A 56,591-nucleotide genomic window follows, 5' to 3' on the forward strand; every position below is an offset into this window, starting at 1 on the left:
CTGGCGGGACTAGTCGCGAGCACGGGACCGGCCGAAAGCACAGTCCCCGAACAGGTGTGGCGCGACCATACCGGTCGCGCCACATAACCCGTGCGCGCTCAGCCGAGGCGCACCAGCATCTTGCCGGTGTTGGCGCCGGAGAGCACGCCGAGGAAGGCGGCCGGGGCCTGCTCGAGTCCCTCGTAGACGGTTTCGGTGGTGCGCAGGGTACCGTCGGCCAGCCAGCCCGCGGCCTTGCCGATGTACTCGCCGAAGATCGGGAAGTAGCTGTTGACCAGCATGCCGCGCAGCGAAACCTCCCGGGTCGCAGCCTTGTACAGGTCCGGACCCGGCGCGTCGGCGGCGCCGTTGTAGCCGCTGATCGCGCCGACCAGTGCGATCCGGCCCTTCGGCCGCATCGCCTCGACCGCGACGCGCAGGTGTTCGCCGCCCACGCTGTCGAGGTAGACGTCGATGCCCTCGGGCGCCGCCGCGGCCAGCTGCCCGGCCAGATCGCCGGCCCGGTAGTCGAGGGCGGCGTCGAAGCCGAATTCGTCGAGCAGCAGCCGGGTCTTGGCCGGGCCGCCCGCGGAGCCGATCACTTTCGCCGCGCCGAGTGCCCGGGCGATCTGGCCCGCGACGCTGCCGACCGCCCCCGCGGCGGCCGAGATGAACACGGTGTCACCGGGATTCACCTGCGCCACATCGGTGAGCGCGGCGTACGCGGTGAGACCCGTGGTGCCGAGCGCACCGAGGTAGTGGTGGTCGGCGGCGAGCGCGGGATCGATCGGGGTGGCCACGGCCGCGTCCAGCACCGCGTACTCCCGCCAGCCCGCGAAGTGGGACACGGTGCTGCCCACCGGAATTCCCGGCGCTGTGGAGGCGACGACCGCGCCGACCGCGGATCCCTCCAATGCCTCGCCCAGCTGGAACGGCGCGATGTAGGACGGCCGGTCGTCCATCCGGCCCCGCATGTACGGGTCCACGGACATCCAGGTGTTGCGCACCAGGATCTGCCCCGCGGCCAGCGCCGGAATCGGCTTGTCCACCAGCGCGAAATCCGCGGCGGTCGGCGCGCCGGTCGGCCGCGCCGCCAGCTGGATCTCGCGCGAGGTCCGCGGCAGGCCGGTCTGGGTGGTCTCGGTGTCGGTGGTCTGAACGCTCATTGCTCTGCCTCTGCTTCGGTGACTCTCGCGGACCCCGTCGATCCGGTACGGCCAACGCTATGAGCTGCGCGTCGTCGGCCCCAGGTCCGCGCACGCCACGCACCGGTCCAAATGCGACAGGTCTGGGGTCAGGAGAGTTTGAGGCGTGACGGGGACGTGCCGCTCCAGCGGTGCACTGCCTTGCGCAGCGCCCGATCGTCGGTGAAGCCGAGCCGGTCGGCGATCGCCGCGGTGCTCAGCTGCCCTTCGGCGAGTAGCGCTTTCGCCTGTTCGTAGCGGACCCGGTCGTATTCGGCTCGCCAACTGGTGCCGTGTTCGGCGAGCTGCCGCTGCAGGGTGCGCGGGCTGACCGCGAGGCGGCGGGCGACGGTCGTCAGCGCCGCGTCACCGGCGGCGAGGGCCGCGCCCAGCGCGACGCGGAACGCTTCCAGCGGACCGGGGATGGTGCGCGCGGAGGCCAGGACCAGGTCGGCGTGGCTGCGCAGCAACTCGGCCAGCATCGGGTCGGCGCGGGGCAGTGCGGCGGTGGCATCGGCGGCGGCGAAGGTGATGGTGTCGGCGGGTGCGTCGAACTCGATGCGGTCGGTGCCGAAGGCGTCCACCAGCACGGCGTGGTCGGCCGGCGCGGCGCGGCTGAAGGCGACCCGCTCGGGTACCACGGGCCTGCCGGTGGCTTCGCGAGCACGCCGCAGGTAGTAGGCGAGCACGTACTCGTTGACGGCCGCCACCACCGCCGGATCGCCCGCGGTGGTGCGGAAGCCGACGGTGAGCGCGCCGTCGTGGGTGAGGTCGAAGCCTTCGGCGGCCGCGGTCACCAACCGGTGATACGGCTGTGCGGCGAGCAGCGCGTCGGTCAGCGTCGGCCCGTTCGTGACGAGATAGTCCCAGGTGGTGAGCGTGCCGAGCGGCGCTGCCGCGACCACCGCGAGCCCGGCCCCTGGCTCCGGATGGGCCTGAGCGAGCAGCTCCCACAGCCGGATCAGCGAGTGCAGCGGAATGCGATCGAGCTCGCCCGCCAAAGCCGCGTCATCGACTCCGTGGATCGCCGCGAGCCGGTCCGCGCCGACGCCGAACCGCAGCGCGGTGTCGCGGACCAGCCGGATCAGCTGCGTCGAGGCCGTGCCGTCGATCGGCGAGGCCGGTGATGGAGGGCCGCCCGGTGCGGCCGTGTGGTCGGCGGCGATCGCACCCGCCGATCGACCCGCATCCACGGGTCAACAGTAGCGAGCCCGGACCGCTCGGTCTCGATCCGATCCGCTCCGCGACCGCCGGGGTGTGGCCCACGGCGCATTGTTGTGGGGGACCGGTGGGCCAACTCGCGGCGACAGAGTTAGGCTCGGTGGCGTGACTTCCCATTACGACGTTGTCGTTCTCGGTGCCGGTCCTGGCGGTTACGTCGCCGCCATCCGTGCGGCACAGTTAGGCCTCCGTACCGCGATCGTCGAGCAAAAGTACTGGGGCGGTGTGTGCCTGAACGTCGGCTGCATCCCTTCCAAGGCGCTGCTGCGTAACGCCGAACTCGCGCACATCTTCACCAAGGAAGCCAAGACCTTCGGGATCTCGGGCCAGGTGGACTTCGACTTCGGTGTGGCGTTCGATCGCAGCCGCAAGGTGGCGGACGGCCGGGTCAAGGGCGTCCACTTCCTGATGAAGAAGAACAAGATCGACGAGTTCGACGGCAAGGGCACCTTCACCGACGCGAACACCCTGTCGGTCGAGTTGTCGAAGGGCGGCACCGAGACCGTCACGTTCGACAACGTGATCATCGCGACCGGCACCGTCACCAAGCTGCTGCCCGGCACCCAGCTCAGCGCCAACGTGGTCACCTACGAGGAGCAGATCCTCACCCGCGACCTGCCCGGCTCGATCCTGATCGTCGGCGCGGGCGCCATCGGCATGGAGTTCGCCTACGTCCTCAAGAACTACGGCGTGGACGTGCGCATCGTCGAGTTCCTCGACCGAGCGCTGCCGAACGAGGACGTCGACGTCTCCAAGGAGATCACCAAGCAGTACAAGAAGCTCGGCATCACCATCACCACCGGTGCGGCCGTGCAGTCCATCGATGACGACGGCTCGAAGGTCACCGTCTCGATCAAGGACAACAAGTCCGGCAACGTGGAGACGGTCACCGTCGACAAGGTGCTGCAGGCCGTCGGCTTCGCGCCCCGGGTCGAGGGTTACGGCCTCGAGGCGGCGGGCGTGCAGCTCACCGACCGCGGCGCCATCGCGATCGACGACTACATGCGCACCAACGTGGATCACATCTACGCCATCGGCGATGTCACCGCCAAGCTGCAGCTGGCCCACGTCGCGGAGGCGCAGGGCGTGGTCGCGGCCGAGACCATCGCGGGTGCGGACACCGTCACCCTGGGCGATTACCGGATGATGCCGCGCGCCACCTTCTGTCAGCCGCAGGTCGCCAGCTTCGGCCTGACCGAACAGCAGGCCCGCGACGAGGGCTACGACGTGAAGGTCGCGACCTTCCCGTTCACCGCCAACGGCAAGGCGCACGGCCTCGCCGATCCGACCGGCTTCGTCAAGCTCGTCGCCGACAACAAGTACGGCGAACTGCTCGGCGGCCACCTGATCGGCCCGGACGTCTCGGAGCTGCTGCCCGAGCTGACCCTGGCGCAGAAGTGGGATCTCACGGTCAACGAGCTGACCCGCAACGTGCACACGCACCCGACGCTCAGCGAAGCCCTGCAGGAGGCTTTCCACGGCCTCGCCGGGCACATGATCAACTTCTGAGCCGAGCCCTGAAGCGGTGGCGTCCTGCGGGACGCCACCGCTTCTGCGTGCTGCGGCGGCGTGCGTGAAAGCGTCGGCAAGTCTGTGCGCGGCAAGGGAAATCGTGCGCCGCGCACTGGTGGACCCTGCGCCGGTTTGCTAGACAGCAATGATGCGGAAGTGGTTCATCGGTGCTGCGCTGGTTCTCGTCGTGCTGCTGGTGCTGGCGGTCGGCGGGTACTACCTGATGAACTCGCGCAGTTTCCAGTTGGCCGGGCGGTTGGTGAACCGGGTCGACACGGCCGACAAAGTAGTGGCGCTGACCCTGGACGACGGGCCGACCGATCGCACCCCCGAGGTGCTGAAAACCCTTGCGGACGCCCAGATTCCGGCCACCTTCTATCTGGTGGGCGGCGACCTCGAGGCCCGTCCCCACTACGGCAGGGCGATCGCCGCGGCCGGACACGAGATCGGCAACCACAGCTACCACCACCGCCGCATGGTCTTCACCTCCGCCGATACGGTCCGCGACGAGATCGAGCGCACCGACGCCGAGATCGCGAAAACCGGCTACCAGGGCGAGGTCACGTTCCGGCCGCCGTACGGCAAGAAGCTCTGGTCGCTGCCGAAATACCTGTCCGATCACGACCGCACCACGGTGACCTGGGACGTGGAACCGGCCACGGGAGCAGCCGACACCAGCGACGGGATCGCCGCGCAGACGGTGCGCGAGGTGCGTCCCGGCTCGATCATCATCCTGCACGTGATGCATCGGTGGGCGGGCCCGGCGCTGGCCGCCATACCGCGTATCGTCAGCGAACTCCGCGCCGCGGGTTATCGATTCGTCACGGTCGCGGAGCTGCTGCGGCACTGATCAGAGCATGCCGTACGCGTGCGTCGGGGTGAGCAGGGCGAGCGCGCGGCGATCCGCGACCATGGCCCGGCGATAGTCGTCCCAGTCGGGGTGTTCGCCGTTGGCGGCCCGGTAGTAGTCGACCAGCGCTTCCACCGTTTCGTCGTGCGGGTCGGCGGCCACGGGCGTCACCGAGGCGATGGCCTCGACGACGGCGTAGGCGAAGAAGTCCGCGCGGGTCACGTGAATGGCGGCCCACGGCTCGCGGACCAGGTTGTGGTACTTCGCGCGGTCGGCGGTGAGGGAGATCCGGATGCGGCCGTCCGCGCCGATCACGTGCAGCACGTTGGACAGCTGTGGCCGGCCGTTGCGGCGAATCGTGGTCAGCACCGACCTGGGGTGGCTGCGGGCGAAGTCGACTGCTTGGGCGAGTTCCATACCGGTAGCAACCGGTGGTGATCCAGGTCTCTTCCCCGGCTCACTGCCGGTGGTAGGCCGCCTGCGCCTCGTGCACCCGCGGCATGTTCTGCTCGACCACCAGGATCAGGGCCTCGAGCCGGTCCGCGACGTCGGCGCCGAGTTCGGTGAGCGTGTATTCCACCCGCGGCGGGATGGTTTCGTGCACCTCGCGATGCACCATGCCGTCGCGCTCGAGCGCCTGCAGGGTCTGCGACAGCATGCGCTCGCTGACGCCGTCGACGCGGCGGCGCAGCGCGCTGAACCGGTACGGCCCGTCGCGTAGCGCGACCAGCGCGAGGATGCCCCAGCGACTCGCCACATTCTGCAGAACCAGCCGTGACGTGCAGTTCTTCGCGAAAACGTCGGCTTCGAGGGTCGGATCATCCAGTTCTGGCGACGCGGTGCGCGCGGTGTCGCCGGAAAATCCTGTGCTCATGAACTCAATAGTACCCAACGTGCGGATAGTGGTGTATGAATGTGTAGTACTTACTATTAGTTAGCACTAACAATCCGTACAGACCTCTGGAGGTAAGTCATGACCGTTGCCGTCACCGGTGCCAGCGGGCAGCTGGGCCGTCTCGTCGTCGAGTCCCTGCTCCGCGCGGGCGTCGCGCCGATCGTCGCGATCGTGCGTGATCCGCAGCGGGTGGCCGATCTGGCCGAACAGGGCGTGCAGGTGCGCGCGGCGAGCTACGACGATGCCGAGGCGCTCGACCGCGCGCTGGCCGGTGTCGATCGGGTGCTGCTCGTCTCCGGAAACGAGTTCGGCGCCCGAGTCGCCCAGCACACCACTGTCATTCGCGCCGCGGAGCGGGCGGGTGTGCGACTGCTCGCCTACACCAGCATTCCGCTGGGCGCCGACAGTCCGCTCATCCTGGCGCAGGAGCATATCGGCACCGAGGCGGTGCTCGCCGAATCGACTGTCCCGCACGCGATTCTGCGCAACAGCTGGTACTGGGAGAACTACCTTGGCGGCCTCGCGCACACCGTCGAATCGGGCGTGCTGCACGGCGCGGCGGGCACGGGCCGGGTATCGGGTGCGGCCCGTGCCGACTATGCCGAGGCGGCCGCGAAGGTGCTCACCACCGAGGGGCACGAGGGGCAGGTCTACGAGCTCGGCGGCGACGAGCACCTCACCTATGCCGAACTGGCCCAGGTGATTTCGCAGGCGGCGGGCAAGCCGGTCCGCTACGAGAATCTCACCGAAGCGCAGTACCTCGCCACCCTGGTGCAGGCAGGCGTACCCGAGGAGCACGCGAAGGTGCTCGCCGACGCGGATTCCGGCCTCGCCGCGGGTGCGCTCGATGTCACCAGCGGTCATCTGCAGAAGTTGCTCGGGCGGTCCTCGACCCCCGCGCTCGAGGTCTTCCGCGCCGCGCTCGCTTGATCCGAGCGGCCGATTCGCTACTACCGCAGCGACATTCGGCCTTGAACGGTGAGCTCTCCCACTTAGAGAGCTCACCGTTCGCGCTAGGTGCTCACACCCACTGCACGAGTTGCAGGATGATGCCGTTCGGGTCGCGCATCTGGAAGTAGCGCTCGCCCCATTCCTCGGTCTCGATCGGCGTCGCGATCGGCACGCCCTCGCCCTGTAGCCGGGCGTACTCGGCGTCGATGTCATCCACCTCGAACACGACGAGCAGTCCCTCGCCCGCGCTGCCCGCGATGCTTGCCGGCTTGAACGATTTCAGGCCGGTGCGCAGGTAGATGACGTTCAGGCCGGCGTCGGGACGCTCGAGGGAGACGAAGCCGTCGGCGGACATCTTCTCGGTGAATCCGAGGTGCTCGATGAGGAATTCCGCCGAAGTACGCGGGTCGGCGACGTTGAGGGAGATGGCGGATGCGGTGATGTTCAAGGGGTCCTCCTCGGGCTCGCGATTAATTCTATACTAAGTACGTTGTACTTTGTAGAAGAATTCCCACCGGGTTGCACTATGACCCGCGTCACGCCGATACGATCGGACCGACCAGGGCGAGGAGGCAGGGTGGCAGACGGCGCGACGCGAGGCCGGGGCAAGCAGGACCGCAGCAGTGCGGGCGATCCCGTGCGCACGCTGGAATTGCTGTGGCGGGTGCCCGGGACTCCGGTGCGCGGTCCGAAGCAGCGCAGCAGCGTCGATGCCGTGGTCGACGCGGCCATCACGATCGCCGACACCGCGGGTATCGAGGCGCTCACCATGCGCGCGGTCGCGACCGAACTCGGCATGACGCCGATGGCGACCTACACCTACGTACCCGGCAAGGCCGAACTGCTCGATCTCATGGTCGACAAGGTCTATGGCGCGATGGCGCGGCCGGACCTGGACGAAATGCCTTGGCGCGCAAGGGTCACCGCGATCGCGGAGGAGAACCGCGCACTGCTCACCCGGCATCCGTGGCTGGCCTACCTGCCCACCACCCGGCCGCCGCTGGGCCCCGGCCAAGCCGCGAAATACGACCACGAACTGCGCGCCTTCGAGGGACTCGGCCTCGACGACGTCACGATGGACGCCTCGCTCACCTTCGTCCTCGGCTTCGTGAACTCCGTAGCGCGCATCGCGATCGACACCGCCCGCGCCGCCGCCGACAGCGCCCTGTCCGACCCGCAGTGGTGGGACCGCGTCGCCCCGGTCCTCGCGCAACTCGTCGACCCGGCCCGCTACCCGGTGGGTTCCCGCGTCGGCACCACCGCAGGCCAAACCCACAACTCCGCCTACAGCGCCGACCACGCCTACGATTTCGGCCTGGCCCGCATCCTCGACAGCCTCGCGGTCCTCATCGAAATCCACTGACGCCGAACACTTTTCTCGGCCACGTTCGGGTTTCGGCGGTGCTGAGCTATCGGGAATTGCCGCCGGTCTCGAGGATCCATCCGGCTGCTTTGTACTTCTCGATCGCCGCCGTCTCGGCACGGAGAATTTCGAGTCGAGCGGGTGCCGAGCGCGGACCACCGTTGTTCCGGTACAGCGGGTCATTGGTGTGCAGGCGAGCCGCGGACTCGACCGCCTGCGCCGCGGCATATGCCTCGCCGTGCGGTCCGAAGCTGAAATAGGTCGCCTCGTCGAAGCCGCCGAGTGCGATGGCGGTCTGCCGCGCGACCGCGGCCGATCCCCATTCCACGTCGGGCAGCAGATGCATGGTGCCTTCGGGGAGGGTCCGCTGCGCGAGTTCGTCGGCTCTGCTGCGTGTGCGCTCCACGAGGCTGTGCAGATTGTCTTCGCTGATCTGGTTGGCCCAGTTGTCTTTTTGGGCGATCGCGTACTCGGCTGCCTCGACCGCGCGATAGACCGCGCTCTCGGCACGTGCGATATCGCAGCGCACGCCGTTGGCGTCGACATCCTGTTCTTCCTCGGCCGTGCAGAGTTGCGGCGCTCCCGCCGGCGCATCGGGAGCCGCCACGGCCACGGGCGTGGCGACCGTAGCCGCGATCAGCGCGACGCCGAGGGCGAACGCCGGCCGTAGTCCGATCCCACCATGTCGCACAGCTGCTCCCCTCGTCGGTTCGGGCCGGGAATTCGGTTCAGCAGAGCCTTCGTCACCGGAGACGGTTCCGGATGGCACTGATTCTCCGGCGCGGATCCGAGTTCGGCGGTGCACCACAGGTCACCGAGGTGTGTCGAGCCGTGCTCGACTGTGCCGGTACGGGCGACAGCACCTGCTGCCGAAGGGCTCAGACTCCGTCGCGTTGGATGCGGAGGGCGGTGATGGTGGACGCGAGACCCTCGTATTGGTTTGCGAGGAGGACGATTTCGATGAGGCTGCGTTCGTCGTAGTGGGTGGCGAGGGCGGACCAGTGGGCGTCGTCGAGGTCGCGGGTCTGCACCAGTTGGTCGACGGCGGCGATCAGGGCGCGATGCTTGTCGGTCCAGCCGGGGGCCTCGGGGCCGGTGCGCAGCCGGTCCAGGATCTCCGGTGTCACGCCCGCTTTTCTGCCGAGGCGGATGTGGTGGTCCATCTCGTAGTCGCAGGCGCGCAGGTGTGCGACCCGGATGATCACCAGCTCCGATTCGTGCCGGGGCAGCCTGCCACCCGGCATGAGCTTGCCCGAATAGTGCAGCCAACCGCGGAACAACCCCTTGGTGCGGCCGAGTGTGCTGAACAGGTGCGCGTCTTCGGTGCCCGCGGCCCGGGACAGGGCCCGCCAGACCACCCAGTTGACCGGCCCGAGTTCCCGCAGCCGTCCGGGCGAAATACGTGGTCGCAGCGCTGAAACCATGGTCGGTCGGCACCTCCGCCAGATCGGTGAGCGGCCGCGCGGTGCCCGGCCGATTCGTCAGCCTACCGGCGAGTTCGCCGCGGATCGAGGGCTGCGCGCCCCGGGCGAGCAAGGTTCGGTGCCGAATTGCCTGCGCACCCTGGGGATTACCCGGTTACGATCGGATTCGTGGGCAGCTGGGCAGCGTGTGGGGGACAGCCGCAGCGCGCCGTGCCTTCGACCGCGGGCCGTCGGCGCAGCGTATGCGGTGGCGCGCGGCGGTAGCCCGGAAGACGTGGAGAGGCGGACGAGCTCGACATGCTGGTGAGGGTCAGGCCCGGGGCGCAGCTCTCCGGTGCCGAACAAGAGTTCGTCGAATGCCTGCGGTCCTATCCGTCGCCCGCCCTCGCGATGGTCGATCTACAGGTCGCCGAGCGGCAGATCGACGCGGTGGTCTGGACGCCCCGCGGGCTCACCGTGCTCGAGGTCAGAGGCTTCCAGCGCAGGCAGAGCGGCATTCTCAACATCTCCGCCGACGGGCCGTGGAAGATCAGCGACGCCGACGCCGACCTGGACGAACAGCCCGGCCGCCCGTCCGACCGGCTGGAGAACGGCATGGTCGCGGTGAAGCACACGCTGGAGCGGGCGCTGCTCGACGCGGGACACGTCTGCGGCGCCGTGGTTCTGGTGCCGTTCCGCGGGGCGGTGGTCCGGCCGTCGCGCACCAATCTGCGCCCCGGCCTCGACGTGGTGGTCGGCAATGTCTCCGATGCCACCGAACTGCGCATCTATCTCGAAGGTTTCTCCGCCGGGCCGCGGCGCTGGACCGCCGACCGGGTGATCGGCGACTGCACCGCGCTCGGCCTCGGCGAGCTCACCCCGTCGCGCGCGGAACTGGTCGACGCGGGCTTCGAACAGGTGGCCCAGGAATCGCCGAGCGTCATTCCGCGCCCGCCCAAGCCGCGGGTCGAGCCGACCCCGGGCGTCGCGACCAAGCGGCAGTCCTATGCGGGGTGGGGCGTCGTCGCGCTGGCGCTCGCCGGGATGGTCGTCGTGCTCGGGGTGATCGCGAACTCGCTGGTGCACGACTCGTCGCACCCGCAGACCGAGACCAGCACCACGAGCCCGACGCCCTCGCCCCCGCCGTATCACCCGACGTCGTGCTACCCGTTCCAGACGGACTGCTGACTCGGACAGCTTTGCGCGATCGCATCGGAAGCGGCTGGTGACCGCGGTGGTGGTTACCGTCTGGTGAACCCTTGGGCGGCGGCACCGTGCTTACGGTTGCGTAGCGTCGCCGCGGTACGGCACGCTGCGTTTGTACAACGTCAGAACGGCCGAACCGTGGGAGGACCGTCGTGGGTCACTACAAGGCGAACGTGCGAGACATCGAGTTCAACCTGTTCGAGGTGCTCGGGCTGGACAAACTCCTCGACACCGGTGCTTACGGTGATCTGGACTCCGAGACCGTGCGCGAGATCCTGGCCGAGGTGAAGCGGCTGGCCGAGGGGCCGATCGCGGAATCCTTCGCGGCCGCCGATCGCGATCCGGTGGTCTTCGATCCGGCCACCCACTCCATCTCGGTGCCGGACGCGCTGCGCAAGACCATCACGGCCGTGCACGAGGCCGACTGGAGCAGGCTCGGGCTGCCCGAGGGCATGGGCGGCACGCCCGCGCCCGCCGCGGTGGTCTGGGCGGTGCAGGAGATGATCAACTGCGCCAACCCGTCGGCGAGCTTCTTCAACATGGGCCCGGTGATGGCCTCGGTGCTCTACAACGTCGGCACCGAACAGCAGCAGCACTGGGCCACCACCGGATACGAGCGCGGGTGGCAGGGCACCATGGTGCTCACCGAGCCGGACGCCGGCTCCGATGTCGGCGCGGGCCGCACCAAGGCGATCGAGCAGCCCGATGGCACCTGGCACATCGAGGGCGTCAAACGGTTCATCTCCGGCGGCGATGTCGGCGACACCGCCGAGAATGTCTTCCACCTGGTCCTCGCCCGTCCGGAAGGGGCGGGCCCGGGAACCAAGGGCCTGTCGCTGTTCTACGTGCCCAAGTTCCTGTTCGATCCCGAAACGCTCGAGCTCGGCGCGCGCAACGGCGTGTACGCGACCAATGTCGAGCACAAGATGGGCCTGAAGTCCTCGCCCACCTGCGAGCTCACCTTCGGCGGCGACGTGCCCGCGGTCGGCTGGCTGGTCGGTGACGTGCACAACGGCATCGCGCAGATGTTCCAGGTGATCGAGAACGCGCGCATGATGGTCGGCATCAAGTCCTCCGGCACGCTGTCCACCGGTTACCTGAACGCGCTCGACTACGCCAAGCAGCGCGTCCAGGGTGCGGATCTCACTCAGATGACCGACAAGGCCGCGCCCCGCGTGACCATCACCCACCACCCGGACGTGCGGCGCTCGCTGGCCCTGCAGAAGGCCTACGCCGAGGGCTTGCGCGCGGTGTACCTGTACACGGCCGCGCATCAGAATGCCGATGTGGCCCAGCTGGTTTCGGGCGCGGACGCGGAATTGGCGCATCGGGTCGACGATCTGCTGCTGCCGATCGTCAAGGGGGTCGGTTCCGAGCGGGCCTACCAGTACCTGACCGAATCGCTGCAGACCTTCGGCGGTTCGGGTTATCTGCAGGACTACCCGATCGAGCAGTACATCCGGGACGCGAAGATCGACTCGCTGTACGAGGGCACCACCGCCATCCAGGCGCAGGACTTCTTCTTCCGCAAGATCATTCGGGACAAGGGTGTGGCGATCGGTCACGTCACCGGTCAGATCGCGGCCTTCCTCGACACCAAGAGCGGGCGCTTCGACACCGAACGTGAGCTGCTGCGTACGGCTTTGGCGGACGTGCAGGCGATGGCGGCCTCGCTCACCGGCTATCTGATGGCGGGACAGCAGGATCCGGCCGAGCTGTACAAGGTCGGTCTCGGCTCGGTGCGCTTCCTGCTCTCGGTCGGCGACCTGCTCATCGGCTGGCGGCTGCTGGTGCAGGCCGAGATCGCGGCGGTCGCGCTGGCCGCCGAGGCATCGGCGAAGGATCGGCCGTTCTATACCGGAAAGGTCGGTGCGGCAAGCTTCTTCGCCAAGAACGTGCTCCCGCAGCTCACGGCGAACAAGGCGATCATCGCCGCGATCGACGACGACATCATGAAGCTGGACGAAGCGGCCTTCTAGGCCGTCATCCACCGGATCGGCCGCATGCCCGAATGGGGATGCGGCCGTTCGCTTTCGCCGGCGATCGCGTTCAGTCGGCGAGCAACTTCAGCACGACGGGTCGCGACAGCGTGCCCGATACCCGGCGGGCGAGCTGGTTGGCGCTCGCACCCGTCGCGTGTGCGTCGCGGAGTGCGGCGGCAAGCTCGTCGCGCGCGGCCGCCGCGGCGGCTTGTGCGGCGCGCAGGCGTTGCGCGGCGCGGTCGACCGCGGCGTCGGGATCGAGGGTGGTCTCGGGGTCGAGGCCGGCGTCGGGATCGAGGTCGGTGGTGTCGCCCCGCGCTCCAATGGTCAACTCGTTGACCGGCTCGGCTTCCGGCTGGACGGCGGGCTCGCGCCGCTGATAGGCGCGCGGGAAGTTCTGCATCGCCGCGCGGGCGAACTCCTGCATGAACTCGCGGGTCGCGTCCCTGTCCTCGGCCGCGTCGCCCAGCAGCAGCCGGGTGGTCTGCGGCACCGCGAGACTCCAGTTGGACATGCCGCAGAGCGCGAGCAGCAGGTGTCCGGCGAAGCGGGCGTCGACGCCGAATTGGTCGATGGCCCTGTCGAATTTCTGCTCGTAGTGCTGGGCCCGCCACCCGTCGATGTCGTGCGCGTCCACCCCGCGGTGCAGTCCCTCCCAGAGCAGCAGTCGCAGCAATTGCGGGTTGTTGTTGTGGTAGTCGAACAGCTTCGCGACGTAGCGGCCGGGATCGGTCTCGGTCAACGGCTGGACCACGTCCATGAATTCCCGCATGGTGTCGATCAAGATGACGTCGAACAGCTTGTCCTTGCTGCCGAACAGGCCGTAGATGCGTTCCTTGTTCACCCCGGCCGCCTCGGCGATGCGGTCGACCCGCGCTCCGGCCAGGCCGTATTCGGCGAATTCGTCGCGGGCGGCGCGCAGCAGCGCCTGCTTTGTGGCGTCGCTGCGCTTCATCGTTGCCGTCATGGGTCCGACTTTACCAGCCGATTAAACCAACTATTTGGTTGACATCGTGGCGGCCGCGGTCCTAATGTCGTCCGCATGGCAACGCAGACACTTCTCGCGGCCGGCGCCCCGGCCACCGCGCCCACCCGTAGCGCCACCCCGCGCGCTCACACGGCGCGCACCCTGCCTGTTTTCGTGCTGTCCGCCTTGCTCGCGACCGGACAGATGTATGTCCCGATTCCCCTGTTCACCGCCATGAAAGCGGACTGGGACGTCGGCTCGGGCGTGATGACCTGGATCATCAGCGCGTTCGCCTTCGGCTACGCGGGCGGGTTCGTGCTGTTCGGCCCGCTCTCGGATCGCTACGGCCACCGCAGGGTGCTGATGACCGGCATGCTCGTCGCCGCGGTGGTCACGCTATTGACCGGTTTGGCGTTCAGTGCGCCGGTGGCGGTCGCGCTGCGCGTCGTCCAGGGCCTGGTCGTCGGCTCGATACCGCCCGCGATCATGGCCTATGTCGCCACCCGCATCACGCCCGCGCACCGCGCGGTGGTGACCATGTCCATCGCCACCTCGTTCCTGGCGGCGACCGTGATCGCGCAGATCGTCTCGCAGGCGGTGGTCGCCTCCTTCCCGTGGCGCTCGGTATTCATCGCCTCCGCAATCGTTTTCGCGGTGCTCGCGGTCGCGCTGCGCAAGGTGATGCTCGAGGACGCCCCCACGGGGCGCGAGCTGCCGCTGCGGCACAGCTACGCCGCGATTCCCGCGGTGTTCCGGCTGCTGCCCCTGGTCCCGATGCTGGTCGCGGGTGCGATGAGCATGGCGGTGATGGTCGGCATCTACACCGGTCTCGAACTCACCGGCGTGGTCGAGAGCTCCGGTGAACTGCTCACGCTGCGGGCGGGCGCACTGCCGGTGATGCTGTTGCTGCCGTTGCTCGCGGTGCCGCTGGCACGCCTGTCCAAGCACAGCCAGATCGTGCTCGGTGTGCTGGTCGCCGCCGCCGCGATGGTCGCGGCCACCTTCGAGGGCAGCCACCTCGCCGTGTTGACCGTGCTGCTCGCCGTGATGGTCGGCGGTCTCGGCGTGATCGCGCCGGCCGTGCTGCAGAGCGCGGGCGAACTCGGCGGTGAATCCCGTGCCGCCGCAATGTCGGTCGCCATGTTCAGCTTTTATGTCGGCGCCACCGTGGGTCCGCTGGTGGCCGCGGCCGCCGCGCCGCACGGGTTCGCTGCCCTGGCCTGGACGCTGGCCGCCCTGCTGGTCGCGGCGCTGGGCATGACGGTGATCGGTCTGGTCCTGCAGCGCCGCGTGCAGGCGAAGGCTGCGGCGCTCGCCTGATCATCGAAAACGCAAGGCCGGCATCGCAATCCAGCGGTGCCGGCCCTGTCGTGCGGCTACTTGAGCACGTAGGGCGAGACCGAGCTGCGGTGCTCGCTGATGTCGAGGACCTTGCCCAGCGGCGGGAACGCGCGCTGCGGGCAGTTGGTGCGGTCGCAGACGCGACAGCCCGCGCCGATGGGGGTGGGCTGGACCTCGTCGAGATCGATGCCGTCGGCGTAGATCACCCGGCCCGCGTGACGCAGTTCGCAGCCGAGACCGATGGCGAAGGTCTTGCTCGGCTGGCCGTAGCGGGTGGCGCGGCGCTCCACCGTGCGGGCCACCCACAGGTACTTGCGGCCGTCGGGCATCTGCGCGATCTGAGTCATGATCTTGCCGGGATAGGCGAAGGTCTCGTAGACGTTCCAGAGCGGACAGGTGCCACCGCTGGCGGAGAAGTGGAAACCGGTGGCGGACTGGCGTTTCGACATATTGCCCGCCCGATCGACCCGGACGAAGGAGAACGGCACCCCGCGCAGTTTCGGTCGCTGCAGCGTCGAGAGCCGGTGGCAGATGGTTTCGTAGCTCTGGGTGAAGAACGCCGACAGCCGCTCGATGTCGTATCGGAAATCCTCCGCGACCTCGTGAAAATGCGTGTACGGCAATACGGTTGCCGCGGCGAAATAGTTCGCCAGCCCGAGCATCGCCAGCTTCTTGGTGTCCTCGGAGGCGAAATTGCCTTCCTCGACCAGCTTTTCGAGCAGCTCGCCGCATTCGAAATAGGCCAGCTCGGCGGCCAGTTTGAAGGTGCGCTGTCCGCCGGACAGGTGCGGGGCGATCTCGAGCCGCTGTGTCTGCTCGTCGTAGCGGTGCAGCACGCCCTCGCCGAGGTCGATCCGCTCGACGATCCGTACGTCGTGCGCGCGCAGGATCCGGGCCACCTCGCTGTGCACGTCGCCGCCGTGGAAGCGGATGCGCGCGGTGAGTTCCTCTGCGGCGGTATCCAATTCGTGGATGTAGTTCTGCCGCTGATAGAAGTAGTCGCGCACCTCCTCGTGCGGCTTGCTGATCGTCGCGCTGCCCGAGCCGTCGGCGAACCGGTCCTCGGTCGCGGCGGCCAACTGGGCGGAGGTGTTGCGGTAGCGGTTGTGCATGTTGACCAGGGCACGCGCCATGCTGGGATGGGCGGACACCATGTCGGCGATCTCCTGGGTGTCGGCCTCGATGCCCAGCTCCTGGTCCATCACGACCTCCTGGAGTTCGGCGATGAGCCGGGTGTCGTCCTGGGAGGAGAAGAAGGTCGCGTCGACGCCGAACACCTCGCTGATCCGCAGCAGCACCGGCACGGTGAGCGGACGCACGTCGTGTTCGATCTGGTTCAGGTAGCTGGCCGAGATCTCCAGCTTCTGGGCAAGCGAGACCTGGCTCAGTCCCCGTTCGGTGCGCAGCTGGCGTAGCCGCGCCCCGACGTAAGTCTTGGCCATTCGTCCAGTTTATGGTCGATTTCGCAACCCTGCCAATGGGGAATTAACAGCAGAGCTGAGCGATTTGTCACAGCGAGGCGCTACCGTCGTCGGGTGTTGTTCTCGCATGTCGTCCAGACTTCGGAGACGGTTCGCGCAACCAGGTCACGGAAAACGAAGATCGCCGCCTTCGCCGAATTGCTGACCACCGCCGGACCGGACGAACTCGCGCCCGTCGTCGCGTGGGTCTCCGGCGAGCTACGTCAAGGACGCATCGGCACCGGCTGGCGCACCCTGGCCGGGCTGGACACGCCCCCGGCTCCCGTTGCGACGCTGACGGTTTCGGCCGTCGACGCGGCGCTGAGCGAGGTGGCCGCGACCTCGGGCACCGGTTCCACGGCGCGCCGCAAGGCGCTGCTGGTGGCGCTGTGGACCGCGGCGACGTCGGAAGAACAGGCCTTTCTGCTGCGGCTGCTGACCGGTGAACTCCGCCAGGGTGCGCTCACCGCGATCGTCAGCGAGGCCGTCGCGGTGGCCGCGGCCGTGCCGGTGGAGCTGGTGCGGCGGGCCTACATGCTGTCGGGCCGGTTGCCGGTCACCGCACTCGCCGCATTGACCGGCGGGGTGGCGGCGCTCAGCGAATTCCGCCTGGAGGTGGGCCGCCCGATCCAGCCGATGCTGGCCGCGCCGGGGGCCTCGCTCGACGAGGCCCTGGCCGAATTCGACGGCAAGGTGAGCGCCGAGATCAAGATGGACGGCGCGCGGATCCAGGTGCATCGCACCGGTTCGCGGGTGTGGGTGTTCACCAGGACGCTGCGCGACATCACGGCCGGGGTGCCGGAATTGGTGGACCTGGTGCGCGGGCTGGACTGCGACAGCGTCGTGCTGGACGGCGAGACGCTGGCGCTCGACGACTCCGGCCGGCCCCGCCCGTTCCAGGAGACGATGAGCCGCTTCGCCGAGGTGAGTTCGACCCGGGAGTTGCTGCTGCATCCGTATTTCTTCGACTGCCTGCACCTGGACGGTCAGGACCTGCTCGACGCGCCGCTGTCCGAACGGCGGGCCGCGCTCACGAAAGTGGCCGGCGAACACAGCATTCCCGCGCTGCTCGAGCCGGACGCGGAGGCGGCCGCCGAGTACTTCGACGGCGCGCTCGCCGCAGGCCATGAGGGCGTGATGATCAAATCGCTGACCGCGCCGTACGCGGCGGGTCGGCGGGGCCGCGCCTGGCAGAAGATCAAGCCGACGCACACCCTGGACCTGCTCGTGCTCGGCGCCGAATGGGGCTACGGCCGCCGCACCGGTTATCTGTCGAACCTGCACCTCGGCGCCCGCGATCCGTACACCGGCGAACCGGTGATGGTCGGCAAGACCTTCAAGGGGCTCACCGACGCGCTCTTGCAGTGGCAGACAGCGGAATTCCCGCGGCACGAACGCACCCGCGACGAACACACCGTCTACCTGTATCCGGAACTGGTGGTGGAGATCGCCCTGGACGGAGTCCAGGTCAGTCCGCGCTACCCCGGTGGCGTGGCGCTGCGCTTCGCACGGGTCGTTCGCTATCGGCCCGACAAAGAGGCCCGCGACGCCGACACCATCGACACCGTGCGGGCGCTGCTGCCCTGAACGGCGGTGCGGCTTCGGCGATTCGGCGCACAGCCGCGCCGACGCGATGCGAAGATGGCGCTGCCACTGCAAATAAGGGCTCCTCAGGGGCGTGGGGTGCGGGCCAGAATGCAGTGGGTTCGGCGGGATGCTGCTTCGGGATCGGGGATGACGGTTGGGTTCGATGGTGTGGCGGCTGCGCGCGCTGGCGCTGGCCGCGGTCGTGGCGGTGAGCGCGGTGCTCGGCACCCTCGCGCACGCGAATCCGATCGATGATCTGCTCTTTCCCTCCAAGAACACCGCTGATGTCATGCCGACGCCGCTGGGTGATCCGTTCTACGTCCCGCCGGCCGGCTTCGAATCCCGCGCTCCGGGCACGGTTCTCGCGTCCCGTCCCGGCGGCACCGGCGTCACGGGTGTCCCGTTGACCTCCACCGAGCTGCTGATCCGCTCGAACGACGCGAAGGATCAGCCGGTGCCCGTGGTCGCCACCCTGCTGATGCCGACCACGCCGTGGACCGGTCCGGGCCCGCGGCCACTGGTCACGCTGAACCCGGCGATCGATTCGCTCGGGCATCAGTGCGCGCCGTCGTACGAGCTGCGGATGGTGTCGAGCAAGTTGTGGATGGCGCAGATCCCGCTGTCCAAAGGTTTCGCGGTGCTGGTGCCCGATCATCAGGGGCCGCGGCAGGCGTACGCGGCGGGTCTGATGGCCGGGCACGCGGTGCTCGACGCGATCCGCGCCGCGGTGCGCACCCCCGAACTCGGCCTGGAACCCGCGGCGCCGACCGCGATCACCGGCTACTCCGGCGGCGCCATCGCCTCCGCCTGGGCCGCGCAGCTGGCGCCGCGCTACGCGCCGGAGCTGAATCTCGTCGGCGTCGCGTTCGGCGGGGTGCCCGCCGATTACGAGATGCTGATCCACACCATGAACGGACGCGACGCCGCCTCCGGGGTCTTCCTCGCCGCGACGCTGGGCCTGGCGCGCGAGTATCCGGAGATGCTCGACCTGATGAACGACAACGGCTGGCGCCTGGCGCGGGTCGGCCGGGACTTCTGCATGGCCGCCGAGGAGTTCGTCGGCTTGGTCGCGCCGATTCCGGTGCAGGCGCTCACCGACGTGCCCGCGCCGACCGAGGTCCCGTTCGTCCGCGAGATCCTGGCGCAGAACCGGCTCGGCGCCCTGCCGCCGACCATTCCGGTGTTCATGTATCACGGCGGGAACGAATGGTGGGTGCCGCTGGCCGGTGCCGAGAACCTGTATCGGGACTGGTGCCGCGGCGGCACACAGGTGGATTTCCAGGTATATCTCGGTGAACATTTCATCGTCAGCACCAGCGGCATTCCTGGTGCATATGCCTGGATCGAGGACCGCATCGCGGGCCGGCCGGTGGCGCCGGGGTGCACCCGATTCGGCTGATGGACGGGGGAATCCGGGCCGATAGAGGACAGGAACCAACTTAACGCACGGCCGACGCGCGGTTAACCGCAACCACCTGGCAATCCTATTGACCCGTACCGCACACTAGAGGCGTGACCGTCGAATTACTGGTTCTTCTGATCGTCATCGTCACAGCACTCGCATTCGATTTCACCAACGGGTTCCACGACACCGCGAATGCCATGGCGACCTCGATCGCCACCGGCGCATTGCGGCCACGCGTCGCGGTCGCCCTGTCGGCGGTGCTCAACCTGGTCGGGGCCTTCCTGTCCGTGGCGGTTGCCGCCACCGTGGCCAAGGGGATCGTCCGGCTCGATGCGGTGCAAGGCCACGACCTGCTCATCATCGTCTTCGCCGGTCTGGTCGGCGGCATCCTCTGGAACTTGATCACCTGGCTGTTCGGCCTGCCGTCGAGTTCCTCGCACGCCTTGTTCGGCGGTCTGATCGGCGCCACCCTGGCCGCGCTCGGCTGGAGCGGAGTGATCTGGGCGGCCGGCTCGGACGGCGTGCTGACCAAGATCATCCTGCCCGCCGTGCTCGCCCCGATCGTGGCGGCGCTGGTCTCCGCCCTGGGTACCTGGCTGGTCTACCGGATCACCAGGGGTTCCGATCCCGGCAAGGTGGAATCGGGCTTCCGCTGGGGCCAGATCGGCTCCGCCTCGCTGGTCTCGCTGGCGCACGGCACCAACGACGCGCAGAAGACGATGGGCGTGATCTTCCTCGCGCTGGTGGCGCACGGCACGCTCACCAAGAACGACGAGATGCCGCTGTGGGTGATGGCCGCGTGTGCGGTCGCCATCGCGCTGGGCACCTACCTCGGCGGCTGGCGGATCATCCGGACGCTCGGCAAGGGCCTGGTGGAGATCGAATCCCCGCAGGGGCTGGCGGCCGAAACGGCGTCGGCGGCCATCATTCTCAGTTCGGCTCACTTCGGGCTGCCGCTGTCGACCACGCAGACCGCGACCGGCTCGATCCTGGGCACCGGCCTCGGCAAGGGCGCCGAGGTGCGCTGGGGCGTGATGGGCCGGATGGTGGTCGCCTGGCTGCTCACACTGCCGCTCGCCGGGGTCGCGGGCGCGCTGTGCTGGGCCATCGCGCATTTCATCGGCGGGCTGCCGGGCGTGCTGGTGGTGTTCGCGATCCTGCTCGGGCTGTCGACGTTGATCTACCTGCGCTCGCGCCGGGATCCGGTGGACACCACCAACGTCAACGAATGGCCGGGCGACACGCCGGGTGGGGCAGGCGATCTCGGGGGTGTTGCGAAGCCGGACGGACCGGCCGCCGTCGCGCCGCAAGCATCGGAAACGCCACAAGCATCCGAAACGCCGCAAGCCTCGCAGGTGCCGCAGGCGGAACGTGCGGCGAGCGCCCCGCAGCCGCCCGCCCGGGACGGGCAGCCGGCCGAGCCCGGTACGCCGAACCGGTCGGCTCAGGTCTAGGGAGGACGCGACGTGCATACGCTCATCACGAATCTGAACTCGCTGTGGAAGGTCATGCTGGCCGGGCTGGTGCTCGGCGCGGGGCTGCCCCTGGTGTTCGCGATCGGGGTACGGTTCTGGTCGGCGGCCGAGACCGTGCCGGCCGATGGTCGTGTGACCCAACGCAATTACCCCGCGCTCGCGGTTGCGTTAGTGTGTTTCGGGCTGATCATCGCGGCGATCGTCACCGGGATCCTCTATACGGCAAAGGCTTTCATCGCCGCCAGGTTCGGTATTCACCTGTTCGGACAGTCCTGAAGGGCGGAACGTGACCGATCAAGCCAAACCCGCGGAACTCCGGCCGAATCTGCTCGGCCGGGTGATCGGCTGGCTGCGTGCCGGCTACCCGCAGGGGATTCCGCATTCCGACTACGTCGCGCTGTTCGCCGTATTGCACCGGCATCTCACCGATTTCGAGGTGGTCGCGATCGCCGAGGAGCTGGCCGCCTCGAACCCGGACAGCGAGATCACGCACGCGGAGATCGAGGACGCCATCGCGCGCGTCGCCAAGGAGCAGCCGGCCGACGGCGACGTGGCGCGCGTCGCCTCGCACCTCGCGGCCGGTGGCTGGCCACTCGCCGACCCGCCCTCCGACTCGGACTGAGCGAGCAGCGTTCATGCCACCCTTCCTGAACGCCATCATCGACTGGCTGCGGGCCGGATATCCGGACGGTGTCCCGGAATCCGACTACATCCCGCTGCTCGCCCTGCTGCGCCGTCGCCTTTCCGAGGACGAGGTGCGCCAGATCGCCGCCGAACTGGCCGGGTCCGGGGACCTGCCCGCGGACAAGACCGATATTCAGGTGATGATCACCAAGGTCACCAACGAGATGCCCTCGGAGGCCGACGTCGCGCGGGTGCAGACGCGGCTGGCCGCGCACGCCTGGCCGCAGGACGGCTCCGCGTCGTCGGTCGACGACCGCTGAGCTGCCCTGCCGCACAGCGGCTTTCGTCGTCTGCGCGCACTGACCCGGGCCGGACCTGGCCCCGGGTCGCGTGCTCCACAGCCGATTCCCAGCTGCACCGGGGCGACCCTCGAGGTGCGTCGGTCAAGCTGAGTCGGCCGGAATCCCAAGCCTTCCGGCAACTCTGGTGGGCCTACTGCCCTGGCACACCAGCCCGCCGGCCGGCGGCGCTCGCCCCTCGCCCGCGCCGCCGGCCGCGCACTTCACCGATCGGGTCGTACGCGCTCGCGGGCCGCGGTGCGGATGCGCTGGGGCGTGGTGCCGTACCAGCGGCGCACGACGCGGGTCAGCGCGGATTGCTCGCGCAGCCCGACCAGCGCGGTGATGCGACCCATGGACAGGTCGGTCTCGCAGAGCAGGCGGTAGGCCGCGTCGCGGCGGGCGGTGTCGAGGATCGCGGTGAATGTCGTTCCCTCCGCGGCCAATGCGCGTTGCAGACTGCGTGCGCCGATGGTCAGCATGTCCGCGACGGTGGCGATATCGGCGGTGGATGCGGCGAGGGCGCGGTCGACGGCCAAGCGGACCCGGGCGGTCATGGTCTGGTCGAGTTCGGAGTAGTTGCGCGCGAGGTAGTCCATCGCGAGCTTGTGCAGCATCGGATCGCGACCGACCAGGGGGCGCACGAGCAACTCCGCCGGGAAGCGGAACAGGGTCGTCGGCATGTCGAATCGCACTTCGGCGCCGAAGAATTCGAGGTAGCGCGGCAGCGGTGCGCGCTGGGCGTGTGGCAGATGCACAGCCCGCAGCCCGTATTCGCCGCCGACCCCGTGCCGCAGATACCGGTGCACCAGTCCGGCCCCATGGTCGATGCCTTGACCGAGCGGGGTCGTCTCGGCCAGATCGCGGTAGTGCAGGGCCAGCATGCCGCGCTGCTGTTCCGGGTCCGGGCGCAGCTGGATCGAGAGCCCGGCGTGCTGGATGAACAGATACCGCTGCAGGCAGGCCAGGGCTGCGCCCACGGTGTCGGCGTTGAGCAGCGCGACCGCGAGGGGACCGAGCACATCGAGGTCCTGAGCGGCGGCCAGGCGCAGACCGAAGTCTGGGCAAGCCAATTCGGTGGCCGCGATCTCCAGGGCCCAGGCCATGGATTCGGCGGTCAGGATCGCGTCGTCGGAATCAGGGGCCTCCGGCGCGATTCCTAAACGACGCAGCAGCGCGGTGCCGTCGCCGCCGAGTTCGTCGACCAGCCGGCGATAGCCGCGTAACCCGGCCGCCCGCGCCATGATCGCCATCTGCTTCCTCCACCGTCCGGCCGCAAATCTGTCCAGCCGGTTCGCAGGGTAGCGAGCGGCCCGGCCCGGCGACAAGACGCCCGCGCGTTGTCTGGGTTGCCTGACTCGCTCTCCACCAGGGGAAATGTCCGCGCACTCGACGGATGCCCGGGGCGTCTGTCGCCCTCGGGTAAAACGATGTCGCCTAGGGACGAGTCGTGGTTACCGGCCGGTAGCAACAATCTGGCCCATGGAACGAATGAGAGACGGGACACATCGGAAGCGGTTCGTGATGCGGAGCATGGCGGTGGCAGCGGTGGTCCTGGCGGGCGCACCATTCCTGACCACGGCCGCCTTCGGTGAGCCGGTCGGGGGCTTCACCGGAATCGACGGTGGCGCACGTGCCGCGCAATGGACCGCGGCGGTGGACGGGCCACAGCCCTACAACGGGATCAGCCCCGATCTCGCGGTGCCGATCACGATGAGCGACGGCAAGGTGCTCAAGGCCGACATCATCCATCCGGCGCGCGACGGCCGCCTCGCCGACGGTCGCCGACCGGTGATCCTGCAGATGCAGGGCTACGGCAAACTGCCGATCCTGGTCGGGCAGGCGGTGCTGGCCTCGGCGGACGGGCTGGGCATCAAGAAGCCGCTGGAGGCTTGGCTCGCCTCGATCAATCTGCCCGGCGTCGGGATCGACGGCCTGTTCGATATGACCCGCCAGCTCGATGGCGGCGCACTGGAGGCCGCCATACAGGACTGGGCGCTGACCGAAGCCGGCTACACCCTGGTGCAGGTCGACATGCGCGGTACCGGCACTTCCGAAGGCACCTGGCAGGTCTTCGGCGAACGGGAGAAGCAGGATTCGGCCGAGGTGATCGACTGGATCACCCGGCAGTCCTGGAGCGACGGCACGGTGGGCACCATGGGCGTCTCGTTCACCGGGATCTCCGCGATCGAGGCCACCGATCGGCGGCCGCCGGGGCTGAAGGCGGTGTTCGCCTACGAACCCAGCGCCGACATCTTCACCGATATCGCCGGTCCGGGCGGCGCGGTGGGCGTCGGCTTCCTGGTGCCGTGGCTGGTGGGTGTCAACGCGCTCAAGATGATTCCCGACGTCACCGCGCTCGCCGTCGGAAAGTTCGATCCCGCACAGCAATTGCAGTGGTTGAAGGACCGCATCGCCGACCCGCTGACCCTGGTCGACATGGTGGCCAACGGTTACACGGCGTTGTCGCCGGACCAGCTCACCCCGCGGACCCGGGAGCTGGTGGACCCGAATTCGCCGTTCCGGCAGGGGTTGAAGGCCAAGGTCGACAACATCCGGGTGCCGCTGTTCATGGTGGGTGCCTGGTTCGACATCTTCGGCACCACACCGACCGACACGTTCGACAAGATCCCGCTGTCCACGGAGCAGAAGAAGCTGATCATGGGCGACGGCTACCACATCGGTTCCGGGGTGGGCGGATTCGGGCATCCCGGCATGCCGCCGCGACTGGATGTGTTGCAGCGCGCCTGGTTCGACCACTGGCTGCGCGGAATCGACAACGGCATCGAGGAATACGCGCCGATCGTGGTCAAGCAGCAGGGCGGGGGCTGGACGGACCTGTCGGAATTCCCACGCACCGAGGCGACCTATCGGCGCGTGTACTTCAACGACGTGCCCTCGGGCACCGCCGCGGCCTCGGTCTACGACGGCGGTCTCGCGGAAAGCCCGCGGCAGGGTGCGACTCGCGACCTGACGGTCGCGCCGGGTCTGCTGAGCCTGTGCGGCCGGGACTCGGCCCGGATCACCGCGGGCATCACCGCGATCCTGGACGCGTGCGGCAACGACTCGCGCGTATGGGAGCACGACGGTTTGAGTTTCACCAGCAGCCCGGTCGCCGAGGCGACCACCATCTCGGGCCCGATCAGCGTGCACCTCAACGTGACCCACGAGGCGGCCGACGGCTACTGGGTGACGACGATCAACGATGTGGCGCCCGACGGCACGTCCCGGGAGATCGCCACCGGGCAGCTGGTCTCCTCGCTGCGCCAGATCGACGAGGCCGCCAGCAAGAAGTCTGCGAACGGCGACTACACCGCGCCGCAATACTTCTTGGATCTGGACCGGCGGCAGCAGACCGTGCCAGGGGAGCCGGTCGCGCTGGATGTCGCCGTGACGCCGATCGACGCGGTATTGCAGCCCGGGCACCGGTTGCGGGTGGACGTGTACGCCAGCAACTTCCCGAAGGGTCTGCCGCCTGCCCCCTTCCTGGTCGATTCCGGCCTCCGTCCGCAGCATCTGCGCCTCGATCCGGAGGCCCCGAGCTGGGTCAACATCGCGCTGACCGCCCCGATCCCCGACTAGGGCGGGTCGTATGGGTTCCTAACGGAATCTCAGGTGCGTCAGGGGAAGCGTTCAGGTGGGTCGGGCAGTGTGGACGGTGTTGGTGGATCGGCTGCCCCGATGCACCCCTCCCCGAGCGGTCGGCGGCGGTAATCCTGCTGCCGCCGGCCGCCCTCTCCCGGGGGACCGAGCTTCGGTGGACCGCATGGGAACGGTTCACCCTTCCCAGCGGTCGGCGGCGTGGAAGTTGGCGCCGCCGACTGCGCCTTTTCCAGGTCAGGCCAAGAGCTGCAGGAAGCGCGTGACTTCGTGCTGTACCGCCGCGCGCCCGGGGCCCAGGTATTTGCGCGGATCGGACAGGGCGGGATCGGCCGCCAGGGCCGTGCGGACCGCCTCGGTCATCAGGACATTGAGCCGGGTCGCGATGTTGACCTTGGTGATGCCGTGCTCGACCGCCGCGCGCAGCCCGTCGTCGGAGACGCCGGAGGAGCCGTGCAGGACCAGGGGGACCGGCACTTTGGCCGCGAGCCGGGCGATCAATTCGTGGTCGAGGGTCGCGGTGCGCGTGTGCATGGCGTGCGACGAGCCCACCGCGACGGCCAGCGCGTCGACGCCGGTGGCGGCGACGAACTCGACGGCCTCGTCCGGATCGGTGCGGACGCCGGGGGCGTGCGCACCGTCCTTCCCGCCGACCTCGCCGAGTTCGGCTTCGACGTGCACGCCGCGCTCGTGGCACCAGCGGGTGATCTCGGCGGTGCTCGCCACGTTGGCGGCGTAGTCCAGGGTGGAGCCGTCGTACATCACCGAGCCGACGCCGAGTTCGACCGCGGCCCGCACCAATGCCGGATCGGTCGCGTGGTCGAGGTGCACCGCGATGGCGGCGCTGCTGTCGGCCGCGACCCGCAAACAGGCGAGGGCCAGCGGCGCGAGGCCGCCGTGATAGCTCGCCGTGTTTTCCGAAAGCTGGAGCACCACAGGTCGTTTCGCCGCTTCCGCGGCCGCCGCGATGGCCTCCGCGTGCTCCAGCACGATCACGTTGAACGCCCCGAGCCCGCCGGGCGCGGCGGTGGTGACCAACTCGGAAACAGGCGTCAGCGGCATCGATATCTCTTTCTGCGGGGCTCAGGCCGCCGCGGCGCTCACGCCGTCGGCTCCTGGGCGGTGGGTAGGTCGAGCCGGGTGACTCGGACGGTCGGGGCGATGCGGGTGCGCAGGCAGCGATCGATCTCGCCGGCCACCGGGATGACCACGGCGGCGGCGGAGGTGGCCACCGCGTCGGTGAGAATGGTCGGCCAGTCGGGGACCTCGTCGGCGGTGAGCGCGGCGATCACCGCGGCGGTGGCGGAATCGCCCGCACCCGTGGGATTTCCGGCCAGCGGTTCGGGCAGCGCGGCGAACCAGGCGCCCTCGGCGGTGACCGCGACCATGCCGTCGGCGCCGCGGGTGGCGATCACCGCCCGCACCCCGCTCTCGATCAGCGGGTACGCGGCGGTGACGACCTCTTCGGCGGTGGCCGGTTTGACGCCGGTGAGCCGGTGCAGTTCGTCGCCGTTGGGCATCAGGACCACGCCGGGGACCTGGGCGGCCAGGCGCAAGGCCTCGCCGTCCACATCGCAGATGGTCGGCACGTCGGCGGCGATGGCGCCGCGGGCGATCTCGGCGGGCAGCGTCGCCGCGATACCGCCGGGCAGCGAGCCGGAGATGACCAGGCCGTCGATATCGGGCAGCATGCCGGTGACCCGGACCGCGAGCTGTTCGGCGGCGTGTGGGTTGGAGACCCGGGCGCCGGGCTCCCACAGGGCGGTGGCGGTGCCGTCCTCGGATTCGCTGATCACCACGGTGCGCCGGACCCAGGGCAGCGCGTGCACGAAATCGACCGGCATCTCCAGCTCGGCGGCGGCCGCGAATGCGTGATCGGCGAAACCGGTTGCCCGCGCATACTTCCCGAGCTGGTTGAGCACCCGGGTGACGTTGATGCCCTTGCCGCCGATGCGTTGCTCGACGGAACGGACCCGGTGCGCCTGGCCGCGTTCGAAGTGCTCGACCCGGTAGGTCATGTCGTAGGCGGGGTTCATGGTCACGGTAAGGATCACGACAACCACTGTCCTCGCCTGAGCACCCGATGCAAATGGAGATTGTCACCGACTATCAACAGGTCGGCGAAATATCCCGCGCGCAGGTCACCGACGTCGGCGAGGCCGAGCGCCGCGGCGGGCGTCGCGGTGGCGGCGCGGACCGCGGCCTCGAGCGGCACCCCGGATTCGCGGACCGCCCGCGCGACACAGTCGAGCAGGGTGCTGATGCCGCCCGCCAGCGACCCGTTCGCGATGCGGGCCACGCCTCGGCGCACGGTGACCGACTGCGGGCCGAGCTGATACTCGCCGTCCGAGAGTCCCGCCGCCTGCATCGCGTCGGTGATCAGCGCGACCCGGGTGGGCGCGGTCGCGAAGACCAGCGCGGCGAACCCGGGATCGACGTGCACACCGTCACCGATCAGCTCGACGATCGCGTGCCCGGCCGCGGCCGCCACGAGACCCGCCCCGACCGGTCCCGGTGCGCGATGGTGCAGCGGCGGCATGCCGTTCGCCAGGTGGGTCACCACGCTGCCGAAGCCGGTGGGCCGCAAGGCCTTCAGGAACGACGAGAAGTCGGCGTTGCTGTGGCCGAGCGCGACCACCACGCCGTGCTCGGTGAGCCGCTGCGCGACCGCGTCATAGCCGGAACGTTCCGGTGCGAGCGTCATCATCCGCAACGCGCCGCCGCCGGCTCGCAGCAGCTGGTCGGTCAGCTCGAGGTCGGGGTCGCGCAGGAACCGCGGATCCTGCGCCCCGCAGCGGGCCTCGGACAGGAACGGGCCCTCGGCGTGGATGCCGCCGAGCACGCCGTCCTCGGCCAGTCCGCGCAGCATCGCGGTCTGCGCCACCATGTCCGCGGCGGCCGCGGTCACGATGCTCGCGACCACGGTCGTGGACCCGCTCGCGTGGTGGAAAGCCGCGGCGGCCCGCGCCTCGGCCGTGTCGACGGAGTCGAACCGATGCCCGAGCCCGCCGTGATTGTGGATGTCGATCAGTCCGGGCAGCAGCGTGCCCGCGAACTCCGGTTCCGCCGACCCCGGATGTGCCGCAACCCATTCCGGATAGGGCACGACCGCACTGATCCGATCGCCGACAATCGAGACGACACCGTCGTCCCACTGAGCGGACGCGCACACCACGCGCCCACGAATAGCCAATTCCGTACCCGGACTCATAGGAACACCCTATTGGCGCGCTGGTCGCGGGCCGCAACGGTGACGATCGGTCGATACCGGCAGCTTCGGGCCGCGGGCGTGCGGCGGCCCGCGGCAGGTATCGCTCGTGCTGCCGGACGGTCGTGGGGCGCACCGGTGACCAGTGGTCCATGCCATGGTCGATCCGGCGCTTGGTGCCCGTCAATCTGGGGCGGGTACCCAGTTGGGTGGAAGGCGGCAGGGCCCGCACCGGCAGCCCGGGCGTGCCGCGACGGGCCGACGGCGACCCGGCGGGGACTCGCGGACGGGCGGGCCGCGGTGGGGGCCACCGGGCTCATGCCAGCGCCCCCTGGCGGGCGAACAACGCGGCGCCCATCAGGCCGGCGCGGGCGCCGTATTCGCCGAGTACGACATGCGGGGCGGGTACCAGGCGGAGGCGGTCGGCGATGGCCTGGTGCAGCGGGTCGGTGAGGGCCGCGCCCGCACCGGCGAGCCCGCCGCCGAGGATGATCAGCTCCGGACAGGCCGCGTGCACGATGCCGATCAGTCCGTCGGCCAGCGCGTCCACCGCGTCCACGAGCACGGCTTTGGCATCGGGGTCGGTCTCGACCAGCGCGAAAACCTCTGCCGCGCCTGTGATTTCGCGACCGGTGCGGCGGGTGTAGGCGCGGGCGATCGACGCGCCGGAGGCCACGGTCTCCACGCATCCGGTGTTGCCGCACGGGCAGGGCAGCCCGTCCGGGCGCACCGGGATGTGCCCGTATTCGCCGACCTGGCCGTAGCTGCTGCGCACCAGGTGCCCGCCGACGGACAGCGTGCCGGAGATGCCGGTGCCCAGGATGACGACGCAGACGTTGTCGTGCCCGCGGCCCGCGCCGAAGCGCCATTCGGCCCAACCCGCCACGGCGACATCGTGTTCGATGAGCACCGGGATGCCCCAGCGGTCGCGGAACCGGTCGCCGATGTGCACGTCCCGCCAGCCGACATTGCTGCTGAACACCGCGATCGAGCGGACGGAATCGACGATCCCGGGCAGGACCACAGCCGCGCGACGCACCCGATCCCGTTGGGCCGCGGTCACTTCGGCCAGCAGGTGATCGCCGAGCGCGCCCATTGCCTCGAACGCCGCCTCGCCCTGCGGCGTGGCCACGGTCGCGACGGCGAGCACTTCGCCTGCGTGGTCGGTGATTTCGCCCTTGATCGTGGTGCCGCCGACGTCCAGCCCGAGGACCAGTGCGTCGTCGGGCAACGGGGCAGGCCGCGCAGGTGCCGCGGTCTGCCCCGTCGACGGGCTGCCAGGACGAGCCGTCGCGGTCGGCCCGGCAGCGCCGATCGCGGGCCTGGCGGCACCGGCCGAGGGCGTCGTGCTGTTCGCAGCGGCGCCCGCGCCCACCTCGGCCGCGGTAGCGGCCTGGTCGGACGATCCGGCCGCGGCATGGCCGGGCCGGTCTGTGCTCTTCGGGTCGTGCTCGGCTGACATGCTTCGCACACTAGGCCCTGTCCCGAAGTCCGGCCGGACTTCGGGACAGGGCTTGGTTCCCGGTGCCGGTGGCGGCGTCGATACCGACGCCGCGGTCTGCTCGGGGCTCACCGAACCGGATCCCTCACTGGTCCAGGACGACCGAGCGGTTGAGGCCACGCGGGTGGTCGGGGTCGAGCCCGAGGTCGGCCGCGCGCAGGATGCACAGCTGGTGCACGCGCACCAGATCGGCCATCGGGTCGATGTCGCGGTGCTCGAAGTGCGCACCGGTGCTCGCGATATCGGCGGCGAAGTTCGGCACCAGCGGGCCGAACGCCCAGACCGCGCGACCGGGGGCGGAGATGGCGATCGGGCCGTGCCGGTATTCGGTGGACAGGTAGGACTCGGTCCAGGACTGGCAGGATTCGCGCAGCTTGAGGCCGGATTCCTCGGCGATGGCGGCGGCGAAGCCCATGCCGACGAAGCTGATCTGCTCGGCGTGGCGGACGTGCGCCAGCGACACCGTCGGGTCCTCGGCCAGCACGGCCCGGGCCTGGGCGATCACGGGCTCGAGGTCCTCGCCGAAGTGCCAGCGCAGGATGGCCAGCGTGGTGGTGGCGAAGCGGGTCTGCACCACCGATTCCTCGTCGACCTCGTCGATCAGGATCGGGTCGCCCAGTTCGAGCACGGGGGTGTCCGGGCTGGAGCAGATGACGGTGCGGGGGACGTCCGCGGGCAGCTCGCGCATCGCGTTGACCACCTCGGTGGTGGTGCCGGAGCGGCAGATCACCAGATAGCGGTCGTACTCGCGGCCGGAGCGGACCTCGCTGGCGGGCCAGGCGTCGGTCAGACCGTGGCCGGCTCGCTCGCGCAGGGCCGCGATCGCTTTGGACATGAACAAGGATGTGCCGCAACCGATCACGGCGACTCGCTCGCCCTTTTGGGGGAGGATCTCGCGGTGTTCGGCGGCGATCGTTTCGGCGCGCGCCCAGTCGTCAGGCTGGGTGGCGACCTCTTTGGCCAGGTGGGTGGCGGGCGTGGGTTCGGCTGAGATCGACACAACAACAGAATCCGCCCGGTGATCGTTCATGTCAACTTAACGAGCGAATCGGTCACATATGATCAAGATGGGGTCTAGATTGAGTGTCGGGTCGATCAGGTCGATCCCATCATCGGCTGTCCAGTGGCGCCGGATGTGCAAATTTGAAAGGTTCTACTCGTGAAAAGACCACTCCACGGCGTGCTCGCGGGGGTCGCGATGGTCACCGGCCTGGCGCTGGCGATCTCGTCCTGTGGGTTCGGCTCGAAAGATTCCGCCGACTCCGACACCACGATCAACTTCTTAGCTCCGGCCTACAGCGATGGGGCCAACGGTACGAAGGCGCTGTGGGACGGCATCATCGCGGACTTCCAGAAGCAGAATCCCGATATCAAGGTGAATCTGCAGATGGAGTCCTGGAACTCGATCAACGACGTGGTGCGCACCAAGTTGCAGTCGGAGTCGACCACGCCGGACATCCTGAACATCGACGCGTACTCCAGTTTCGCCAGCGACGGCATGCTCTACCCCGCTTCCGAAATCGTCTCCCCGCAGGTACTTTCGGATATTCAGCCCGGTTTCGCGAAGAACGCCTCGCTCAACGGGACGCAGTACGCGCTGCCGCTGTTCGCCTCCACCCGCACGCTGTTCTACAACACCGACCTGTTCACCAAGGCGGGCATCGCCACGCCGCCCAAGACCTGGGCCGAACTGACCGACGCGGCCAAGAAGATCCAGGCCCTCGGCGGCGGGGTGTCCGGTTACGGTCTGCCGCTGGGCAGCGAGGAAGCACAGGGCGAGACCTCCATCTGGACCTTCGGCGCGGGCGGCACCTGGTCCGACGGTGACAAGGTCACCGTCGACACCCCGGCCAACCTCGAGGGCGTGCGCGCCATGCGCGAGATCGCCGATGCCGGTGTCACCCAGCCGAATCCGGGCGCGACCGACCGCAAGGACGTGATCAACGCGTTCATCCAGGGCAAGATCGGCATGATCGAGGGCCTGCCGCCGACCATCGGCCAGATCGCCTCGAAGAACCCGAGCCTGAAGTACGCGACCGCGCCGTCGCCGACCAAGTCCGGCACCCCCGTGACGCTCGGCGTGGCCGATCACCTGATGGCGTTCAAGAAGGACGGCAAGAAGGCGGCGAACATCAAGAAGTTCCTCGACTTCTTCTACGGCGCCGATGTCTACGCGAAGTTCGTCTCGACCGAAGGCTTCATCCCGATCACCAACACCGCGGCCGCCAAGCTCGCCTCGGACCCGGTGACCAAGGCGTTCGGCTCGACCCTCGCGGTGGCCCAGTTCTACCCGAGCAACAACCCGAAATGGGCTGCGGCGCAGGGCGCTATCCGGCAGCAGATGGGCACCATCGCGCAGGGCACCGACCCGGCCCAGGTGTTGCAGCGCATCCAGGAAGCCGCGAAGTAGCGTGCGGCGGAAAGGAACTCTGGCGGCGATACCGTGGATCGGACCCTCGCTGGTCCTGATCGCGGCTATCGTCGCCTTCCCCGCCTGCTACATGGTGTGGACCAGTACCAGGGATCTGAGCGCCTACGGTCAGGACCGCGGCGCGGCCGGTCTGGAGAACTTCCGCACCCTGTTCGGGATCTCCGAGCTCGGCTCGGTGCTGCTGCACACGGTGCTCTGGGTCGTCGCCGTCGTCCTGATCACGCTGGTGATCTCGGCGGGGCTGGCCCAGTTCCTGAGCAAGGACTTCCCCGGCCGCACCGCGGTGCGGATGGCGGTGCTGGTGCCGTGGGCCGCGTCCGTGGTGATGACGACGACGATCTTCTACTACATGCTCGATCCCGACGTCGGCATCGCGAACCGGTTCCTGGTCGATATCGGCCTGCTGGATCGCGGCTACGGCTTCACCAAGCAGCCGACGCCCGCGTTCCTGGTCGCGATCGGCGTGGCGGTGTTCGTCTCGATCCCGTTCACCACCTACACGATTCTGGCCGGGCTGCAGTCGATTCCGGCCGAGATCAGTGAGGCGGGCCGGGTCGACGGCGCGGGTGCGTGGCAGCGCTACCGGTATCTCATTCTGCCGCAGCTGCGTCCGGCGATCGCCGTCGCGACCATCATCAACATCATCAACTCGTTCAACTCGTTGCCGATCCTGCAGGTGATCACCGGCAGTATCGCGGGCTTCCAGGCGGACACCACAACCACGTTGATGTTCAAGCTGATTCGGCAGAACCAGCAGGTCGACACCGCCGCGGCGATGAGCGTGCTGAACTTCGTCCTGATCATCGTGATCATCGCGATCTACGTGAAGGTGATCCGGCCTACCCAGGAGGTGGACGGATGACCGCCGACGCCGACGTCACGCAGATCGAAAAGGTCACGGGCGCAATCGCGGTGGCCGAGCCGGCCGAGCGGCCCAAGGCCCGGGCGAAGCGGCGCCGGTGGGAACTGACCGCGGTCGGCGTGGTGATCGCGGCGCTGTTCCTGCTGCCGTTCATCGTGATGGTGCTCGGCTCGTTGAAGAATCGCGCCGAAATCCTGCGCATCCCACCGACCTACCTGCCCGAGTCGTGGCATCCGGACAACTACGCCACCATGTGGGACACGCCGGAGACGCCGCTGCCCTACAACATGATGAGCACCGTCATCATCTCGGTGTTCGCCACGGTGCTGGTGCTGCTGGTCGCCGTCCCGGCCGCGTATTACACGGCGCGGCACAAGTTTCCGGGTCGCGCGGTGTTCCTCGGCCTGGTGCTGGTGACCCAGATGTTGCAGCCGACGGTGCTGGTGACCGGTCTGATCCGGGAGTTCTTCGCGGTCGGCATCAACGACACCTTCCTGGCGATGATCCTGGTGAACGCCGCGTTCAACCTCTCGTTCGCGGTCTGGATCCTGCACAGCTTCTTCGCCGCCATACCCGTGGAGATCGAGGAGGCCGCGCAGCTGGACGGGCTGAGCCGCTGGCAGACCCTGGTCCGGGTGAGCCTGCCGCTGGTGTGGCCCGGCATCGTCACCGCGACGATCTTCGTCGTGGTCTCCTGCTGGAACGAATTCGCCGCCAGCCTGGTGGTGCTGACCACGCCGGAGAACCAGCCGCTCTCGGTCGCGCTGACCAAGTTCGTCGGTCAGTACGACACGTCCTGGCAATACGTCTTCGCTATTTCCACCGTGGGTATCATCCCGGTCGTCATCCTGTTCGCGCTGATCGAAAAGCGCCTGGTGGCCGGTCTTACCGCGGGCAGCGTCAAGTAGTTCGACGCGGCGGGTGGTGCACTGGGCCACCCGCCGCTGTCGTGCCGTGAACCGCACCACTGTCTGAGTCTGGACTTCTGCCCTGTTATCTGAAAATATCTCTGACCAATATGGGTCATGGTTGGTAACGGGAAGGCACTTCGATGAGCGTGCGCAATGGTGGGCGCGTCGTCGCCCTCGGCGTCATCGCGCTGATGGCGGCATGGCTGGGTCTGGGCTCGGCGCAAGCGGTACCGGGGGAGCAGGTGCGGGTCGAGCCGGCCCCGGCGCTCACCCTGCCGCCCGAGCTGGACGACTTCTATCGACCGCCGGCCGGTGACGTGGCGGCCGCGCAGCCCGGCGAGATCCTGCGCGCGCGGGCGATCTATCCCGCGTTCATGGGCATCCTGCAGCTGAATGTCGATGCGTGGCAGCTGCTCTACCGCACCACGAACAGCCACGGCGCACCGATCGCGACGGTCACCACGGTCCTGAAACCGCGTGGCCCCGCCCCGGCCGGTGGCTCGAAGCTGCTGTCCTATCAGATCGCCGAGGACAGCGTCGCGCAGTACTGCGCGCCCTCGTACGTGGCCCAATCCGGCGCCATCCCGGTCGATTACGTGAACGCGGCGGAGACGCTGGTCCCGATCGCGGCGGGTCTCGGGCAGGGGTGGACGATCGCGATGCCCGACTATCAGGGTCCGAATTCGGCCTACGGCGCGTCCCGGATGAATGCCCAGGCGACACTCGACGGTATTCGCGCGGCGGAGAATTTCGCACCCGCGCAGTTGAGCGGGCCGGAAACCCCGGTCGCGCTGTGGGGTTACTCCGGCGGCACGATTCCCTCCGCGTTCGTGCCGGAGATCAAGGAAAGCTATGCGCCGGAACTCAATATCGTCGGCATTGCGGCCGGCGGTGTCGCGGCAGGTGACTATGCCGGGGTGGTGCGGCACAACAACGGCGGCGTCTATGCCGGGTTGATCTCGGCCGCGATCGTCGGCATCTCCACCGAATATCCGGAAATGCAACGGGTGATGCGGGAACGCGTCGATCTGCTCGGGCAATTCGTGATGGCGTCCAAGAAGGTGCTGTGCCATCCGCAGGGCGCCGCGCTGTTCCCCGGGTTCAACTATTTCGGCACGTTTCAGGGTGGAGATCCGTTGACGCTGCCCGAGATTCGGGAAGCCATTGCGGACAATTCTCTCGGCCAGCAGACGCCGACCGTGCCGATCTACTTCTATCACGCGCAGAACGACGAGCTCATTCCGATCGCGGGTACCGACGCGACCGTGCAGAAATACTGCGCGGAAGGCGCGCCCAGTGTGACCTATGTCCGGGAATTCGCGGCCGAGCACATCTCCGGCGTGCTGACGCATCTGCCCGGTGCGTTCTATTGGCTGAAGGATCGGCTCGACGGTGTGGCCGCGCCGCCGGGCTGCTCGATCACCAGTCCGGTGAGCACCATCCCCGAATCGCAGTTCGGTCAGGCCCTGTCGGAGATTCTGCCGCCCATGGCGCAGGCGCTCGTCGGCTACGCGATCGGCGCGCACAAGTAGGCCGCGACCGGCGCGGACCGGTGTCCGCGCCGGGATCACCGGCGGCGAACGGGTAGCATCGAACGGTGGCACGGCGGGAAGAGGACGCGAAGGACGGTCGCAGCTACGGCGGGCTGTCGCGGGAACAACGGGTGGCCCAACGGCAGACCCGATTGATCGATGCCGCCCTGGAATTATTCGGAACACAGGGTTACGCAGCCACTTCCATCGAGCGCCTCTGCGCGGTCGCGAACGTTTCCACGCGTAGTTTCTACGAGGATATGGGCAGCCGCGAGGCATTGCTGATCGCGCTGGTCAATCGGATCACCTCGCGGGCGGTGGAGCGAGCCTTGGAATCGCTGGCGAAAACCGAGAACGAACCGCTCTCGACCAGGGTGGTCGAGGGCTTCCGCGCTTATCTCGCGGTGACCTGTGCGGATCAGCGTTCGGCCCGGGTCTGCTATGTCGAAGTGGTCGGGGTGAGCCCGGCGGTGGAGGAATGGCGGACCGAACAGCGGCGGCTGCTGTCGGCATTGCTGGTCAGTGAGGCCGAACGCGGTGTCGAACGCGGCGAGGCCAAGCCGCGGCGCTTCGACCTTTTCGGGCTCGCGGTGATCGGCGCGGTGAACTCGCTGGCCCAGGAATTGGTGCACAGCACCAAGCCGGATTCGGTCGTCACGCTCGATGAAATCTGCGACGAGATCGCGTATCTCGTGCACGCGGGGCTCGTCTACACCTGAGTTGAATTCAGTGCAATCGACGCCTGAAATGCTTGCGGATTTCATCTGAAAAGATGTCTTGCCGAAACTGGCTGAATCTCCTACAGTCGATGCGAGCCCCTCGGTCGAGTGGCAGACAATTCTCTGGACGGAGTATTCATGTCCGCCATCGGCAATGCCGCACGAGCGCTGCTGGTCAATCTGCATTCGGTGGGTGTGTTGCAGCGCGCGGGGATGATCGATCTGCTGGCCCCGATCGGTGTGCTGCGCGCGTCGCGAGCGGTGCGGCAGTACGGCGGCATCGCCGGGCCGGTGCGGATGTCGGCCCGCCGGGAACCCGATCGGGTCGCGCTGATCGATGAACTGGGCCCGCTCACCTACCGGGAGCTGGAGGCGCGCAGCAACGCGCTGGCGCGCGGGTTCGCCGCGCTCGGTCTCGGGCCGGGCGACACGGTGGCGGCACTGAGCCGGGATCGGCGCGAGCTGGTGGACACCATGCTCGCGGCGGCCAAGATCGGCGCCGGGCTGGTGCTGCTGAACACCGGATTCGCCGGTCCGCAACTGGCCGACGTCGCGGCCCGCGAGGGCGTGAATGCCGTTGTCTACGATGCCGAATTCGCCGACCTGCTGGCGGTGCTGCCCCCCGAAGTGCGCCGGGTACTCGCGGTACACGAGGGGGCTGCGGCGGGGGTGGTGACGGTCGGCGACTTGATCGCGGCCAACGATGCCGCGGAATTGCCGCCACCGCCGCGCCAGGGCGGCTTCGTGCTGCTCACCGGTGGTACCACCGGCACGCCGAAGGGGGTACCGCGCCAGATCCGGTCCCCGCTCGCGGCGGCCGCGCTATTGGAGCGGATTCCGTTGCGCCGCAACCAAACCCTGGTGCTGGCCGCGCCGCTGTTCCACGGCACCGCGCTGAACCAGTTCATTCTCGCGTTGTCGCTGGCCTCGACGGTGGTGCTGCGCAGACGATTCGACGCGGCGGCCACACTGGCCGCCGTCGCCGACCAGCGGGCGCAGGTGCTGGTCCTGGTGCCGACCATGCTGCGCCGGCTGCTCGACCTCGGACCCGAAGTGCTGGCACGGTACGACACCAGCAGTCTGCGTATCGTTTTCAGCGCCGGCTCGGCCCTGCCCGCCGCGCTCGGTGACGCGGCCGCCGCGGCGTTCGGAGACGTGCTCTACAACTTCTACGGCTCGACCGAGGTGGGCGTCGCCGCCATCGCCACGCCCGCGGACTGGCGGGCGGCGTCCGGGACGGTGGGTAAACCGCCGACCGCGTGCACGGTCCGGCTCTACGATGAAGACGGCCGGATGGTCACCGAGCCGGGCCGGCGCGGCACCATCTACGTGCGGAGCATGCTGTCGTTCAGCGGCTACTCCGGCGGCGGCAACAAGGACATCGTCGACGGCCTGCTGTCCTCCGGCGATGTGGGGCACTGGGATTCGGGTGGACGGCTGTTCATCGACGGCCGCGACGACGACATGATCGTCTCCGGCGGCGAGAACGTCTTCCCCGGCGAGGTCGAAGAGTTGCTCTACGCGCATCCGGCGATCGCCGAGGCCGCCATCGTTGCCGTGCCCGACGACGAATTCGGCCAGCGGCTGGCGGCTTTCGTGGTGCGCCACCCCGAGCAGGAACTGGACGCGGACGCGGTCCGCTCGTACGTGAAGGCGAACCTGGCCCGGTTCAAGGTGCCGCGAGACGTCACGTTCGTCGACGAACTGCCGCGCACCAGCACCGGGAAGCTGCTGCGCAGAGACCTGGCCGGACCGGTGGTCCAGCCGAAACCGGCATGAGTGGGCGCTGATCCGCTCCGTATCCAGTAGGTGATCAATGAAGATGACCGTCCGACGGACCACCACGAATCTGCTCCGCCTCGCGGCCGCCGCGGGGGTGCTCGTCGCGTCCGCGACGCTGCCGTTGGCCGCGCCGCTCGCGCTCGCCGCCCCGCCGTCGGTCGCCGACTTCCCGAAAGCGAACGCCCGCACCGGATTACCCGACGGGTGGCAGCCGGGGCCGGAGCGATACGGCGTCGGTGAGCACAAGAACGTCGAACTGCCGATGGCCGACGGCGTCGTGCTGCGCGCCGACGTCCGCTACCCGACGGAGGCGTCGGGCGCGCCCGCGGCCGGGCCCTTCCCGATCGTGTTGACCCAGTCGGCCTATGGAAAGGACAGCGCCGGGTTCATGCGATTGCTGTCCTACGAGGGGCTCGGTCCGCTGCTGGAGCACGCGCTGCCGAGTGTCATCGACGTCGCGAAGCAGATCAGCGATGCCGCGGGCTATGGCGACTATTTCGTCAAACGGGGCTACATCAGCGTGGTCGTCGATATCCGCGGCACCGGCTCGTCCAACGGTCAGTGGAGCATCCTGCAACCGCAAGAGCGCGAAGACGCCAAGCGCGTGATCCAGTGGGCCGCAGGGCTGCCCGGCTCGACCGGTGAGGTCGGGCTGTGGGGACTGTCCTATCTCGGGATGAGCGAACTGTTCGCGGCCGGTGTGCTGGAACCGGATTCGCCGGTCAAGGCGATGTTCCCGCTGATGGCGGGCAATCACGCGTTCCAGGACCTGCTCGAGCACGACGGTTTCTACAACACCGCGTTCCTCGCCTCGATGCTGCAATTCCCGATCACCCTGCTGCCGCAGCTCGATCCGATCCTCGGGTTGTATCGCGAGCCCGGCAAGCTGGCCAGTGTCTTCGTCGATCACCTGCTCGCGCACTTCCGCGCAGAGGGCACCTGGCCGTCGGTGCTCAACGCGCTGGTCGACGGGGACCGGGCGTACAACGGCCCGTATTGGGAGGACCGGGCGATCGACAACGTACTGGATCGGATCGGGGCCAACGGGATCCCGACCTACCTGGTCGGCGGGCAGTACGACCTGCTGCAGGACGGTACGCCGCGGACCTTCGCCGGATTGCAGAACGCCTACGCGGGCCGCTCGCACCACGGCCCGATGCCCGCCGACGCGCCGTCCAGCGGTCGTTTCCAAATGCTCACCGGCCCTTGGTTCCACGTCCAACCGGGCGTGCAGCGCAACACGGACATCGATATGCACGCCATCCAACTGGCCTGGTTCGACCGGTGGTTGAAGGACGACCGCAACGGCATCGATGAGACCGCGACGCCGCTGCACGCGATCGATATCAACGGCAACGTGATCGAGAGCGCCACCTATCCGGTGCGCGAAACGCCCACCCAGCACCTCTATCTGGCGGAGGGTGGTCGTCTGACGTCGGAACACCCTGTGGCCCAGACGGGTTCGGACCGGGTGAACTTCACTCCGGTCAACGGCGGCACCCTCTGCAATGCCTCGTTCTCGCGCAACTTCTCCGGCGTCTACGAACTGCTGACCACGCTGGCCGGGATCGATGATCCGTGCGCGCAATTCCCCGCCCACCCGGATATCCCAGGGCTGCTGGACAATCCGCAGTACACGACCGAGCCGTTCACCGAGCCGACCGTGCTCGCCGGGCCGATCGGCGCCACGCTCTTCGCCACCTCGAACACGCCCGCCTCGGCGTTCAGCGTCACCGTGCAGGACATCGCGCCGGACGGCACCGTCTTCGCGCTCACCGACGGGCAACTGGCCGGGAACTTCCGGGCGCTGGACGAGGACCGCACCTGGCGGACCGCGGACGGCAGTGTGCTCGGCGCGTTCCACTCCGGTACCCGGGAGTCATTGCTGCCGGTGGTGCCGGGACAGGTGACCGAGTACAACGTGAAGGTGCGCCCGGCCTTCCACGTGTTCCAGCCCGGCCATCGGTTGCAGGTGACGATCGCCACCGGTGACGCACCGACGCACATCTTCAATCCGAAGGATTACCCGGCGCTGCTCGGCGGGGTGTACGACATCCAGCGCACCGAGCACGCCGCGTCCTTCCTCACGCTGCCGCTGGCAGGGGTGTCACAGCTGCGGCGCTGAGTAGTCGGTGCGGCGGGCGCGGGGTAGTCGGTGCGGGCGGGCGCGGGTAGTCGGTGCGGCGGGTGCAGGGTGATCGGTGCGGCGGGTGCAGGGTGATCGGTGCGGCGGGCGCAGGTGTTCGGTGCGGCGGGCGCAGAGTGATCGGCTTGGCATCGCCGCGCCTGAATCTCTACGGTCGGCGGGGTGCCTGTGATCAGATTGTCCGCGTGCCAAGTGAAACTGCAGGTCGCGTGCGAGGTGGTGTGAGATGACGGGACCGACCGACCGCCCGCAACGGTGGAACCGCCTGCTCGAACTGCTCGCCGAATCCGGGCGGCTCTCGGTGGAGGAGGCCGCCGAGCGACTCGGCGTGTCCTCGGCGACCGTGCGCCGCGACTTCACCGCGCTGGCCGAGCAACAGCTGGCCACCAGGACGCACGGCGGTGTGGTCGCGACCTCGGTGGCCTACGACCTGCCCGCGCGCTACCGCCAGACCGGCGGCGAGGCCAAACAGCGCATCGCCGAACACGCTGCGTCCCTGGTGGATCCGCGGGCGGTGATCGCGATGAACGGCGGCACCACGACCACCGCGGTGGCCCGGGCCCTGGCCGGGCGCACCGATCTGGGCATCACCGGTGACGAGCAGCTGACCATCGTCACCAACGCGCTCAATATCGCGGGGGAGATGGTGCTGCGCCCGCATATGCGCACGGTCGTGCTCGGCGGCGTCGCCCGCCGCGAGTCCTACGAACTGCACGGGCCCCTCGCCGAACGTGCGCTCGCCGAACTGCGGCTGGACGAGCTCATCCTCGGAGTCAACGCGATCTCCGCCGAGGGCGGCGCCCAGTGCCGCCATATCGATGAGGCGGGCGTGACCACCGAGATGGTGCGCCGCTCCCGCCACGTCATGGTGGTCGCCACCGCGGACAAACTGGAACGCACCGCGCTGGCCCGGATCTGCAGCATCGAACAGGTGCAGGTGCTGGTCACCGATACCGACGCCGATCCGATGGCGGTCGCGGCGATCCGCTCGGCGGGAGTGCGCGTCGACGTGGTGTGACTCATCTCGGATCCCCTGACGGACAGCCCGGTGCGCCCTTCGTGCCGGGCTGTTCGTCTGCCCGGGAGCGCGGTGTGCGATTGTGGCCGATGCCCGTTGACTGGGTCGCTGTGTCTCACTACTGTGAGTGGGACAGCACGTCCCATGTGAGTGGCAGGGAGCCCGCTATGGCCGATGTCGAGACCGTCGATTCCGTCGCAGACAAGACGTTGCACCCGCCACGCTGGGCGCCGACCTTCATCCGGTGGCACCGCACGCGGATCGGCTGGCGCGAGTCGATCAAGCTGTCGCTGGGCATCCTGCCGCGGGTGCGCGACCATACGGTGCTCGACTACGTGACCGCGTTTCCGGGCGAAGACGATGTGATCGTCGCGCGGGTGCCCTTCAAGAAGTTCGTCGTGGTGCGCAGCCCGGAACTGGCTCGCCATGTCCTGGTGTCGAACCAGAGCAACTACACCAAGAGCCCCGACTACGACATGCTCGCGGTGGCGTTCGGCCGCGGACTGGTCACCGACCTGAACGACGCACTGTGGCAACGGAATCGACGGCTGGTGCAGCCGATCTTCGCCAAGCGCAACGTCGATGGCTTCGCGCCGGTGATGGTCGAGGCCGCGGCCGACGCGGTGGCCCGGATCCGGGGGCTGGCGCAGGGCGACGGCATCGTCGACGTCAACGCCGAAATGAACCGGCTCACTTTGGATATCACGTCGCGCACGATGTTCGGCACCGATATCACCGGGCCGATGTCGGAGGTCACGCTGTACCGGTTGCTGCGGTTCTTCGGCCGCGGCTTCATGACCAACGCCAGCTATCCGATCCATTCCGTCGGGACCTGGCTGCACCGGCACGGCAGGCACCGCAACGAGGCCGGGAACTCGCGGCTGCCGATGCGCATCATGCGGGCGGCGGGCTGGGTGATCGAGCCGCGCAGCATGCGCGATCTGCGCCACGCCGAGCAGGTCGTGGACGGTTTGATCGCCGACCACCGCAACGGCCGGATCGACCGCAAAGACAACCTGCTGGCCGCGCTGATCGACGCCGCCGATCCGGAAACCGGCTACAAGTATTCCGATCAGGAGATCCACGACGAGCTGATGACGTTCATCGGCGCGGGCATGGAGACCACCGCGACCGCCCTGAGCTGGGTGTGGCAGTTGCTGTCCGAACATCCCGAGGCCAGGGCCCGGCTGCGCGACGAGGTCACCGCGGTGCTGGGCGGCCGCCCGGCGACCGCCGCCGACCTGGACCGGCTGCCGTGGACCCAGGCCGTCGTCGCCGAGACCATGCGGCTGCTGCCGCCCGTCGTCGGCCTGGCGCGCACCGCGAAAGAGCAGGATGTGCTCGGCGGCTACCTGATCAAGCCCGGTACCACGGTGATCACCCTGATCCACGGCGCGCACCACAGCACCCGGGTGTGGGACCGGCCGGACGAATTCGACCCGAGCCGGTACCTGCCGGAAAACGTGGAGCGCGAACACAAACGGGCGACCATGCCGTTCGGCGCGGGCAAACGGATGTGTGTCGCTTCGGGTTTCGCGAATATGGAGGCCGCGCTGGTGGTCGCCACCTTCGCCCAGCACCTGGAGTTCGACGCGGTATCGGATACCCGGATCCGGCGCCAGATCTCGTTCACCGGCGGGCCCGACGGGCCGCTGCCCATGCGTCCGCGGTTCCTGCCGGAACTGGAGCGGGCGGACACCGCCGTATAGTCGGACTGGTGAAACCGCCCGCCAGCATGCGTACCCATCGCAGGCGCGGGGGCGGACAGCGCTGGCGGGAGCACAACTCGAATCGCCAGGCGCAGATCCTCGAGGCGGCCGTGGCGCTGATCGAGGACAACGATCCGCACGTCGAGGTCTCCATCCAGCAGATCGCCGAGCGCGCCGGGCTGGCCCGCTCGGTGGTCTACCGGCAGTTCGACAACCGGGACGATCTGGACTCCCGGGTGCGCGAGTACATCCTCGAGAAGTACGTGGCCGAGGTCGAGGCGGTGCTCGTGCTCGACCCGGCCAAGACGCTCGAGCAGATCATCTTCGAGGCGATGCGGACCGTGGTGCACTGGGCGGCGGCGCATCCGAAGCTGTATCAGTACGGCCAGAGCGGTTCCGTGCACGGGCACGCCGCGGGCGAGACCAGCCTCACCATCGGCAGGCACCGGGTCGCGGAAACGCTGTGGGAGAAGTTCGCCGCGGGCAGCGCGCTGCTCGGCATCGAGGTCGCCGAGTATCGGCCGGTGGTGTACGGGGTGGTCGGGCTGGTCGAGGGCATCGTCACCCAGTACATCGGCACGCCGGCCGCCGAACGCCCCGACCAGGAGACCATCGCCCGGCTGCTCACCGCGTCGGCCTGGCACCTCTACGCGGGCCACGCCGCCGACCGCGGCTACCGCTTCGAGCGCACCGCCACCATCTCCGACACCTTCGCGGTCATCCTCGCCGCCGGCGCGGACTGAAACCAGCCGCACCCCTTCTGTTTTCCCGCACCCGTAACACGCTGCGAAAACGGGTGCGCGAAGTTGGAAAGGGTGCGACTGCGGCTCACTGGCAGCAGGTCGACGCGCAGCACGACGCCGCGGCGGGCTCGGTCGCCGGCTTGACGGCCTTGATGATCGCCGAATGCATGCCGTCGGCCACCTCGTGGGTGGCGGTCAGCTCGATCTCGGTGAATCCTGCCGCGGCCAAGTGGTTTCGGTATTCGGTGAAGGACAGTGCGCCCGCGATGCAGCCGACATAGTCGCCACGTTCGGCCCGCTGCGCGGCGCTCAGCTCGTCCGCTGCCACGACATCGGCGATGCCGATGCGTCCGCCCGCGGTGAGCACCCGCGCCATCTCGGCGAACACCGCGGGCTTGTCGACCGACAGGTTGATCACGCAGTTGGAGATCACCACGTCGATGCTGTCGGCGGGCAAGGGGATCGCCTCGATATGTCCCTTCAGGAATTCCACGTTCGACACTTCGGCCTGCGCGGCGTTCGCCAGCGCGAGCGCCAGCATCTCCTCGGTCATGTCCAGGCCGTAGGCCTTGCCGGTAGGGCCGACCCGGCGGGCGGAGAGCAGCACGTCGATGCCGCCGCCGGAACCCAGATCCAGCACCCGTTCGCCGGCACGGAGTTCGGCGACCGCGGTCGGGTTGCCGCAGCCGAGCGAGGCGGCCGCGGCCTGAACGGGGAGCTGGTCCCGGTCGGTCGCGCCGTACAGGCTCGCACCGAAGTGCTGGTCGACGGCGATCGGGTCGGCGCCGCAACAGTCCTCGGCCGTCCCGCCGGTGGTCACCGTCTGTGCGGCCTGGGCGTAGCGGGCGCGCACGGTCTCCCGGAGTTCCTCGCGCTGATCGGTCATGACATCACTTCCTGACTGGTCGGGCCCGACCGAGAACAGGCCTTCGACCGGGTTGTATCGATAACTATCGATACAACATTGCGCCCTTGGATAGATATCTGTCAATATAGATGTGTGTCGAAACAGGATCTGCCGGTGTACGCCCCCGCCGATTGCTGCGCCGCGCTGACCTCGCCGCTGAGTCAGGAGACCGCGGGCGAGCTGGCCGGCGCGTTCAAAGCGCTGGCCGACCCGGTCCGGCTGCGCCTGCTCTCCCTGATCGCGACCCGGGCGGGCGAGGAGGTCTGCGTCTGCGAACTCACGCCGCAGTTCGACCTGTCCCAGCCCACCATCTCCCACCACTTGAAGGTGCTGCGCGCAGCGGGCCTGATCGATTGCGAACGCCGGGGCACCTGGGTGTACTACTGGGTGATTCCCACAGCGCTACAGCGACTTTCCGCGGTCTTGCGCCCCGCCGGCGACGCCCGGGTACCGGCCCGCCCGTAGCCGAACCCGCCCCGAACAACCCGAGCCCGGCTCGCTGATCGACGCGCCCAGATCGAGCCGAACGGTGTGCAGCGCGGTCGTCACCTCCAGAGGTTCGTCAGTACCTACCGGCGCCGCGCCGATTCATCGGCGTGCGCAGATGCGATTTCGCAACCATGTCACTGACGCTCAGCGGGCCCAGAGTTCGGCAGGATCACGAAGCGGGACGGGTGAATGCTCGATCATCCTTGTGACGGAGGCGACCTGTGCGGCAGCGGTTGGCAATTCTGGTCGGCATAGTGTGCGTGCTCGGGTCGTTCGCGCCGCTTGCGGCGGCACCCGCGGCGGCCGCGGCGCAGTGCCTGGTCACCAGCGACGAGTTCGCGGCGGCGGTGACGAAAGCCGGTGACTATCCGGCGCCGACGGCGGAGCAATACAACAGCATGTGCGCGCACCTGCCCAGCGGTGCGATCACGAGCCGGGAAACCTTCGCCCAGTTTCTGGCGCAGGTGATCTTCGAATCGGACGGGCTACGCAACAGGCGCGAATACCGCTGCGTCGCAGACAATTGCGCCGACGATTACAAGAACCCCGAGACCGATGTGCCGGGGCAGTACTACTATCCCCGCGGCTATCTGCCGATCACCGGTTCGCCGATGTACTCGGCGGCTTCGAAAGCGCTCTTCGGCGACAATCGTTTGGTCGAAGACGCCGATTCGGTGGCCAGAGACGAGGACATCGCCTGGCAGACGGCATTCTGGTTCTGGAAGACGCAGGTCACGACGGCCGACGGGTACGGCACGGCTTTCGGCGTCTCCACCAAGGTCCTCAATGGCGGCATCGAGTGTGTTCGGCCGGACGGCAGCCATGCCGCACGGCAGCGCTACGAGATCTACGGCCTGGTCAGGTCGGCCCTCGAACTTCCGGGCCCGGGCGACGAGCGGGGCTGCTACAACTGAGCCGATGGCACCGGTACGGCGGCCGGGGTGGTGGGGCGCATGCTGCGCATCCAGACGACGAAACCCCAGGCGACGAAGCCCGCGTAGATGAAGTACAGGGTGGCCGAGGGGTAGTAGCCCGCCTTCACCAGCAGCGGGATGCCGACGATGTCGACGGCGATCCAGATCAGCCAGAACTCGGCGAGACCGCGGGCCATGCCGTAGGTGGCCAGCACCGACCCGGTGAAGATCCAGGCCTCCGCCCACGGACCGTAGGAGCCGATCGCGGCGAACAGTTGCGCGAACGCGGCGGTGCCGACGAGCATCGCCACCACCAGGACCAAGCGTTCCCGGTTGCTCGCCCAGCGTGGATCGACGCCGCGGTGCTCCAGCCCGGTCTCGATCTTGGCGTGCCGATACCAGCTCCACCAGCCGTACACGCTGACCGCGATGAACATCAGCTGCCGCCCGGCCTGCCCCGCCATGTTCAGGTGCTGCGGAGTGTTGAAGACCCCACCGACGAACACGGTGAACAGCAGCGTGTTGCCCGCGATGCCGATCGGCCACGCCCATACCCGCCGACGCATCCCGCCGATCGCGGAGGCGAGGCCGAAGCCGTTGCCGATCACTTCGCGCCAGAGGATCTCCGAGCCGGCGATGTGCAGCTTGGCGTCGAGCAACGTGAGGAGCGGGTTCACCTGTCGTACAACCAGCGCGCCGACCGATCCCATCCACGGCCCGGATATCGGCTCGCGCGGATTCGAATCATGGTCGCGGCCCGCGCGCATGCAGGGTGACCGGGAGCGCCGACGGGGAGAGCACGAAATCGTTGTTCGACGCGCGCACCCGGTACTTGGGGTCTGGTTCGGGCCGCCAGCGGGCGAGCAGCGCCGCCGAGGCCAAGGTGATCTCCAGCAACGCGAAGTGGTCGCCGAGGCAGCGCCGCCTGCCGACGCCGAAGGACAGGTTGGCTTTCTTGTCGATATCGCCGGCACGCTCGGGCGACCAGCGATCGGGGTCGAAGGCGTCCGGGTCGGCGAAATAGCGGCTGTCGTGCTGAACCATGTAGGGGCTGAACATGATTGCCGCGCCGTCGGGGATGGTGAGCCCGCCGATGGTGAGGTCGCCGTCGGCGGTGCCCGCGCTGATCCACGGACCCCAGAACCGGAGTACCTCTGCCACAACCTGTTTCAGGTACGGCAGCGCGTTGATATGTTCCGCGCGCACCGGGCCGGCGCCGACCACGGTGTCGAGTTCGGCGTACAGGCGCTCGGCGATCTCGGGTCGGTGCATCACCTCGTGCCACAGCCACCCGGTGAGCGACGCCATCGAGCCGACACCGCCGGCCAGCATCAGGATGGCCTCGTCGATGATGTGCTCGTCGGACAGTCGCGCGCCGGTCTCGCTGTCGGTGTGCCGGATCAGCGCCGACACCACATCGTGGAAATCCTCGTCGCGGCGGCGGTATTCGGCCACCACCTCGCCGATCGCGCCCCGCAGGTGCCGGGCCTTGCGCCGCCACCGCCAGTTCGCGAGCAGGCGGAGCCGGCGCAGCTGCGGCGGCAGCGCGGTGCGCAGGATGACCTGACTGAGCAGCCACGGCACGTTGTCCCGGATCTCGCGGCGCGCGGCATCGCTGAATTCGGCGGTGAACAGGGTCGAGGACACGGTGTCGAGCACCAAGCCGTGCGCCTCTTTCATCAGGTTCACCCGCCCGCCCGCGGGGAGCCCGGCCGACCACCGCTCGGCGATGTCGGCGGCCGCCCGCGTGTACTCGGCGAGCCTGCTCTGCCGCAGTGCGGGTGCGATCATGCGGCGGCGCAGCTTGTGTTCCGCGCCGCGCAGCACGTTCACCGAGCCGCCCGCGATGTCCTTGATCGCCTCGCGCAGGTCTTCCCGATTGAGTTCGCCGTCGCCGAGCCCGGCCTCGCGGACCAGGTCCGGCGTGGTCAGCAGGTAGCCGGTCTGGTTGCCGAAGTAGATGCGCACGATCGGCCCGAGCGCGGGCAGCGACGTGACGAAACCCGGCGCGTCGCGCAATGCGCGCAGGCCGTGCCCGACCAGCGGGAGGCGGCCGGGTGCGGTGGGTACTTCCGCCAGCGAACGCGGTAGCACCATTTCGGGTGGGTAGTCCGTCGGCTCGGCAGTGTGCACAATTGCACGGTACCCACGCGAACGCTCTGCTGTAGAGCCCACAGTTCTCCCGACTGCCCATCGCACGCGGAAAGAAGCGCCCTTGAGAATCGCGATCCCACTGACCGGAACCCGTGGTGATGTCCAGCCGGTGGTGGCGCTCGGGCTCGAATTGCGCCGGCGCGGCCACGACGTGCTGCTCGGTGCGCCGCCCAACCTGGTCGGCTTCGTCACCGACGCCGGGCTCGCCGCGGTGCCGTGCGGTCCGGATGTGCAGCAGCTCTACAGCTCGGACGAGGGCCAGCGGGCGCTGGCCGCGGGTAACACGCTGCGGCTGATGCAGCTGGTGGCCAAGCAGATGTCCGGCTACGCCCAGCAGATGAACCAGGAGGTCATCGACGTCTGCGCGGGTGCGGATCTGATCGTCGCGAGCACCGTCACCGAGGACCGCGCGAGTTCGGTCGCCGAGGCGATGGGGGTGCCGCTGGTGAGCCTGCACTATTTTCCGTGCCGCAGTACCAGCGTGTATCCGTTCCCGGGCGCGCTTCCGCCGCACTGGAATCCGCCCGCATTGGTCAACCGGGCCACCTGGGCGCTGGCCGAGAATCTGCGGCGGGTGGTGTTCATGCGCTACCTCAACGACCTGCGCACGACCCTGGGCCTGCCCAAATCGCGGGCCGGTACGGCCGCGGTACTGGACCGCGCGCAGGTTCCGGAGATCCAGATCTACGACCCCGCACTGGTGCCGGGGCTGCCGGAGGAATGGGGCGCGCGCAGGCCGTTCACCGGCTTCCTGACCCTCGACGAGGCGACCAGGGCCGCGGTCGGTGATCTGGCGGGCGATCACGCGAGCATCCTGTCCTGGATCGAGGCGGGCGAGGCGCCGGTGTTCTTCGGGTTCGGCAGCATGCCGATCCGGGACACCGCCGCCGTGCTCGCGATGGCCACCGAGGTCGCCGCCCGGCTCAGCGTGCGCGCGCTGGTGAGCGCGGGCTGGAGCGACCTCGATGTCGCGGCGGCGCAAGCCGGCCCGGAGGTGAAGGTGGTCGGCCCGTTCGCGCACGACGTGGTCTTCCCGCACTGCGTCGCGGCCGTGCATCACGGCGGCATCGGAACGCTGTTCGAGAGCTTGCGTGCGGGCCTGCCGACCCTGGTGTGCTCGGTATCGTTCGAGCAGCCGATGTGGGGCGGCCAGGTCGAACGGCTCGGTGTCGGTGCGCATCTGAAGTTCACCCAGCTCACCACGGATCGACTCGAACAGGGCGTGGCTGCGCTGCTCACCACCGAACGTCGTTCCCGGGCAGCGGAATTCGCGCGCACCCTGCGTACCGAGGGAGCGAGCGCCTACGCCGCGGACCTGGTCGAGGCTGCCGCCCGGTGACGAAACACGTGCTGGCCGACACCGTCGTCATGTTCCGGCGCTGTGCCAGGCACACCCTGCGCAGCCGGGACACGCTGGTGATCTCGATGCTCATGCCGGTGCTCGTCATGCTGCTGTTCACCTACGTGTTCGGCGGGGCGATCGATGTCGGCGGCCCCTACCTCGACTACGTCGTGCCGGGAATCATGCTGCTGTGCACCGGATTCGGTTCCTCGATCACGGCGACGAGCGTGTCCACCGATATGACGCGGGGCAGCATCGACCGCTTCCGCACGCTGCCGATGTTCCGGCAGGCGGTGCTCGCCGGACATGTCGCGGAGAGCGTGGTCCGGAATCTGGCCGCGATCGCGATCGCGGTGGTCGTGGCGCTCGTCCTCGGCTATCGGCCGCAGGCGGGGCTCGGCGGCTGGCTCGCGGCGCTCGGCGTGATCACCCTGTTCGTGCTGGCGATCTCCTGGATCGCGGTGGCGCTCGGGCTGGTCGCCAAGAATCCCGAGGCGGCGGGCGGGCTCACCTACGCGATCATGTTCATCCCCTACATCAGCAGCGCGTTCGTGCAGACCGCGACGATGCCGCACTGGTTGCGCGGTTTCGCCGAGTACCAGCCGGCGACGCCGGTGCTCGAAACCGTGCGCGGGCTGCTGAACGCCACCGGCGCCGGGCACCACGCGGTGCTCGCCGTCGCCTGGTGCCTGGGACTGGCCGCGTTCGGATTCGGCTGGGCCGGTGTGGTGTTCGGGCGGTTGTCCCGGCACTGAACCAGGTTTGTCGGTGCTCCGGGCTAACCTGAGCGTCGTTGCCAGCGCACTTGCTCGACCCATGGAGGACCCAGATGACCGTGCTGCCGGATCGGCCGAATACCGCCCTGTTGGTGATCGACGTGCAGAACGGCGTGGTGGCCGAGGCGTACCGGCGCGACGCCGTCGTCGCCAACATCGCCACGGTAATCGGCAAGGCCCGCGCCGCCGGGGTGCCGGTCGTGTGGATCCAGCACAGCGCCGATGACCTGGTGCCGGGCACCGAGGCCTGGGAATACGTGCCCGAACTGGTCCGGGAAGAGTCGGAAGCCTTGGTGCACAAGCGTTTCGGTGACTCCTTCGAGGAGACCGAACTGGACGAGCTGCTGGCGCGGGCCGGGGTCGGCAAGCTGGTGGTGACCGGCGCGGAGACCGACGCCTGCGTGCGCTCCACCATCCACGGCGCGTTCACCCGCGGCTACGACGTGACCCTGGTCGGCGACGGCCACACCACCTTCGACAAGAGCGAGTGGGGCGCGCCCGCACCCGAAGCGGTCATCGCGCACACCAATCTGTACTGGCAGTACCAGCGGGCGCCGGGCCGTACCGCGGCGGTCACCAGCGCCGACGAAACGACCTTCGAGAGCTGAGCGTTCGATAGCCGGGTGTTCGAGGGCCGGGTGTCGGAAGGCCGAGCACCGGAAAAATTCGGGTCCGGCCCCGGCTGCGCGTAACGATTGCGAAATCTGGGGTCGCGATTCGCAATGTCCGTGCAACGGGCTCCTTCTAGGGTGACCTTCATGAGGGAGCGCAGTACACGAAATATCGGTGGGGCCGGGTCATGACCACCGCGAACGAAACCACCGGGGGCACCGGTATCCACATCAGCGGGTTGACCAAGACCTTCCGGGTGGGCCGCAAGACCGTGCAGGCGCTGGACGCGGTGGATCTGCACACCGAACAGGGGACCTTCCTGTCGTTGCTCGGCCCCTCGGGCTGCGGCAAGTCGACGGTGCTGCGCATCCTGGCCGGCCTGGAGACGCCGACCGCGGGCAAGACGCTGATCGACGGCCAGACCCCCGCCGAGCTGGTGGGACGGCACGAACTCGGCATCGCCTTCCAGGATTCGGCCCTGCTGCCGTGGCGTTCGGTGGAGTCGAATATCAAGCTGCCCCTGCAGGTCGCGGGCCTGCAGCCGGACCCGGGCCTGATCGCCGACCTGATCCAGCTGGTGGGGCTCGACGGGTTCGAGAAGGCCAAGCCCGCGCAGCTGTCCGGCGGTATGCGCCAACGTGTTTCGATCGCCCGCGCGCTGGTGGTGAAGCCGACCGTGCTGCTGCTGGACGAGCCGTTCGGCGCGCTGGACGATATGACCAGGCAGCGGCTCAACCTGGAACTGCTGCGGATCTGGACGGAGAAGCCGGCCACCACGCTGATGGTCACGCACGGCATCGCCGAGGCCGTGTTCCTCTCCGATGTGGTCGCCGTGATGAGCCCGCGGCCCGGCCGGGTGCTGGAACTGGTGGAGATCGATCTGCCGCGCCCGCGCACCCCCGAGATGATGCGGACGCCCGAATTCCACCGGCTGCACGACTACCTGTCCGAGTTGCTGTTCGGCAAGTCCGGGACGGGCGGGGCGCTCGGCAGCGCGGCCGGCGCCGCGAGCACCGGCGGTGGCGCGTGAACACCGGGCGAGCGCGGGGAGGGCGGACATGAAACGGATCGGTGGCCTGCTCGGCGTCGTCGGGCTGATCGGTGTGTGGTGGCTGCTCGCGGCGCTCGGCGTCGCCGGTGGCACGGTGCCGAGTCCGTGGACGGTGGTGCACACCATGTACACCGACGGCTGGGGACTGTACGGACCCAACTTCCGGATTACCGCGCTCGGCGCGTTGCAGGGTTTCGTGTGGGGCAACGGGCTCGCCATCGTGCTGGCCATCCTGATCATGCTGATCCCGCAGATCGAATCGCTGGCCACCCAGCTGGCGATCCTGAGCTACTGCACCCCGCTGCTCGCGCTGGGCCCGATCATCCTGGTGGTGTTCGGCGGGCGCACGCCGACGGTGTTCCTCGCGGCGATGTACTGCTTCTTCACCACCATGGTCGGCACCGTGACCGGTCTGCGTTCCGCCGATCGGACCAGCTTGGATCTGGTGCGCGCGTACGGCGGTGGCCGCTGGCAGCAGCTGTATCGCGTGCAGTTGATCTCGGCGCTGCCGAATACCTTCGCGGCGTTGAAGATCGCCGCGCCCTCGGCGGTGCTCGGCGCGATCATCGGCGAGTATCTCGGCGGTGTCGACAGCGGCATCGGCGTCGCGCTGACCGCCGCGCAGACCGCCTACAACGTGCCGCGCACCTGGGGCATGGCGCTGGCCGCGGCCGCGCTGGCCGGGCTCGGCTACGCGGTGGTCGCGCTCGGCGCGCGGCTGGTCGCCCCGTGGACTGCGCAGGAGGCGCGATGAAAGTACTGCTGCGGCTCGGGCGGTTCCTGTTCCCGCTGGTCACCTCGTTGATCCTGATGCTGCTCATCTGGTACGTCTTCCTGAAGGCGTTCCCGCAGGTCGGCCCGCGCGTGGGGAAGTCGCCCGAAGACATCTGGCGCTATCTGGTGACCTCGCCGGGCGCGAGCAGCGCCCGCGCGACGATCCTGGACGACCTGCAGATCACGCTGCGCGACGCGGCGATCGGGTTCGGCTTCGGCATGCTGGCCGCGGTGGTGGTGGCCGCGCTGTTCGTGTCGTTCGCGGCGGTGGAGCAGACCTTCCTGCCGGTGGCGATGATCCTGCGCTCGGTACCGCTGGTGGTGCTCGCGCCGATCATCGTGCTGGTGTTCGGGCGCGGGCTCGGCGGGGTCACCGTGCTCACCGCCATCGTGGTGTTCTTCCCGGCGCTGGTGATGATCATGGCGGGGTTGCGCAACGCCCCGCGCCAAGCACTGGATCTGGTCGCCGCCTACGGCGGGTCCAAGTGGACCGGTCTGCGGCTGGTCGCGGTGCCCGCCGCGCTGCCCTCGGTGTTCGCCGCGGCCCGCATCTCGGTGCCGGGCGCACTGATCGGCGCGCTGCTCGGCGAGTGGCTCGGCAGCGGAACAGGGTTGGGCGCCAGCCTGATTCGGGCCATTCCGACCTTCCAATACAACCAGCTGTGGGCCTCGATCGTGATCGTCACGATCGTCTCGGTGGTGCTGTATGCCATCGTCGGTGTGATCGAGAATCTCGTGCTCGCCCGCTTCGGCGCCGACGCGGGACGATCCTGAACGACCGGTTCGCTGAACGAGACAAAATTCCCGAAATTCCGTGCCCGGAACGTCAAAGCAAAGAAAATGAAACGCGATCGACCTAGATTCACCGCATGACACCCGCACAGCGTTCCTCGTTCGGGCCGGCACTGAATCGACGGTCTCTGCTCCGCTACTCCGCGCTGGCCGGCGCCGCACTCGGCGGCGCGGGCCTGCTCACCGCCTGTGGCGACAATGCCGCCGACTCGTCGGGCGGTTCCACCCCGGACGGCTCCAAGTACGGCACGGTGGCGGTGCAGCTGTCCTGGCTGAAGAACATCGAGTTCGCCGGTGAATACTTCGCCGATTCGAAGGGCTATTTCAAGGAGGCGGGCTTCGGTTCGGTCAACCTGATCGCCGGCGGCGCGGCGAGCACCTCGGTCGAGGCCGGACTCGACACCGGCAAGATCTGGCTCGGCCTGTCCGCGCCGCAGACCACCGCCAAGGCGGTCCTGGAGGGATTGCCCGCGAAGATCATCGCGACCACCTACCAGAAGAACCCCTTCGCGATCGTGAGCTCGGCGGCCAAGCCGATCAAGACGCCCGCGGACATGAAGGGCCGCAAGATCGGCGTGCAGGACACCAACCAGCTGATCTTCCACGCGCTGCTGACCGCCAACGGACTGAAGCCCGGCGATGTCACCATCGTGCCCGCGCAGTTCGATCCGACGCCGCTGGCCAACGGTGAGGTCGACGGCTGGGTCAGCTACGTGACCAATGAGCCGATCACGTTGACCGCCAAGGGATTCGCGAACACGCACTTTTTGTTCGCCGACTACAACCTGCCGCTGGTGGCCGAGACGCTCACGGTCAAGCAGGCGACCATCGACAAGGAGCGCGACAAGCTCAAGGCCTTCCTGATCGCCGAGATCAAGGGCTGGCAGGACGCGGTGGCGAACCCGGCCGAATCGGCCCGGCTCGCGGTCGAGGTGTACGGCAAGGACCAGAAGCTCGACCTCGACGAGCAGACGAAAGAGGCGGTGGCACAGAACGATCTGATCGTCTCGCCCGACACGGCGGCCAACGGGCTGTTGAGCATGACCGACAAGTTGATCGAGCAGAACATCGCCGCGCTGCGGCTCGCCGACCTCGATATCAAGGCCGACCAGCTGTTCGATCTGTCCGTGCTGCGGGAGGTCTTCGCGGAGAATCCCGGCCTGAAAGGCTGAGTGGCCCGGGCTAACTACCCAGCCCCACCGCAGTTTTCAGCGGTGGGGACTGGCTAGGGGTGTGCAGAGAATGCCGCCCCGTCTGTTCGGTTCTGGCGGCGAGCAGTTCGGCGGCGATGGCGACGGCGATCTCGGGCGCGGTGCGCGCCCCGACGTCGAGTCCGGCCGGAGAATGCAGACGGGCGAGCGTTGCTTCGTCGAAGCCGCCCGCCCGCAGGTCTTCCATGCGTCGCGTGTGCACGGTGCGCGAACCCATCGCGCCCAGATAGCCGAGCTGGGGTAGTCGCAGCGCGACGGTCAGCAGCGGGATCTCGAACTTCGGATCGTGCGAGGTGACGACAATGCCTGTGTCACCGTCGATTTCGCCCGCCGCCGCGAGCGTGTTCAGGTACCGGTGCGGCCAGTCCACGACCACCTCGGCGCCGGGGAACTTCTCCGGCTGGGCGAAGGTCTCCCGGGAATCGCAGATGGTGACGCGGTAGCCGAGGAACTTGGCCTGCACGGTCAGCGCCGCGGCAAAAGAGTTGGCGCCGAAGATGATCAGGCGCGGCGGCGGTGCGAACGAGGAGACGAACACGTCCGAATCCGGCAGCGCGAGCAGTTCGGTGTTGTGTCGTTTGTCGGTGACCAGATGCTGCCCGATGAGATCGGCGTCGGAGTTCCACACCACGGTGAAGACGGTGATCCGCCGGTGCGCCCGGATCTCGGCGGCGACGAGCGGGAACTCCGGAAAGTCCCTGCGCGAGAACGGTTCGGTGAACACGTCCATCATGCCGTCGCGGTCCGCACCGCCCGCGATGCCGGTAGCCACGCCGTAGCGGTGCATCGCGCGCCGGCCGGTGCGCGCCGCCTGTAATACCGCCTCGTAGGCGATCTCCTCCAGACCGCCGTCGGTCACCGCGCCGTAGACGCCGCCCTCCGGATCGACCAGCATCGCCGAGCCGATCGGCAACGGGGCAGAACCCATCGTGCGCACGATGGTGGCCAGTCCTCCGGTCCGCCCGGAATGCCACACCCGCAGTAGGTCATCGACGATGTCCCGCATGAGCTCGCTCCGATCACCGTGCGGACGAGGCCGGGTAGTCATGATCGACGCCCGTCGCCAAATCGTCGCACGTGACGCACACCATATCTGCCCGGCCCGCCAAATAGGTGCGCGCGCCCGAATCTCCTACGGCCTCCTGACATATCGAGGTCCAGTGGTTGTGTGCGAGCACAACGGGATGCCCCGGTGTGTTGTGGAACACAGCTCGGGCGAGGCCGCTCGGCGCCGCGAAGGCCGCGGCGGTCACCCGGGCGATCACCGCCGCACCGACATCGGGGGTATCCACGGGCATGATCGCGGCGTAGCGCGCCGGGGTGCGCGCGGCGGCGATCAGGCCGGCCCGGACCGAGGCGCCGAGTCCGGTGGCCCAGTCCGCCGCCCAGACGGTGACGACCTCGGCGGGCAGGTGCACGGCCGCCGGATCGGGACCGGTGGCGCCGAGGACGACGATCACCGGATCGCAGCCGCCGTCGCGGAGCGCGGCCACCGCGCCGCGCAGCCAGGCACCACCCTCGGCCAGCGCTTTCGGCTTGCCGTAGCGCGTTCCGGCCCCCGCGGCGAGCACGATGCCCGCGCAGCCGGGCGCGGGAACCGGACGATCGGGTAGAGCCATGACACGACGGTATCTCGGAACCGGCGCCCGCGCGTGCCGCAAGAG

54 protein-coding genes (1 of these 54 running past the window's edge) are annotated in these 56,591 nt (G+C 68.6%); 34 read left to right on the forward strand and 20 right to left on the reverse strand.

The window, feature by feature from the left end; translation table 11 throughout:
* Positions 1 to 13 carry the 3' end of a dipeptidase gene (locus tag NVU01S_RS32130; RefSeq protein ID WP_043668297.1) on the forward strand. The gene continues 962 nt to the left of window position 1, outside the view, so 13 of the gene's 975 nt are visible here — the last part of the coding sequence; the start codon falls outside the window, past its left edge; its stop codon occupies positions 11 to 13.
* A gap of 85 nt (positions 14 to 98) precedes the next feature.
* Here NVU01S_RS32130 and NVU01S_RS32135 read toward each other — a convergent pair whose 3' ends face one another.
* On the reverse strand, positions 99 to 1,145 hold the full coding sequence (locus tag NVU01S_RS32135; RefSeq protein ID WP_052280445.1) for an NADP-dependent oxidoreductase: 1,047 nt from the start codon (positions 1,143 to 1,145) through the stop codon (positions 99 to 101).
* A 128-nt stretch (positions 1,146 to 1,273) separates the two neighbouring features.
* Positions 1,274 to 2,356: an AraC family transcriptional regulator gene (locus NVU01S_RS32140; RefSeq protein ID WP_082031977.1), complete on the reverse strand. Its 1,083-nt coding sequence runs from the start codon at positions 2,354 to 2,356 to the stop codon at positions 1,274 to 1,276.
* A 133-nt stretch (positions 2,357 to 2,489) separates the two neighbouring features.
* Between NVU01S_RS32140 and lpdA the strand changes: the two genes are divergently transcribed.
* Positions 2,490 to 3,893, forward strand: a complete 1,404-nt coding sequence (lpdA, locus tag NVU01S_RS32145) for a dihydrolipoyl dehydrogenase (protein WP_043668299.1) — start codon at positions 2,490 to 2,492, stop codon at positions 3,891 to 3,893.
* A 148-nt stretch (positions 3,894 to 4,041) separates the two neighbouring features.
* The gene (locus NVU01S_RS32150; protein ID WP_043668302.1) at positions 4,042 to 4,746 is read left to right on the forward strand and encodes a polysaccharide deacetylase family protein; all 705 of its coding nucleotides are present in this window, start codon (positions 4,042 to 4,044) and stop codon (positions 4,744 to 4,746) included.
* Here the strand turns inward: NVU01S_RS32150 and NVU01S_RS32155 are convergent, their stop codons facing one another.
* Both NVU01S_RS32155 and NVU01S_RS32160 read right to left on the reverse strand, forming a co-directional pair.
* Positions 4,747 to 5,163 (reverse strand): PPOX class F420-dependent oxidoreductase, encoded by a 417-nt coding sequence (locus NVU01S_RS32155; protein ID WP_042255774.1) that lies wholly within the window; start codon positions 5,161 to 5,163, stop codon positions 4,747 to 4,749. It abuts the gene before it with no gap.
* Positions 5,164 to 5,203: 40 nt separating this feature from the next.
* Positions 5,204 to 5,620, reverse strand: a complete 417-nt coding sequence (locus NVU01S_RS32160; RefSeq protein WP_052280446.1) for a winged helix-turn-helix transcriptional regulator — start codon at positions 5,618 to 5,620, stop codon at positions 5,204 to 5,206.
* A gap of 99 nt (positions 5,621 to 5,719) precedes the next feature.
* Here NVU01S_RS32160 and NVU01S_RS32165 point away from each other — a divergent pair, with 99 nt between their 5' ends.
* Complete coding sequence (locus NVU01S_RS32165) at positions 5,720 to 6,571, forward strand: SDR family oxidoreductase (RefSeq protein ID WP_043668305.1); 852 nt, start codon at positions 5,720 to 5,722, stop codon at positions 6,569 to 6,571.
* A gap of 91 nt (positions 6,572 to 6,662) precedes the next feature.
* Here the strand turns inward: NVU01S_RS32165 and NVU01S_RS32170 are convergent, their stop codons facing one another.
* The gene (locus tag NVU01S_RS32170) at positions 6,663 to 7,040 is read right to left on the reverse strand and encodes a VOC family protein (RefSeq protein ID WP_043668308.1); all 378 of its coding nucleotides are present in this window, start codon (positions 7,038 to 7,040) and stop codon (positions 6,663 to 6,665) included.
* Between the two features lie 129 nt (positions 7,041 to 7,169).
* Here NVU01S_RS32170 and NVU01S_RS32175 point away from each other — a divergent pair, with 129 nt between their 5' ends.
* Complete coding sequence (locus tag NVU01S_RS32175) at positions 7,170 to 7,955, forward strand: TetR/AcrR family transcriptional regulator (protein WP_043668311.1); 786 nt, start codon at positions 7,170 to 7,172, stop codon at positions 7,953 to 7,955.
* Between the two features lie 46 nt (positions 7,956 to 8,001).
* Here the strand turns inward: NVU01S_RS32175 and NVU01S_RS32180 are convergent, their stop codons facing one another.
* Together NVU01S_RS32180 and NVU01S_RS32185 are read right to left on the reverse strand one after the other, a co-directional pair.
* Positions 8,002 to 8,646, reverse strand: a complete 645-nt coding sequence (locus NVU01S_RS32180; protein ID WP_043668314.1) for a hypothetical protein — start codon at positions 8,644 to 8,646, stop codon at positions 8,002 to 8,004.
* Between the two features lie 187 nt (positions 8,647 to 8,833).
* Positions 8,834 to 9,367: a carboxymuconolactone decarboxylase family protein gene (locus NVU01S_RS32185; protein ID WP_082031983.1), complete on the reverse strand. Its 534-nt coding sequence runs from the start codon at positions 9,365 to 9,367 to the stop codon at positions 8,834 to 8,836.
* Positions 9,368 to 9,676: 309 nt separating this feature from the next.
* Between NVU01S_RS32185 and NVU01S_RS32190 the strand changes: the two genes are divergently transcribed.
* Both NVU01S_RS32190 and NVU01S_RS32195 read left to right on the forward strand, forming a co-directional pair.
* Positions 9,677 to 10,546, forward strand: coding sequence for an NERD domain-containing protein (locus NVU01S_RS32190; RefSeq protein WP_043668319.1), 870 nt, complete (start codon positions 9,677 to 9,679; stop codon positions 10,544 to 10,546).
* 170 nt (positions 10,547 to 10,716) lie between these two features.
* On the forward strand, positions 10,717 to 12,543 hold the full coding sequence (locus tag NVU01S_RS32195; RefSeq protein WP_043668322.1) for an acyl-CoA dehydrogenase: 1,827 nt from the start codon (positions 10,717 to 10,719) through the stop codon (positions 12,541 to 12,543).
* Positions 12,544 to 12,613: 70 nt separating this feature from the next.
* Here the strand turns inward: NVU01S_RS32195 and NVU01S_RS32200 are convergent, their stop codons facing one another.
* Complete coding sequence (locus NVU01S_RS32200) at positions 12,614 to 13,513, reverse strand: TetR/AcrR family transcriptional regulator (RefSeq protein WP_244467201.1); 900 nt, start codon at positions 13,511 to 13,513, stop codon at positions 12,614 to 12,616.
* A gap of 75 nt (positions 13,514 to 13,588) precedes the next feature.
* Here NVU01S_RS32200 and NVU01S_RS32205 point away from each other — a divergent pair, with 75 nt between their 5' ends.
* The gene (locus NVU01S_RS32205; protein ID WP_043668328.1) at positions 13,589 to 14,833 is read left to right on the forward strand and encodes an MFS transporter; all 1,245 of its coding nucleotides are present in this window, start codon (positions 13,589 to 13,591) and stop codon (positions 14,831 to 14,833) included.
* 56 nt (positions 14,834 to 14,889) lie between these two features.
* On the opposite strand, the gene ramB is transcribed toward NVU01S_RS32205, so the two are convergent.
* A complete protein-coding gene (gene ramB / locus NVU01S_RS32210; RefSeq protein ID WP_029895362.1) occupies positions 14,890 to 16,296 on the reverse strand; it encodes an acetate metabolism transcriptional regulator RamB in 1,407 nt (468 codons plus the stop codon).
* A gap of 93 nt (positions 16,297 to 16,389) precedes the next feature.
* Between ramB and NVU01S_RS32215 the strand changes: the two genes are divergently transcribed.
* From NVU01S_RS32215 to NVU01S_RS32240, 6 genes are all read left to right on the forward strand, one after another.
* Entirely contained in the window at positions 16,390 to 17,901 is a 1,512-nt protein-coding gene (locus tag NVU01S_RS32215) for an ATP-dependent DNA ligase (protein ID WP_043668334.1), read from the forward strand.
* A 163-nt stretch (positions 17,902 to 18,064) separates the two neighbouring features.
* Positions 18,065 to 19,300: a lipase family protein gene (locus tag NVU01S_RS32220; RefSeq protein WP_043668337.1), complete on the forward strand. Its 1,236-nt coding sequence runs from the start codon at positions 18,065 to 18,067 to the stop codon at positions 19,298 to 19,300.
* 113 nt (positions 19,301 to 19,413) lie between these two features.
* The gene (locus tag NVU01S_RS32225; protein WP_043668340.1) at positions 19,414 to 20,760 is read left to right on the forward strand and encodes an inorganic phosphate transporter; all 1,347 of its coding nucleotides are present in this window, start codon (positions 19,414 to 19,416) and stop codon (positions 20,758 to 20,760) included.
* A 12-nt stretch (positions 20,761 to 20,772) separates the two neighbouring features.
* The gene (locus NVU01S_RS32230) at positions 20,773 to 21,057 is read left to right on the forward strand and encodes a hypothetical protein (protein WP_043668343.1); all 285 of its coding nucleotides are present in this window, start codon (positions 20,773 to 20,775) and stop codon (positions 21,055 to 21,057) included.
* A 10-nt stretch (positions 21,058 to 21,067) separates the two neighbouring features.
* The gene (locus NVU01S_RS32235) at positions 21,068 to 21,403 is read left to right on the forward strand and encodes a DUF3349 domain-containing protein (RefSeq protein WP_052280447.1); all 336 of its coding nucleotides are present in this window, start codon (positions 21,068 to 21,070) and stop codon (positions 21,401 to 21,403) included.
* A 13-nt stretch (positions 21,404 to 21,416) separates the two neighbouring features.
* Complete coding sequence (locus NVU01S_RS32240; RefSeq protein WP_043668346.1) at positions 21,417 to 21,725, forward strand: DUF3349 domain-containing protein; 309 nt, start codon at positions 21,417 to 21,419, stop codon at positions 21,723 to 21,725.
* A gap of 242 nt (positions 21,726 to 21,967) precedes the next feature.
* Here the strand turns inward: NVU01S_RS32240 and NVU01S_RS32245 are convergent, their stop codons facing one another.
* Positions 21,968 to 22,996, reverse strand: coding sequence for an AraC family transcriptional regulator (locus tag NVU01S_RS32245; protein ID WP_043668349.1), 1,029 nt, complete (start codon positions 22,994 to 22,996; stop codon positions 21,968 to 21,970).
* Between the two features lie 229 nt (positions 22,997 to 23,225).
* Between NVU01S_RS32245 and NVU01S_RS32250 the strand changes: the two genes are divergently transcribed.
* Positions 23,226 to 25,325, forward strand: coding sequence for a CocE/NonD family hydrolase (locus NVU01S_RS32250; RefSeq protein WP_244467202.1), 2,100 nt, complete (start codon positions 23,226 to 23,228; stop codon positions 25,323 to 25,325).
* Between the two features lie 255 nt (positions 25,326 to 25,580).
* Here NVU01S_RS32250 and NVU01S_RS32255 read toward each other — a convergent pair whose 3' ends face one another.
* From NVU01S_RS32255 to NVU01S_RS32275, 5 genes are all read right to left on the reverse strand, one after another.
* On the reverse strand, positions 25,581 to 26,405 hold the full coding sequence (locus tag NVU01S_RS32255; protein WP_043668353.1) for a class II fructose-bisphosphate aldolase: 825 nt from the start codon (positions 26,403 to 26,405) through the stop codon (positions 25,581 to 25,583).
* 38 nt (positions 26,406 to 26,443) lie between these two features.
* Positions 26,444 to 27,397 (reverse strand): hexose kinase, encoded by a 954-nt coding sequence (locus tag NVU01S_RS32260; protein WP_082031978.1) that lies wholly within the window; start codon positions 27,395 to 27,397, stop codon positions 26,444 to 26,446.
* On the reverse strand, positions 27,394 to 28,554 hold the full coding sequence (locus NVU01S_RS32265; RefSeq protein ID WP_043668359.1) for an N-acetylglucosamine-6-phosphate deacetylase: 1,161 nt from the start codon (positions 28,552 to 28,554) through the stop codon (positions 27,394 to 27,396). The genes NVU01S_RS32260 and NVU01S_RS32265 overlap by 4 nt, the downstream gene beginning before the upstream one ends.
* Before the next feature lie 313 nt (positions 28,555 to 28,867).
* Entirely contained in the window at positions 28,868 to 30,013 is a 1,146-nt protein-coding gene (locus NVU01S_RS32270) for an ROK family protein (RefSeq protein WP_052280448.1), read from the reverse strand.
* 124 nt (positions 30,014 to 30,137) lie between these two features.
* Positions 30,138 to 31,052: an SIS domain-containing protein gene (locus tag NVU01S_RS32275; protein WP_043668558.1), complete on the reverse strand. Its 915-nt coding sequence runs from the start codon at positions 31,050 to 31,052 to the stop codon at positions 30,138 to 30,140.
* A gap of 159 nt (positions 31,053 to 31,211) precedes the next feature.
* Here NVU01S_RS32275 and NVU01S_RS32280 point away from each other — a divergent pair, with 159 nt between their 5' ends.
* The 10 genes from NVU01S_RS32280 to NVU01S_RS32325 all read left to right on the forward strand — a co-directional run bounded on the left by NVU01S_RS32280 (position 31,212) and on the right by NVU01S_RS32325 (position 43,905).
* Positions 31,212 to 32,462, forward strand: a complete 1,251-nt coding sequence (locus tag NVU01S_RS32280; RefSeq protein WP_043668362.1) for an extracellular solute-binding protein — start codon at positions 31,212 to 31,214, stop codon at positions 32,460 to 32,462.
* Position 32,463: 1 nt separating this feature from the next.
* Entirely contained in the window at positions 32,464 to 33,345 is an 882-nt protein-coding gene (locus tag NVU01S_RS32285; protein ID WP_014988665.1) for a carbohydrate ABC transporter permease, read from the forward strand.
* Positions 33,342 to 34,253, forward strand: a complete 912-nt coding sequence (locus NVU01S_RS32290; RefSeq protein ID WP_043668365.1) for a carbohydrate ABC transporter permease — start codon at positions 33,342 to 33,344, stop codon at positions 34,251 to 34,253. Before NVU01S_RS32285 ends, NVU01S_RS32290 begins: the two co-directional genes overlap by 4 nt.
* A 143-nt stretch (positions 34,254 to 34,396) precedes the next feature.
* Positions 34,397 to 35,788, forward strand: coding sequence for a lipase family protein (locus tag NVU01S_RS32295; RefSeq protein ID WP_082031979.1), 1,392 nt, complete (start codon positions 34,397 to 34,399; stop codon positions 35,786 to 35,788).
* Between the two features lie 65 nt (positions 35,789 to 35,853).
* Positions 35,854 to 36,507, forward strand: coding sequence for a TetR/AcrR family transcriptional regulator (locus NVU01S_RS32300; RefSeq protein WP_043668368.1), 654 nt, complete (start codon positions 35,854 to 35,856; stop codon positions 36,505 to 36,507).
* A 138-nt stretch (positions 36,508 to 36,645) separates the two neighbouring features.
* Positions 36,646 to 38,286 (forward strand): AMP-binding protein, encoded by a 1,641-nt coding sequence (locus tag NVU01S_RS32305; protein ID WP_052280451.1) that lies wholly within the window; start codon positions 36,646 to 36,648, stop codon positions 38,284 to 38,286.
* 43 nt (positions 38,287 to 38,329) lie between these two features.
* Positions 38,330 to 40,414, forward strand: coding sequence for a CocE/NonD family hydrolase (locus NVU01S_RS32310; protein ID WP_167829366.1), 2,085 nt, complete (start codon positions 38,330 to 38,332; stop codon positions 40,412 to 40,414).
* Positions 40,415 to 40,661: 247 nt separating this feature from the next.
* The gene (locus NVU01S_RS32315; protein WP_014988659.1) at positions 40,662 to 41,453 is read left to right on the forward strand and encodes a DeoR/GlpR family DNA-binding transcription regulator; all 792 of its coding nucleotides are present in this window, start codon (positions 40,662 to 40,664) and stop codon (positions 41,451 to 41,453) included.
* Positions 41,454 to 41,620: 167 nt separating this feature from the next.
* The gene (locus NVU01S_RS32320) at positions 41,621 to 43,162 is read left to right on the forward strand and encodes a cytochrome P450 (RefSeq protein ID WP_043668373.1); all 1,542 of its coding nucleotides are present in this window, start codon (positions 41,621 to 41,623) and stop codon (positions 43,160 to 43,162) included.
* An 8-nt stretch (positions 43,163 to 43,170) separates the two neighbouring features.
* Positions 43,171 to 43,905 carry a TetR/AcrR family transcriptional regulator gene (locus tag NVU01S_RS32325; RefSeq protein ID WP_052280452.1) on the forward strand — a complete coding sequence of 245 codons (735 nt, stop codon included), beginning with the start codon at positions 43,171 to 43,173 and terminating at the stop codon, positions 43,903 to 43,905.
* 85 nt (positions 43,906 to 43,990) lie between these two features.
* Here the strand turns inward: NVU01S_RS32325 and arsM are convergent, their stop codons facing one another.
* Complete coding sequence (arsM, locus tag NVU01S_RS32330) at positions 43,991 to 44,791, reverse strand: arsenite methyltransferase (RefSeq protein WP_043668376.1); 801 nt, start codon at positions 44,789 to 44,791, stop codon at positions 43,991 to 43,993.
* A 114-nt stretch (positions 44,792 to 44,905) separates the two neighbouring features.
* Here arsM and NVU01S_RS32335 point away from each other — a divergent pair, with 114 nt between their 5' ends.
* Together NVU01S_RS32335 and NVU01S_RS32340 are read left to right on the forward strand one after the other, a co-directional pair.
* Positions 44,906 to 45,277: an ArsR/SmtB family transcription factor gene (locus NVU01S_RS32335; protein ID WP_043668379.1), complete on the forward strand. Its 372-nt coding sequence runs from the start codon at positions 44,906 to 44,908 to the stop codon at positions 45,275 to 45,277.
* 245 nt (positions 45,278 to 45,522) lie between these two features.
* The gene (locus tag NVU01S_RS32340) at positions 45,523 to 46,215 is read left to right on the forward strand and encodes a chitinase (RefSeq protein ID WP_052280453.1); all 693 of its coding nucleotides are present in this window, start codon (positions 45,523 to 45,525) and stop codon (positions 46,213 to 46,215) included.
* On the opposite strand, the gene pnuC is transcribed toward NVU01S_RS32340, so the two are convergent.
* Both pnuC and NVU01S_RS32350 read right to left on the reverse strand, forming a co-directional pair.
* The gene (gene pnuC, locus NVU01S_RS32345; RefSeq protein WP_043668566.1) at positions 46,206 to 46,892 is read right to left on the reverse strand and encodes a nicotinamide riboside transporter PnuC; all 687 of its coding nucleotides are present in this window, start codon (positions 46,890 to 46,892) and stop codon (positions 46,206 to 46,208) included. The genes NVU01S_RS32340 and pnuC overlap by 10 nt on opposite strands.
* A gap of 67 nt (positions 46,893 to 46,959) precedes the next feature.
* Complete coding sequence (locus NVU01S_RS32350; RefSeq protein WP_156161521.1) at positions 46,960 to 48,348, reverse strand: cytochrome P450; 1,389 nt, start codon at positions 48,346 to 48,348, stop codon at positions 46,960 to 46,962.
* An 82-nt stretch (positions 48,349 to 48,430) separates the two neighbouring features.
* Between NVU01S_RS32350 and NVU01S_RS32355 the strand changes: the two genes are divergently transcribed.
* The 7 genes from NVU01S_RS32355 to NVU01S_RS32385 all read left to right on the forward strand — a co-directional run bounded on the left by NVU01S_RS32355 (position 48,431) and on the right by NVU01S_RS32385 (position 54,888).
* The gene (locus NVU01S_RS32355; protein WP_043668382.1) at positions 48,431 to 49,708 is read left to right on the forward strand and encodes a glycosyltransferase; all 1,278 of its coding nucleotides are present in this window, start codon (positions 48,431 to 48,433) and stop codon (positions 49,706 to 49,708) included.
* A complete protein-coding gene (locus NVU01S_RS32360) occupies positions 49,705 to 50,466 on the forward strand; it encodes an ABC transporter permease (RefSeq protein ID WP_043668384.1) in 762 nt (253 codons plus the stop codon). Before NVU01S_RS32355 ends, NVU01S_RS32360 begins: the two co-directional genes overlap by 4 nt.
* 74 nt (positions 50,467 to 50,540) lie before the next feature.
* Complete coding sequence (locus tag NVU01S_RS32365; RefSeq protein WP_043668387.1) at positions 50,541 to 51,095, forward strand: cysteine hydrolase family protein; 555 nt, start codon at positions 50,541 to 50,543, stop codon at positions 51,093 to 51,095.
* 191 nt (positions 51,096 to 51,286) lie between these two features.
* Positions 51,287 to 52,129, forward strand: a complete 843-nt coding sequence (locus NVU01S_RS32370) for an ABC transporter ATP-binding protein (protein WP_014988649.1) — start codon at positions 51,287 to 51,289, stop codon at positions 52,127 to 52,129.
* A 28-nt stretch (positions 52,130 to 52,157) separates the two neighbouring features.
* Positions 52,158 to 52,904 carry an ABC transporter permease gene (locus NVU01S_RS32375; protein WP_043668390.1) on the forward strand — a complete coding sequence of 249 codons (747 nt, stop codon included), beginning with the start codon at positions 52,158 to 52,160 and terminating at the stop codon, positions 52,902 to 52,904.
* The gene (locus NVU01S_RS32380; RefSeq protein WP_042255800.1) at positions 52,901 to 53,698 is read left to right on the forward strand and encodes an ABC transporter permease; all 798 of its coding nucleotides are present in this window, start codon (positions 52,901 to 52,903) and stop codon (positions 53,696 to 53,698) included. The genes NVU01S_RS32375 and NVU01S_RS32380 overlap by 4 nt, the downstream gene beginning before the upstream one ends.
* Before the next feature lie 95 nt (positions 53,699 to 53,793).
* Complete coding sequence (locus tag NVU01S_RS32385) at positions 53,794 to 54,888, forward strand: ABC transporter substrate-binding protein (protein WP_043668393.1); 1,095 nt, start codon at positions 53,794 to 53,796, stop codon at positions 54,886 to 54,888.
* Between the two features lie 10 nt (positions 54,889 to 54,898).
* Here NVU01S_RS32385 and NVU01S_RS32390 read toward each other — a convergent pair whose 3' ends face one another.
* Together NVU01S_RS32390 and NVU01S_RS32395 are read right to left on the reverse strand one after the other, a co-directional pair.
* Positions 54,899 to 55,933, reverse strand: coding sequence for an XdhC family protein (locus NVU01S_RS32390; RefSeq protein ID WP_043668396.1), 1,035 nt, complete (start codon positions 55,931 to 55,933; stop codon positions 54,899 to 54,901).
* Between the two features lie 13 nt (positions 55,934 to 55,946).
* On the reverse strand, positions 55,947 to 56,546 hold the full coding sequence (locus tag NVU01S_RS32395; RefSeq protein ID WP_052280456.1) for a nucleotidyltransferase family protein: 600 nt from the start codon (positions 56,544 to 56,546) through the stop codon (positions 55,947 to 55,949).
* Positions 56,547 to 56,591 lie beyond the last annotated feature (45 nt).

The sequence above is a fragment of the Nocardia vulneris genome, from assembly GCF_001613425.1.
In the GTDB taxonomy this organism is placed as follows: Bacteria; Actinomycetota; Actinomycetes; order Mycobacteriales; family Mycobacteriaceae; genus Nocardia; species Nocardia vulneris.

Excerpts from the sequence above, each read along its gene's own strand:
- NVU01S_RS32135 (WP_052280445.1), bottom strand. The coding sequence starts at position 1,145 with ATGAGCGTTCAGACCACCGACACCGAGACCACCCAGACCGGCCTGCCG.
- NVU01S_RS32150 (WP_043668302.1), top strand. The coding sequence starts at position 4,042 with ATGATGCGGAAGTGGTTCATCGGTGCTGCGCTGGTTCTCGTCGTGCTG.
- NVU01S_RS32155 (WP_042255774.1), bottom strand. The coding sequence starts at position 5,163 with ATGGAACTCGCCCAAGCAGTCGACTTCGCCCGCAGCCACCCCAGGTCG.
- NVU01S_RS32160 (WP_052280446.1), bottom strand. The coding sequence starts at position 5,620 with ATGAGCACAGGATTTTCCGGCGACACCGCGCGCACCGCGTCGCCAGAA.
- NVU01S_RS32165 (WP_043668305.1), top strand. The coding sequence starts at position 5,720 with ATGACCGTTGCCGTCACCGGTGCCAGCGGGCAGCTGGGCCGTCTCGTC.
- NVU01S_RS32190 (WP_043668319.1), top strand. The coding sequence starts at position 9,677 with ATGCTGGTGAGGGTCAGGCCCGGGGCGCAGCTCTCCGGTGCCGAACAA.
- NVU01S_RS32200 (WP_244467201.1), bottom strand. The coding sequence starts at position 13,513 with ATGACGGCAACGATGAAGCGCAGCGACGCCACAAAGCAGGCGCTGCTG.
- NVU01S_RS32205 (WP_043668328.1), top strand. The coding sequence starts at position 13,589 with ATGGCAACGCAGACACTTCTCGCGGCCGGCGCCCCGGCCACCGCGCCC.
- ramB (WP_029895362.1), bottom strand. The coding sequence starts at position 16,296 with ATGGCCAAGACTTACGTCGGGGCGCGGCTACGCCAGCTGCGCACCGAA.
- NVU01S_RS32220 (WP_043668337.1), top strand. The coding sequence starts at position 18,065 with ATGGTGTGGCGGCTGCGCGCGCTGGCGCTGGCCGCGGTCGTGGCGGTG.
- NVU01S_RS32240 (WP_043668346.1), top strand. The coding sequence starts at position 21,417 with ATGCCACCCTTCCTGAACGCCATCATCGACTGGCTGCGGGCCGGATAT.
- NVU01S_RS32245 (WP_043668349.1), bottom strand. The coding sequence starts at position 22,996 with ATGGCGATCATGGCGCGGGCGGCCGGGTTACGCGGCTATCGCCGGCTG.
- NVU01S_RS32250 (WP_244467202.1), top strand. The coding sequence starts at position 23,226 with ATGGAACGAATGAGAGACGGGACACATCGGAAGCGGTTCGTGATGCGG.
- NVU01S_RS32255 (WP_043668353.1), bottom strand. The coding sequence starts at position 26,405 with ATGCCGCTGACGCCTGTTTCCGAGTTGGTCACCACCGCCGCGCCCGGC.
- NVU01S_RS32265 (WP_043668359.1), bottom strand. The coding sequence starts at position 28,554 with ATGAGTCCGGGTACGGAATTGGCTATTCGTGGGCGCGTGGTGTGCGCG.
- NVU01S_RS32270 (WP_052280448.1), bottom strand. The coding sequence starts at position 30,013 with ATGTCAGCCGAGCACGACCCGAAGAGCACAGACCGGCCCGGCCATGCC.
- NVU01S_RS32290 (WP_043668365.1), top strand. The coding sequence starts at position 33,342 with ATGACCGCCGACGCCGACGTCACGCAGATCGAAAAGGTCACGGGCGCA.
- NVU01S_RS32295 (WP_082031979.1), top strand. The coding sequence starts at position 34,397 with ATGAGCGTGCGCAATGGTGGGCGCGTCGTCGCCCTCGGCGTCATCGCG.
- NVU01S_RS32305 (WP_052280451.1), top strand. The coding sequence starts at position 36,646 with ATGTCCGCCATCGGCAATGCCGCACGAGCGCTGCTGGTCAATCTGCAT.
- NVU01S_RS32310 (WP_167829366.1), top strand. The coding sequence starts at position 38,330 with ATGACCGTCCGACGGACCACCACGAATCTGCTCCGCCTCGCGGCCGCC.
- NVU01S_RS32315 (WP_014988659.1), top strand. The coding sequence starts at position 40,662 with ATGACGGGACCGACCGACCGCCCGCAACGGTGGAACCGCCTGCTCGAA.
- NVU01S_RS32320 (WP_043668373.1), top strand. The coding sequence starts at position 41,621 with ATGGCCGATGTCGAGACCGTCGATTCCGTCGCAGACAAGACGTTGCAC.
- arsM (WP_043668376.1), bottom strand. The coding sequence starts at position 44,791 with ATGACCGATCAGCGCGAGGAACTCCGGGAGACCGTGCGCGCCCGCTAC.
- NVU01S_RS32365 (WP_043668387.1), top strand. The coding sequence starts at position 50,541 with ATGACCGTGCTGCCGGATCGGCCGAATACCGCCCTGTTGGTGATCGAC.
- NVU01S_RS32370 (WP_014988649.1), top strand. The coding sequence starts at position 51,287 with ATGACCACCGCGAACGAAACCACCGGGGGCACCGGTATCCACATCAGC.
- NVU01S_RS32375 (WP_043668390.1), top strand. The coding sequence starts at position 52,158 with ATGAAACGGATCGGTGGCCTGCTCGGCGTCGTCGGGCTGATCGGTGTG.
- NVU01S_RS32380 (WP_042255800.1), top strand. The coding sequence starts at position 52,901 with ATGAAAGTACTGCTGCGGCTCGGGCGGTTCCTGTTCCCGCTGGTCACC.
- NVU01S_RS32385 (WP_043668393.1), top strand. The coding sequence starts at position 53,794 with ATGACACCCGCACAGCGTTCCTCGTTCGGGCCGGCACTGAATCGACGG.
- NVU01S_RS32390 (WP_043668396.1), bottom strand. The coding sequence starts at position 55,933 with ATGCGGGACATCGTCGATGACCTACTGCGGGTGTGGCATTCCGGGCGG.
- NVU01S_RS32395 (WP_052280456.1), bottom strand. The coding sequence starts at position 56,546 with ATGGCTCTACCCGATCGTCCGGTTCCCGCGCCCGGCTGCGCGGGCATC.